56 protein-coding genes (2 of these 56 only partly in view) are annotated in these 54728 nt (G+C 68.4%); 25 read left to right on the top strand and 31 right to left on the bottom strand.

Annotated elements, in window-relative coordinates:
• A protein-coding gene (locus ACLBWH_RS06595) for a chemotaxis protein CheB (protein ID WP_447797671.1) crosses the window boundary here: on the top strand, positions 1–757 show its 3' portion. 254 nt of this gene lie to the left of the window's left edge; the window shows 757 of its 1011 coding nt (coding positions 255–1011); its start codon lies beyond the left edge, outside the window; its stop codon occupies positions 755–757.
• On the top strand, positions 754–1095 hold the full coding sequence (locus tag ACLBWH_RS06600) for a hypothetical protein (protein ID WP_322850837.1): 342 nt from the start codon (positions 754–756) through the stop codon (positions 1093–1095). Before ACLBWH_RS06595 ends, ACLBWH_RS06600 begins: the two co-directional genes overlap by 4 nt.
• A gap of 79 nt (positions 1096–1174) precedes the next feature.
• Here the strand turns inward: ACLBWH_RS06600 and ACLBWH_RS06605 are convergent, their stop codons facing one another.
• Both ACLBWH_RS06605 and ACLBWH_RS06610 read right to left on the bottom strand, forming a co-directional pair.
• Complete coding sequence (locus tag ACLBWH_RS06605; RefSeq protein WP_322850838.1) at positions 1175–1555, bottom strand: hypothetical protein; 381 nt, start codon at positions 1553–1555, stop codon at positions 1175–1177.
• Positions 1556–1676: 121 nt separating this feature from the next.
• Positions 1677–2351: an MBL fold metallo-hydrolase gene (locus ACLBWH_RS06610; RefSeq protein WP_322850839.1), complete on the bottom strand. Its 675-nt coding sequence runs from the start codon at positions 2349–2351 to the stop codon at positions 1677–1679.
• A gap of 79 nt (positions 2352–2430) precedes the next feature.
• On the opposite strand from ACLBWH_RS06610, the gene pabB reads away from it, so the two are divergent.
• From pabB to msrA, 4 genes are all read left to right on the top strand, one after another.
• Positions 2431–4209 (top strand): aminodeoxychorismate synthase component I, encoded by a 1779-nt coding sequence (gene pabB / locus ACLBWH_RS06615; protein ID WP_447797673.1) that lies wholly within the window; start codon positions 2431–2433, stop codon positions 4207–4209.
• Between the two features lie 34 nt (positions 4210–4243).
• Positions 4244–5443: a pyridoxal phosphate-dependent aminotransferase gene (locus ACLBWH_RS06620; RefSeq protein WP_447797675.1), complete on the top strand. Its 1200-nt coding sequence runs from the start codon at positions 4244–4246 to the stop codon at positions 5441–5443.
• 162 nt (positions 5444–5605) lie between these two features.
• Complete coding sequence (locus ACLBWH_RS06625; protein WP_322850842.1) at positions 5606–5752, top strand: hypothetical protein; 147 nt, start codon at positions 5606–5608, stop codon at positions 5750–5752.
• 53 nt (positions 5753–5805) lie between these two features.
• Positions 5806–6459 carry a peptide-methionine (S)-S-oxide reductase MsrA gene (msrA, locus tag ACLBWH_RS06630; RefSeq protein ID WP_447797677.1) on the top strand — a complete coding sequence of 218 codons (654 nt, stop codon included), beginning with the start codon at positions 5806–5808 and terminating at the stop codon, positions 6457–6459.
• Positions 6460–6607: 148 nt separating this feature from the next.
• Here the strand turns inward: msrA and pdeM are convergent, their stop codons facing one another.
• Positions 6608–7270: a ligase-associated DNA damage response endonuclease PdeM gene (gene pdeM / locus ACLBWH_RS06635; protein WP_447797679.1), complete on the bottom strand. Its 663-nt coding sequence runs from the start codon at positions 7268–7270 to the stop codon at positions 6608–6610.
• 137 nt (positions 7271–7407) lie between these two features.
• Between pdeM and ACLBWH_RS06640 the strand changes: the two genes are divergently transcribed.
• Positions 7408–9342: a potassium transporter Kup gene (locus ACLBWH_RS06640; RefSeq protein WP_322850845.1), complete on the top strand. Its 1935-nt coding sequence runs from the start codon at positions 7408–7410 to the stop codon at positions 9340–9342.
• A gap of 152 nt (positions 9343–9494) precedes the next feature.
• Here ACLBWH_RS06640 and ACLBWH_RS06645 read toward each other — a convergent pair whose 3' ends face one another.
• The gene (locus tag ACLBWH_RS06645; protein ID WP_447797681.1) at positions 9495–11900 is read right to left on the bottom strand and encodes a ligase-associated DNA damage response DEXH box helicase; all 2406 of its coding nucleotides are present in this window, start codon (positions 11898–11900) and stop codon (positions 9495–9497) included.
• A 174-nt stretch (positions 11901–12074) separates the two neighbouring features.
• Between ACLBWH_RS06645 and ACLBWH_RS06650 the strand changes: the two genes are divergently transcribed.
• Positions 12075–13073, top strand: a complete 999-nt coding sequence (locus ACLBWH_RS06650) for a ligase-associated DNA damage response exonuclease (RefSeq protein ID WP_447798198.1) — start codon at positions 12075–12077, stop codon at positions 13071–13073.
• A gap of 27 nt (positions 13074–13100) precedes the next feature.
• Here ACLBWH_RS06650 and ACLBWH_RS06655 read toward each other — a convergent pair whose 3' ends face one another.
• From ACLBWH_RS06655 to ACLBWH_RS06680, 6 genes are all read right to left on the bottom strand, one after another.
• Positions 13101–13394: a hypothetical protein gene (locus tag ACLBWH_RS06655; protein ID WP_447797682.1), complete on the bottom strand. Its 294-nt coding sequence runs from the start codon at positions 13392–13394 to the stop codon at positions 13101–13103.
• A gap of 334 nt (positions 13395–13728) precedes the next feature.
• Positions 13729–15210 carry an RNA polymerase factor sigma-54 gene (rpoN, locus tag ACLBWH_RS06660; protein WP_447797684.1) on the bottom strand — a complete coding sequence of 494 codons (1482 nt, stop codon included), beginning with the start codon at positions 15208–15210 and terminating at the stop codon, positions 13729–13731.
• 53 nt (positions 15211–15263) lie between these two features.
• Complete coding sequence (lptB, locus tag ACLBWH_RS06665; RefSeq protein ID WP_038661638.1) at positions 15264–16043, bottom strand: LPS export ABC transporter ATP-binding protein; 780 nt, start codon at positions 16041–16043, stop codon at positions 15264–15266.
• A gap of 161 nt (positions 16044–16204) precedes the next feature.
• Positions 16205–16738 carry an LptA/OstA family protein gene (locus ACLBWH_RS06670; protein ID WP_447797686.1) on the bottom strand — a complete coding sequence of 178 codons (534 nt, stop codon included), beginning with the start codon at positions 16736–16738 and terminating at the stop codon, positions 16205–16207.
• Between the two features lie 6 nt (positions 16739–16744).
• A complete protein-coding gene (gene lptC, locus ACLBWH_RS06675) occupies positions 16745–17386 on the bottom strand; it encodes an LPS export ABC transporter periplasmic protein LptC (RefSeq protein WP_447797688.1) in 642 nt (213 codons plus the stop codon).
• Positions 17387–17395: 9 nt separating this feature from the next.
• Positions 17396–18016: a ribonuclease D gene (locus ACLBWH_RS06680; RefSeq protein WP_322850851.1), complete on the bottom strand. Its 621-nt coding sequence runs from the start codon at positions 18014–18016 to the stop codon at positions 17396–17398.
• Between the two features lie 273 nt (positions 18017–18289).
• On the opposite strand from ACLBWH_RS06680, the gene ACLBWH_RS06685 reads away from it, so the two are divergent.
• Both ACLBWH_RS06685 and ACLBWH_RS06690 read left to right on the top strand, forming a co-directional pair.
• Positions 18290–19150 carry a cold-shock protein gene (locus tag ACLBWH_RS06685; protein WP_447797690.1) on the top strand — a complete coding sequence of 287 codons (861 nt, stop codon included), beginning with the start codon at positions 18290–18292 and terminating at the stop codon, positions 19148–19150.
• A 623-nt stretch (positions 19151–19773) separates the two neighbouring features.
• Positions 19774–20616 (top strand): glutaminyl-peptide cyclotransferase, encoded by an 843-nt coding sequence (locus ACLBWH_RS06690; RefSeq protein ID WP_447797692.1) that lies wholly within the window; start codon positions 19774–19776, stop codon positions 20614–20616.
• Positions 20617–20670: 54 nt separating this feature from the next.
• Here the strand turns inward: ACLBWH_RS06690 and ACLBWH_RS06695 are convergent, their stop codons facing one another.
• A complete protein-coding gene (locus tag ACLBWH_RS06695) occupies positions 20671–22245 on the bottom strand; it encodes a cisplatin damage response ATP-dependent DNA ligase (RefSeq protein WP_447797694.1) in 1575 nt (524 codons plus the stop codon).
• A 50-nt stretch (positions 22246–22295) separates the two neighbouring features.
• Between ACLBWH_RS06695 and ACLBWH_RS06700 the strand changes: the two genes are divergently transcribed.
• A complete protein-coding gene (locus ACLBWH_RS06700; RefSeq protein ID WP_447797696.1) occupies positions 22296–23114 on the top strand; it encodes a metallophosphoesterase in 819 nt (272 codons plus the stop codon).
• A gap of 59 nt (positions 23115–23173) precedes the next feature.
• On the opposite strand, the gene ACLBWH_RS06705 is transcribed toward ACLBWH_RS06700, so the two are convergent.
• From ACLBWH_RS06705 to ACLBWH_RS06715, 3 genes are all read right to left on the bottom strand, one after another.
• Positions 23174–23665 (bottom strand): Dps family protein, encoded by a 492-nt coding sequence (locus tag ACLBWH_RS06705; protein ID WP_322850856.1) that lies wholly within the window; start codon positions 23663–23665, stop codon positions 23174–23176.
• Between the two features lie 97 nt (positions 23666–23762).
• Positions 23763–24329: a TMEM165/GDT1 family protein gene (locus ACLBWH_RS06710; protein WP_322850857.1), complete on the bottom strand. Its 567-nt coding sequence runs from the start codon at positions 24327–24329 to the stop codon at positions 23763–23765.
• Positions 24330–24336: 7 nt separating this feature from the next.
• Positions 24337–24672: a hypothetical protein gene (locus tag ACLBWH_RS06715; protein ID WP_447797699.1), complete on the bottom strand. Its 336-nt coding sequence runs from the start codon at positions 24670–24672 to the stop codon at positions 24337–24339.
• A 175-nt stretch (positions 24673–24847) separates the two neighbouring features.
• Between ACLBWH_RS06715 and rpmG the strand changes: the two genes are divergently transcribed.
• On the top strand, positions 24848–25015 hold the full coding sequence (gene rpmG, locus ACLBWH_RS06720) for a 50S ribosomal protein L33 (RefSeq protein WP_254289072.1): 168 nt from the start codon (positions 24848–24850) through the stop codon (positions 25013–25015).
• A 414-nt stretch (positions 25016–25429) separates the two neighbouring features.
• Here the strand turns inward: rpmG and ACLBWH_RS06725 are convergent, their stop codons facing one another.
• Positions 25430–25792, bottom strand: a complete 363-nt coding sequence (locus ACLBWH_RS06725; RefSeq protein ID WP_322850859.1) for a response regulator — start codon at positions 25790–25792, stop codon at positions 25430–25432.
• Positions 25793–25829: 37 nt separating this feature from the next.
• Here ACLBWH_RS06725 and ACLBWH_RS06730 point away from each other — a divergent pair, with 37 nt between their 5' ends.
• The 4 genes from ACLBWH_RS06730 (at position 25830) to ACLBWH_RS06745 (ending at position 28931) form a co-directional block, all read left to right on the top strand.
• Complete coding sequence (locus ACLBWH_RS06730; protein ID WP_322850860.1) at positions 25830–26105, top strand: DUF3572 domain-containing protein; 276 nt, start codon at positions 25830–25832, stop codon at positions 26103–26105.
• Positions 26102–26722 (top strand): HAD family hydrolase, encoded by a 621-nt coding sequence (locus ACLBWH_RS06735; RefSeq protein ID WP_447797702.1) that lies wholly within the window; start codon positions 26102–26104, stop codon positions 26720–26722. The genes ACLBWH_RS06730 and ACLBWH_RS06735 overlap by 4 nt, the downstream gene beginning before the upstream one ends.
• A 226-nt stretch (positions 26723–26948) precedes the next feature.
• Positions 26949–27413 (top strand): RidA family protein, encoded by a 465-nt coding sequence (locus ACLBWH_RS06740; RefSeq protein WP_447797704.1) that lies wholly within the window; start codon positions 26949–26951, stop codon positions 27411–27413.
• A 381-nt stretch (positions 27414–27794) separates the two neighbouring features.
• Positions 27795–28931: a GNAT family N-acetyltransferase gene (locus ACLBWH_RS06745; RefSeq protein ID WP_447797706.1), complete on the top strand. Its 1137-nt coding sequence runs from the start codon at positions 27795–27797 to the stop codon at positions 28929–28931.
• On the opposite strand, the gene ACLBWH_RS06750 is transcribed toward ACLBWH_RS06745, so the two are convergent.
• Both ACLBWH_RS06750 and ACLBWH_RS06755 read right to left on the bottom strand, forming a co-directional pair.
• Positions 28912–30531 (bottom strand): hypothetical protein, encoded by a 1620-nt coding sequence (locus ACLBWH_RS06750; RefSeq protein ID WP_322850864.1) that lies wholly within the window; start codon positions 30529–30531, stop codon positions 28912–28914. The two genes, ACLBWH_RS06745 and ACLBWH_RS06750, sit on opposite strands and share 20 nt — an antisense overlap.
• A 191-nt stretch (positions 30532–30722) precedes the next feature.
• A complete protein-coding gene (locus ACLBWH_RS06755; protein ID WP_447797708.1) occupies positions 30723–31940 on the bottom strand; it encodes an argininosuccinate synthase in 1218 nt (405 codons plus the stop codon).
• Between the two features lie 133 nt (positions 31941–32073).
• On the opposite strand from ACLBWH_RS06755, the gene ACLBWH_RS06760 reads away from it, so the two are divergent.
• The gene (locus ACLBWH_RS06760; protein ID WP_322850866.1) at positions 32074–32472 is read left to right on the top strand and encodes an EF-hand domain-containing protein; all 399 of its coding nucleotides are present in this window, start codon (positions 32074–32076) and stop codon (positions 32470–32472) included.
• Positions 32473–32611: 139 nt separating this feature from the next.
• On the opposite strand, the gene ACLBWH_RS06765 is transcribed toward ACLBWH_RS06760, so the two are convergent.
• From ACLBWH_RS06765 to ACLBWH_RS06775, 3 genes are read right to left on the bottom strand one after another with little or no spacing between them, the layout of a single operon-like run.
• The gene (locus ACLBWH_RS06765) at positions 32612–33841 is read right to left on the bottom strand and encodes a class I SAM-dependent methyltransferase (protein WP_447797710.1); all 1230 of its coding nucleotides are present in this window, start codon (positions 33839–33841) and stop codon (positions 32612–32614) included.
• 18 nt (positions 33842–33859) lie between these two features.
• Positions 33860–34606: a molybdopterin-dependent oxidoreductase gene (locus tag ACLBWH_RS06770; protein ID WP_447797712.1), complete on the bottom strand. Its 747-nt coding sequence runs from the start codon at positions 34604–34606 to the stop codon at positions 33860–33862.
• Entirely contained in the window at positions 34603–35310 is a 708-nt protein-coding gene (locus ACLBWH_RS06775) for a cytochrome b/b6 domain-containing protein (protein WP_322850869.1), read from the bottom strand. The genes ACLBWH_RS06770 and ACLBWH_RS06775 overlap by 4 nt, the downstream gene beginning before the upstream one ends.
• Positions 35311–35336: 26 nt before the next feature.
• On the opposite strand from ACLBWH_RS06775, the gene ACLBWH_RS06780 reads away from it, so the two are divergent.
• Positions 35337–35954, top strand: a complete 618-nt coding sequence (locus ACLBWH_RS06780) for a flavin reductase family protein (RefSeq protein WP_447797713.1) — start codon at positions 35337–35339, stop codon at positions 35952–35954.
• Positions 35955–35963: 9 nt separating this feature from the next.
• On the opposite strand, the gene ACLBWH_RS06785 is transcribed toward ACLBWH_RS06780, so the two are convergent.
• Genes ACLBWH_RS06785 through ACLBWH_RS06800 form a run of 4 tightly spaced genes read right to left on the bottom strand, consistent with a single transcriptional unit; the run spans position 35964 to position 39097 of the window.
• Positions 35964–36722: a sulfite exporter TauE/SafE family protein gene (locus ACLBWH_RS06785; protein WP_447797715.1), complete on the bottom strand. Its 759-nt coding sequence runs from the start codon at positions 36720–36722 to the stop codon at positions 35964–35966.
• Positions 36715–37959, bottom strand: coding sequence for a 23S rRNA (adenine(2503)-C(2))-methyltransferase RlmN (rlmN, locus tag ACLBWH_RS06790; RefSeq protein ID WP_447797717.1), 1245 nt, complete (start codon positions 37957–37959; stop codon positions 36715–36717). The genes ACLBWH_RS06785 and rlmN overlap by 8 nt, the downstream gene beginning before the upstream one ends.
• A 26-nt stretch (positions 37960–37985) precedes the next feature.
• Positions 37986–38453 (bottom strand): hypothetical protein, encoded by a 468-nt coding sequence (locus ACLBWH_RS06795; RefSeq protein ID WP_447797718.1) that lies wholly within the window; start codon positions 38451–38453, stop codon positions 37986–37988.
• Positions 38450–39097 carry a histidine phosphatase family protein gene (locus ACLBWH_RS06800; RefSeq protein WP_447797720.1) on the bottom strand — a complete coding sequence of 216 codons (648 nt, stop codon included), beginning with the start codon at positions 39095–39097 and terminating at the stop codon, positions 38450–38452. Before ACLBWH_RS06800 ends, ACLBWH_RS06795 begins: the two co-directional genes overlap by 4 nt.
• Positions 39098–39277: 180 nt before the next feature.
• Between ACLBWH_RS06800 and dnaN the strand changes: the two genes are divergently transcribed.
• Together dnaN and ACLBWH_RS06810 are read left to right on the top strand one after the other, a co-directional pair.
• Positions 39278–40393 carry a DNA polymerase III subunit beta gene (gene dnaN / locus ACLBWH_RS06805; protein WP_137897391.1) on the top strand — a complete coding sequence of 372 codons (1116 nt, stop codon included), beginning with the start codon at positions 39278–39280 and terminating at the stop codon, positions 40391–40393.
• 196 nt (positions 40394–40589) lie between these two features.
• Positions 40590–41456, top strand: a complete 867-nt coding sequence (locus ACLBWH_RS06810) for a lactonase family protein (RefSeq protein ID WP_447797722.1) — start codon at positions 40590–40592, stop codon at positions 41454–41456.
• A gap of 30 nt (positions 41457–41486) precedes the next feature.
• Here ACLBWH_RS06810 and ACLBWH_RS06815 read toward each other — a convergent pair whose 3' ends face one another.
• Positions 41487–42371, bottom strand: a complete 885-nt coding sequence (locus ACLBWH_RS06815; RefSeq protein ID WP_447797723.1) for a DUF4886 domain-containing protein — start codon at positions 42369–42371, stop codon at positions 41487–41489.
• A 114-nt stretch (positions 42372–42485) separates the two neighbouring features.
• On the opposite strand from ACLBWH_RS06815, the gene ACLBWH_RS06820 reads away from it, so the two are divergent.
• The 3 genes from ACLBWH_RS06820 to ACLBWH_RS06830 are packed head-to-tail and all read left to right on the top strand — an operon-like array spanning position 42486 to position 45429.
• Complete coding sequence (locus tag ACLBWH_RS06820) at positions 42486–43580, top strand: 8-amino-7-oxononanoate synthase (protein WP_447797725.1); 1095 nt, start codon at positions 42486–42488, stop codon at positions 43578–43580.
• A complete protein-coding gene (gene bioD, locus ACLBWH_RS06825; protein WP_447797726.1) occupies positions 43577–44191 on the top strand; it encodes a dethiobiotin synthase in 615 nt (204 codons plus the stop codon). The genes ACLBWH_RS06820 and bioD overlap by 4 nt, the downstream gene beginning before the upstream one ends.
• Positions 44188–45429, top strand: coding sequence for an adenosylmethionine--8-amino-7-oxononanoate transaminase (locus ACLBWH_RS06830; RefSeq protein ID WP_447797728.1), 1242 nt, complete (start codon positions 44188–44190; stop codon positions 45427–45429). Before bioD ends, ACLBWH_RS06830 begins: the two co-directional genes overlap by 4 nt.
• A gap of 652 nt (positions 45430–46081) precedes the next feature.
• On the opposite strand, the gene ACLBWH_RS06835 is transcribed toward ACLBWH_RS06830, so the two are convergent.
• The 5 genes from ACLBWH_RS06835 to ACLBWH_RS06855 form a co-directional block, all read right to left on the bottom strand.
• Complete coding sequence (locus tag ACLBWH_RS06835) at positions 46082–47023, bottom strand: Gfo/Idh/MocA family protein (RefSeq protein ID WP_447797730.1); 942 nt, start codon at positions 47021–47023, stop codon at positions 46082–46084.
• Positions 47020–48009, bottom strand: a complete 990-nt coding sequence (gene araD1, locus ACLBWH_RS06840) for an AraD1 family protein (RefSeq protein WP_447797732.1) — start codon at positions 48007–48009, stop codon at positions 47020–47022. Before araD1 ends, ACLBWH_RS06835 begins: the two co-directional genes overlap by 4 nt.
• Positions 48006–48644, bottom strand: coding sequence for a 2-dehydro-3-deoxy-6-phosphogalactonate aldolase (locus ACLBWH_RS06845; protein WP_322848663.1), 639 nt, complete (start codon positions 48642–48644; stop codon positions 48006–48008). Before ACLBWH_RS06845 ends, araD1 begins: the two co-directional genes overlap by 4 nt.
• Positions 48645–48801: 157 nt before the next feature.
• Complete coding sequence (locus ACLBWH_RS06850) at positions 48802–49701, bottom strand: 2-dehydro-3-deoxygalactonokinase (protein WP_447797733.1); 900 nt, start codon at positions 49699–49701, stop codon at positions 48802–48804.
• A 13-nt stretch (positions 49702–49714) separates the two neighbouring features.
• Positions 49715–51025: a sugar MFS transporter gene (locus ACLBWH_RS06855; RefSeq protein ID WP_322848665.1), complete on the bottom strand. Its 1311-nt coding sequence runs from the start codon at positions 51023–51025 to the stop codon at positions 49715–49717.
• Between the two features lie 158 nt (positions 51026–51183).
• Between ACLBWH_RS06855 and ACLBWH_RS06860 the strand changes: the two genes are divergently transcribed.
• Together ACLBWH_RS06860 and ACLBWH_RS06865 are read left to right on the top strand one after the other, a co-directional pair.
• Positions 51184–52275 (top strand): aldose epimerase family protein, encoded by a 1092-nt coding sequence (locus tag ACLBWH_RS06860; protein WP_447798199.1) that lies wholly within the window; start codon positions 51184–51186, stop codon positions 52273–52275.
• 1 nt (position 52276) lies between these two features.
• A complete protein-coding gene (locus tag ACLBWH_RS06865; protein ID WP_322848666.1) occupies positions 52277–54058 on the top strand; it encodes an IlvD/Edd family dehydratase in 1782 nt (593 codons plus the stop codon).
• A gap of 134 nt (positions 54059–54192) precedes the next feature.
• Here ACLBWH_RS06865 and ACLBWH_RS06870 read toward each other — a convergent pair whose 3' ends face one another.
• Positions 54193–54728, bottom strand: the 3' portion of a protein-coding gene (locus tag ACLBWH_RS06870) for a FadR/GntR family transcriptional regulator (RefSeq protein ID WP_322848667.1). Its footprint extends 172 nt past the window's final position; only the last 536 of its 708 coding nucleotides appear in the window; its start codon lies off the right edge, out of view; the stop codon is at positions 54193–54195.

Raw genomic sequence — 54728 nt, forward strand, 5'->3', positions numbered from 1 at the left:
CCGCACCGAGGCGGGGGCGGAGGCGTCGATCGAGGCGCTGCGGCTGGGCGCGATCGACTGTTTCCCCAAGCCCAAGGTCGCGGTGGCGGCGGAGTTCGACAAGATCCTCGCCAAGCTCGGCAAGCGGATCAAGGCCGCCAAGGGCGCCGTGGTGAAGAGCAGCACGGCGGGCAAGTCGGTCGCGGCGCCGCCGATCGACTGGAACGGCCGCCTGCTCGCGATCGGCGGCGAGGCGGCGGCGACGCAGGCGTTGTTCGACCTGTTCGGCAGCTTTTCCGCCAATTGCCCGCCGACGGTGGTCGTCCAGCACCTCGGTGCCGGGCTTGCCGGTACGCTGATCGACAAGATGGCCGCCGAGATCGCGCCGAAGATCGTGCTCGCCGAGGACGGCATGGCGATCGAACAGGGGACGATCTATCTCGCGCCGCCGGGCGATCATCACGTCGTCGTCGACGGGTGGCCGAACGGCAGGTTGCGCATGCTGCCGCGCGATCCGGTCGCGGGCGAACGGCCCTCGATTTCGATCCTTTTCGCCTCGGTTGCCAAGGCGGCGGGGGCGGAAGCGGTCGGCCTGCTGCTCGGCGCGGATGGCGAGGACGGCGATGCCGGCGTCCGTGCGCTGCAGGCGGGGGGCGGCTATTGCATCGCGCCCGCCGAACAGCGCGCCGACGGCTTCGTCATGACCCGCCGGATGGCATCGCAACCCGTGCCGCCCGACCAATTGTCGCGCAGCGTCATCAGATTGTGCTTGAAATGACCGGTCTCATCCAGAACGCCCCACTTGCCGTCGACGGCGTCGAGCCTGCGCTCGCGCATGCTTTGGCCGACGAGCTGGCCGGCCTCACCACCGTGCTCGCCGATCTCGCCTACGACCTCGCCGCGAATTCGGAGACGTTGCGCCAGCATATGCACAGTCTGCAGGCGATCGACCGGATCACGCAGGCGCAACTCGCGATGGCGGATGTGCTGCGCTCCTCGGCCTCGGCGGAGGAGCGGGTGGCGGCGGTGACGCTGGAGGAACTCGGGACCCGCCTCCTCGCGTCGTTGCGGCAATATCGGCAGCAGGGTGTGCCGGTGGCATTCGATATCGCCTGACCGTATCCGCCGCGGAACAGGGCGGCGGATGCGGCCGGGATCGCGGGCGGACGACCGGTCGGCCGTCCGCCCGTCGACGTCACGCCTTCTTGCGCGCGCGCTTCGGAGCGGCGGCGGCGGCGGTGTCTTCTTCCTCGTCGGGCTGGTCTTCACCCGCTTCGGTCAGCGCTTCGCCCAGTGCCTTCAGCTTGTCCTGCGACTTGTCCGCCTTGTCGGCGATCTTGGTCGTCGCCGCGCCGAGACGGTGCAGCAGCGCATGGACGCGATCGGCGTCCGGCTGGTCCTTTTCGAGCTGCTTGCGGAGCGAGCCCAGGTCGCGCAGAATGCCCTTGGCGCCCGTAACGTCCAGATCGGCCAGTGCCGCTTCCCAATCCTCGACCATGTCGGCGCCCTTGTTGGGCTTGGTCTCGTCGAGCCCGCGATTGATCGCGTTCATCGTTCCGGCAAACTTGATGGCCATGCGGCTTATCCTCTCGTCGGGGTAATCCCACGCCGCCAACGAGGCACCCCACATATGTGTCCGGTAGAAACGTTCTAATTCAGCAATTTACCGATTTCGCAGCCGCAACGATCCGCCGTCTTCATTCGGCCAGCGCGCGGTCGCTGACGAACATGTTGCTGGCCCGCTCGTGCGCGAAGGTGCTGGGGTTGCCGTGGCCGGGGATGAAGGCGGTGTCGTCGCCGAGCGGCCACAATTTGGTGACGATCGTCTCGATCAATTGCTTGTGGTTGCCGCCGGGCATGTCGGAGCGGCCGACCGAACCCTGGAACAGCACGTCGCCGACCTGCGCGAACTTCGAAGGCGCATGGTGGAAGATGACGTGGCCGAGCGTGTGGCCCGGCGTTTCGTAGACGTCGAGTTCCAGATTGCCGATCGTCACCGTATCGCCTTCGACCAGCCAGCGGTCGGGTTCGAAGACGACGCCGGTCATGCCGTAACTGCGGCCGTCGTCGTCGAGCCGGGCGAGCCAGAACCGGTCCGCCTCGTGCGGTCCCTCGATCGGCACGCCGAGGTCGTCGGCGAGCGGCTTGGCCTCGCCGGCATGGTCGATATGGCCGTGGGTGAGCAGGATCTTCTCGACGGTCACGCCCGCCTGCGCGATCGCCGCCTTGATCCGCGGCAGATCGCCGCCGGGATCGACGATCGCCGCCTTCATCGTCTCGGTGCACCAGATCAGGGTGCAATTCTGCTGGAACGGCGTCACCTGGACGATGACGGCCTTCAGGGGCGTGGCGCGGGCCGGCGTGCTGGTCATGGCGGGGAGATAAGCCGCTGATGCCGTGGCGGCAATCGCCGCTTGCGCGGAGGGCGTCACGCCGTGCATTCGTGAGCGGATGCTGAACGCGCCCTTCGTGCTGCTCGACGATGCCCGTCCGGATGGCGCCGGCGCGCGGCTCTATACCGATCCGGTCGAGATCGTCAGCGCCGCGACGCCGGAGGCGGTGGCGGCGGCGCTCGCGACGCTGCGCGCGGCCGGGGCGCGGGGTCTGCATGCCGCGGGCTATCTGACCTATGAGGCGGGCGCGGCGCTGATGCCGCGCGCGGTCGCCACGCGCGACGGCGAGGGGCCGCTGCTGTGGTTCGGGCTGTTCGCCGGCTATCGCCGGATCGAGGCGGATGCGGTGGCGGCATTGCTGCCCGATCCCGCCGGTGCCTGGGCGGCGGCACCGCGGCCGCGGATCGCGCGGGCGACCTATGACGAGGCGCTGGCACGCGTGCTGGAGATGATCCGCGCCGGCGACATCTATCAGGCGAACCTGACGTTGCGTGCCGATGTCGCCGTGGCGGGCGATCCGCTGGCGCTCTACGCCCGGCTGCGGCGGAGCGCGGCGGCGGGCCATGGCGCGCTGGTCGCCACCGGGGAGCGGCATCTGCTGTCGCTGTCGCCCGAGCTGTTCTTCGCGCTCGACGGTGACCGGCTCACCTGCCGGCCGATGAAGGGGACGGCGACGCGGGGCGACGGCGCGGACGAGGATGCGGCGCGCATCGCGGGCCTGCGCGGCGATGCCAAGCAGCAGGCCGAGAATCTGATGATCGTCGACCTGATGCGCAACGACATGTCGCGCGTCGCGGTTGCGGGTAGCGTTGCCGTGCCGGAGCTGTTCACGATCGAAAGCTATCCGACCGTCCACCAGATGACCTCCACCGTGACCGCGCGGCTGACGGCGGGACGCGACGCGGTGGACGTGCTGGAGGCGCTGTTCCCCTGCGGGTCGATCACCGGCGCGCCCAAGCAGCGCAGTATGGAGGTGATCGCCGCGATCGAGGATGCGCCACGCGGCGTCTATACGGGCGCGATCGGCCGGATCGACGCGGGTGGCGACGCCGCGTTCAACGTCGCGATCCGCACGCTGGCGATCACCGCCGGTGCGGATAGCGGGGAACTCGGCCTCGGCTCCGGGATCGTCGCCGACAGCCGCGCCGACGACGAATGGGCGGAGGTGCAGGCCAAGGGCGCATTCGTCACCGCCGGACAGCACCCGCTCGACCTGATCGAGACAATGGCCTTCGATCCCGAGGACGGCGTGGTGCTGCTCGAACGCCATCTCGCGCGGCTGACCGCGAGTGCGGCGGCGCTCGGCTTCCGCTTCGACCGGCATGGCGCGCGCAACGAATTGCAGGCGGCGACCTTCCGGCTGCGCGGGGCGGCGCGCATCCGGCTGCTGCTCGCGCAAAGCGGCGCGATCGCGATCGAGATCGCGCCGGCGCCCGTATCGCGCACCGGTCCGCTGCGGGTCGCGCTGGTGCCGCTGCCGGTCGCGGCGAGCGATTTCCGCCTGCGCCACAAGACCAGCGACCGCGGCTTCTACGATGCGGCGCGGCATGCGGCGGGGACGGACGAAGTGGTGTTCGTGCGACCCGACGGGCTGCTGACCGAGGGCAGCTTCACCTCCTTGTTCGTGCCGGCAGGCGACGGCGGGCTGCTGACGCCAGCGCGCGCACTCGGGTTGCTGCCCGGCGTGCTGCGCGCCGAAATGATCGAAACGGGCCGCGCGACAGAGGGTTATCTGTCGCGCGACGACCTTGCCGCGCCATTTTTTGTCGGAAACGCGCTGCGCGGACTGATGTCGGCGGTTGTTGCGATTGCGAAAGAGCCGGTGCTGTCGCTATAGGCGCGGCGTCCTATCCGCCATCGAGGCCCGATTCATGAAGCCCTCCGCCGCCCTCGGCCGCATCAGCCCGTCGCCGACGCTCGCCATCACCAGCCGCGTGCTCGAGCTGAAGCGGGCGGGCGTCGACGTGATCGGCCTCGGCGCGGGCGAGCCCGACTTCGATACGCCCGACTTCGTCAAGGACGCGGCGATCCAGGCGATCCGCGACGGCAAGACCAAATATACCAACGTCGACGGCACGATCGAGCTGAAGCAGGCGATCGTCGCCAAGTTCGCGCGCGACAACCACCTGACCTATACGACCGATCAGGTGACGGTGAACGTCGGCGGCAAGCACACGTTGTTCAACGCGATCGTCGCGACGGTGGATGCCGGCGACGAAGTGGTGATCCCGGCACCGTATTGGGTGAGCTATCCCGACGTCGTCCAGTTCGCCGGCGGCACGCCGGTGTTCGCGGTCGCCGGGCCGGAGCAGGATTACAAGCTCTCGCCCGAAGCGCTGGAAGCCGCGATCACCGATCGGACCAAATGGGTGATCCTCAACTCGCCGTCCAACCCGACGGGCGCGGCCTATTCGGTCGACGAGCTGAAAGCGCTCGGCGCGGTGCTGGCGCGGCATCCGCACGTCTGGATCTTCGCCGACGATATGTACGAGCATATCGTCTATGACGATTTCCGCTTCGCGACGATCGCCGAGGTTTGCCCCGAGCTGTACGAGCGCACGCTGACCGTCAACGGCTGTTCCAAGGCCTATGCGATGACCGGCTGGCGGATCGGCTTCGCCGCCGGCGCGCCGTGGCTGATCAAGGCGATCGCCAAATTGCAGTCGCAGTCGACCAGCAACCCGTGTTCGATCGCGCAGGCGGCGGCGGTCGCGGCGCTCAACGGCCCGCAGGATTTCCTGAAAGAGCGCAGCCGCGCGTTCCAGACGCGGCGCGATCTGGTCGTCGACATGCTCAACGCGATCCCCGGCATGCACTGTCCCAAGCCGGAAGGCGCCTTCTACGTCTATCCGTCGTTCGCCGAGCTGATCGGCAAGACCAGCCCGAACGGTCGCCGGATCGACACCGACGAGGATTTCGTCGGCTATTTGCTCGACGATGCCAAGGTGGCGGCGGTGCAGGGCGCGGCGTTCGGCCTCTCGCCGGCGATGCGGATCAGCTATGCGACGTCGGACGACCTGCTGCGCAAGGCCTGCGAGCGCATCCAGCAGGCGTGCGCCGACCTGCGCTGACCCGGCGGCGGCGACCCTGCTGAGCGATGAACGCCGCGGCCACGCGGCGTTAATGCAGCGTTTCTATAAATGCTATTGCGAACGGGGCGCAGAGAGACGATCTCGGCGTCCACAATAGGGCAGGACGAATGACCTGCCCGCCCGACAACAAAGGCATGCGTCATGCGCAAGGTTATCAAGAGCGGCTTCTTCTGGCAATTCGTCGGCGGCTTCGCCATCGGCGCGGTCGGTGTCGTGACCTTGCACCCGGCGGCGGCGCAGACGGTGCAGCCGATCCCGGCCGCCTCGCCAATCGTTCAGGCGCAGTGATTGTGTCGCCGGTCGCTCTTGGTGAGAGGCGGCCGGCACCCCATCTGGGTAACATGCTGAAAATCCTGTTGCCGATCGCCGGCGCCGCTGCCGCCGTGCTTGCCTCCACCGGCTTTGCCGAGGCCGAACGCGCGGTGCCGATTCCGGTCGCCAAGGCCGACGTGCCGGCCGCGACCGGTACGCAGACCGCGGTCTTCGCCGGCGGCTGCTTCTGGGGCATGGAGGCGGTGTTCGAGCATGTGAAGGGCGTACGCGCGGTCACCGCGGGTTATGCCGGCGGCGCGGCGCGTACCGCGACATACGATCAGGTCTCGACCGAGCGGACCGGCCATGCCGAGGCGGTGAAAGTCGCCTACGACCCGCGCGTGGTGAGCTATGCGACCTTGCTGCGCGTCTATTTCTCGATCGCGCACGATCCGACGCAGCTCAACCGCCAGGGGCCGGACAGCGGCCCGAGCTACCGTTCGGCGATCTTCCCGCAGGATGCGCGGCAGGCGGCGGTGGCGCGCGCGTATATCGCGCAGCTCGGCGCGGCGAAAAGCTTTCCGTCGCCGATCGTGACCAAGGTGGAGCAGGGCGGCTTCTATCCCGCCGAGGCGTATCACCAGAATTTCTACGATCGCAATCCGGGGCATCCGTACATTGTCCATTGGGACATGCCCAAGGTCGCGGCGTTCAAGACCGGTTTCCCGACCCTGTATCGATAACGCGTAAGTCCTCCCCCGCCAGGGGGAGGTGGCGCCGCGAAGCGGTGACGGAGGGGGAGGACAGGGCGGGAGTGTTGTAACGAGGCTTCGCCCCATCCTCCCCCTCCGTCAGCTTCGCTGCCACCTCCCCCTGGCGGGGGAGGATTTGCTAGGCCGCGATCGGGAAGCGGAGCAGTCGTTGTTCCACCGGCACCAGCGCTTCCGCCCCGCGGCCGACCGCCTTGGTCAGCGCGGGATGGTCGACATCCAGCCCGCCGGTCAGCGCACCGAAGGCGGGCAGCACGATCTTGCGCGCGGTCGCGACGAAGCAGCGGCGCGCGACCTTCTTGCCTCGCACGTGGATACGCAGCTTGGGGTGGAAATGCCCTGACAGTTCCGGCCGCGTCTCGGCCGGATCGGCCTCGTGGCGCAGGATCAGGCCGTCGACCTCCGCCTCGTCCGCCGTCTCACCGCCGCATCGGTCCTTGATGTCGGGATCGTGGTTGCCGGTGATCCACGTCCAGCGCAGCCCCTCGGTCAGCGCGCGCAGCCGGATCTGCGCTTCCTGCGGCAGCCGTTCGCAGCCGTCGCTGTCGTGGAAGCTGTCGCCGAGGCACCACAATTCCTCGGCACCGGTCGCCTGCACCAGCCTCGCGAGGTCGGCGAGCGTGGCCAGCGAGTCATAGGGCGGCAGCATCTGGCCGCGCGCGGCATACCAGCTCGCCTTCTCGAAATGCAGGTCGGCGACGAGCAGCGCGCGCCGCGCCGGCCACAGCAAGGCCCCTTCGGGCAAAGCATAAAGCGCGTGACCACCGAACGAAAAGGGAACCATGGCCTCGCCTTGCCCGCAAAGGGACAGGCGATCAAGGCCTTGCGCGGCTTCACGCAAATCCGCTTGCGTGGCCGGCCAATCGGCGTAAAGCGCGCCGTCCTTCCGCCGGAAGGCTTTTGTCAGGGGTAGTCGCGCGCATGTCGCTCGCCGTCGAAGCACCCGTTTCCCAAGGCCAGTCCCACCCCGCATTGATCGGCCTCACTATCGGCGCGATCGGCGTGGTGTTCGGCGACATCGGCACCAGCCCGCTCTATGCCTTTCGCGAGGCGTTGCAGCAGTCCGCGGCGGATGGCATCGACCCGACCGAGATCCTCGGCGTGCTCAGCCTGGCGCTGTGGACGCTGACGCTGATCGTCACGGTCAAATACGTGCTGTTCCTGATGCGCGCCGACAATCACGGCGAGGGCGGCGTGCTCGCGCTGGCGGCGCTGGCGCGGCGCTCGCTCGGCATGCGCAGCCGCGTCGCCTTGGTGCTCGGCGCGGCGGGCGCGGCTTTGTTCTACGGCGACGCGATCATCACGCCGTCGCTGTCGGTATTGTCGGCGATGGAGGGGCTGCGGACGATCCCCAGCGCCGCCAAATTCTTCGACGAGGGGACGATCCGCGCGCTGACGATCGCGATCCTTGTCGCTCTGTTCTTCATCCAGCGGCGCGGCACCGCGATCGTCGCCAAGCTCTTCGGCCCGGTCTGCATCCTGTGGTTCCTGACGATCGGCGGCCTCGGTATCTGGCATATCGCCGACGAGCCCTCGATCTTCCGCGTGCTGCTGCCGCAATATGGCATCCACTTCCTCGCGACGCACGGCACGATCGGGCTGTTCGTGCTCGGCGCGGTGTTCCTCACCGTCACCGGCGCCGAGGCGCTGACCGCCGACATGGGCCATTTCGGCAAGAAGCCGATCCGCATCGCCTGGCTGATCCTCGTCTTTCCGGCGTTGATGCTCAATTACCTGGGGCAGGGGGCGTTCGCGCTGTCGCACCTCGAAGCGGCGCAGGCGGCGGGCACCGTGTTCAAGAATCAGGACTGGTTCTTCCTGATGGCGCCCGAATCGATGCGCGGCGCGCTGATCGTCCTCGCCGGCTTCGCGACCGTGATCGCCAGCCAGGCGGTGATCACCGGCGCCTTCTCGCTGACCCAGCAGGCGGTGCAGCTCGGCCTGTTGCCGCGGATGAAGCTGCGCCAGACCTCGGCCGATTTCGTCGGGCAGATCTATCTGCCGACGATCAACTGGCTGCTGCTCGTCGGCGTGCTGATCCTCATCATCCAGTTCAAGACCTCGTCGGCGATGGCCGCGGCCTATGGCATCGCGGTGACCGGCACGATGGTGGTGACGACGCTGCTCGGCTATCTCGTCGCGCGGCACGTCTGGCACTGGAAGCGGGCATGGGCGCTGGCGGCAATCCTGCCGTTCCTGTGCCTCGACCTCGTCTTCTTCGGCGCCAACATCCTGCGCGTGGTCGAGGGGGGCTGGGTGCCGCTGGTGATCGCCGCGGCGATCGGTCTGCTGATCTACACCTGGGTGCGCGGCAAGGGCATCGTCCGCGCGTTCGAGGCGCGGCAGAGCATCCCGCTCGCCGACCTCGCCGCCGCGCTCGCCAAGCGGCCGCCCGAGCGGGTGCCGGGCACCGCCGTGTTCCTCACCGCCAACCCACGCTCGGCGCCGGGCGCGCTGCTCCACAATCTCAAGCACAACAAGGTGCTGCACGAGCGCAATCTGGTGGTCAGCATCCGCACCACCGACCGGCCGGTGGTCGACGCCGAGCATCGCCGCACCAGCGAGCGGCTCGACGACAATTTCGAGATCGTCGTGCTCAATTACGGCTTCATGGAATCGCCCGACGTGCCCGCCGATCTGGGCGTTGGCGGCAAGACCGAGATGCGCAGTCTCGACGCGATGAAGACGAGCTTCTTCATCGGCCGCAATACGCTGAAGCCCGAGGCGGACGTGGGCATGCCGATGTGGCAGGACCGCATCTTCATGTTCATGCAGCGCAATGCCGCCGACCCGACGGAGTTCCTGAAGATCCCGCCGGGCAAGGTGCTGGAGCTGGGCGAGCAGGTGACGGTGTAGCTAAGTCCTCCCTCGCGCAGCGGGGGAGGGGGACCGCCCGGCGTAGCCGGGTGGTGGAGGGGGCGTTTCCGCATACGATTACGTTCGCCGCATCCTCCCCCTCCGTCACCGCTTCGCGGCGCCACCTCCCCCTGGCGGGGGAGGATTTTGGGTCAGTCGATCCGCATCGCCTCCGCCGCCAGCGCCTCCGCTTCGATCAGCAGATGGTCGTCGGCGGAACCGGTCGACACCTTCTCGCGGCCGATCAGCGTCAATACCGGCACCGCCAGCGGCGTGACGCGCTCGAGATCGACGTGGAGCATCGTTTCCGCCGCGCGGTCGAGCAGACCCGCGAGACGCCCGACGTCGGTCATGCGGGCGCGGGCGTCGTCCCAGGCGGCCTGTAGCAGCAGATGCGTCGGCTCGTATTTGCGCAGCACGTCGTAGATCAGGTCGGTCGAGAAGGTGACCTGCCGCCCGGTCTTGCGCTTGCCGGGATGCTGGCGCTCGACCAGCCCGCCGATCACCGCGACCTCACGGAACGCGCGCTTGAGTAGATGCGACTGTTGCACCCAGTCGACGAATTCGTGTTCGAGGATGTCGGGGCTGAACAAGGCGGCGGGATCGGTGATCTTCTCGATGCCATAGACCGCGAGCGCATAATCGTTGGCGACGAACCCCAAAGGCTTCAGCCCTTCCGCCTCCATCCGCCGGGTGATGAGCATGCCGAGCGACTGGTGCGCGTTCCAGCCTTCGAAGCTATAGGCGACCATATAGTTGCGGCCTTCGCGCGGGAAGGTTTCGACCAGCAGCTCGCCGGGGCGGGGGAGGGCGGAGCGTTTCGCCTGGAATTCGAGCCATTCGCGCACATCGTCGGGGAAGCGCGACCATTGCCTGGGGTCGGCGAGGAAGCCGCGGACGCGGTCGGCGAGGTTGGTCGACAGCGGCATACGGCTGCCGCCATAGGTCGGGATACGCGCGGGCTTGGACGAGGCGCGGACGATCAGATCCTCGGTGTCGATCTTCTGCACCTCGCAACTGAGGCCCGCGAAGAAGAAGGTATCGCCGGGGCTGAGCTGCGCGGCGAAGCCTTCCTCGACCTTGCCGAGGTTGCGGCCGTTCTTGAAGCGGACGTTGAGCATCGTCGCCTCGACGATGATGCCGGCGTTGAGGCGATGCTGCGTCACGAATTTCGGATGGCTGACGCGCCACAGGCCGTCCGCCTCCTGCGTCAGCCGCTTGAAGCGATCATAGGCCTTGAGGCTGTAGCCGCCGTCGCGGATGAAGCTCAGCACGCGATCGAACGTCTCGTCGGTCAGCGCCGAATAAGGGAGGGCGGAACGCACCTCGTCGAGCAGCTCCGCCTGATCGAACGGCGCCGCACATGCCATCGCCATGACGTGCTGCGCCAGCACGTCGAGCGCGCCGGGGCGGAACAGGTCGGGGTCAAGCTCGCCCGCCTCGACCGCGTCGAGCGCGGCGCGCGCCTCGAGATATTCGAAGCGATTGCCGGGGACGAGGATCGCCTCCGACGCCTCGTCCAGACGGTGGTTGGCGCGGCCGATGCGCTGGAGCAGGCGCGACGAGCCCTTGGGCGCGCCCATCTGGATGACGCAATCGACGTCGCCCCAGTCGACGCCGAGGTCGAGGCTGGCGGTCGCGACCAGCGCGCGCAGCCGGCCCGAGGCCATCGCGCCCTCCACCTTGCGCCGTGCCTCCAGCGCGAGGCTGCCGTGGTGGACGCCGATCGGCAGGCTCAACGTGTTGACCTTCCACAGGTCCTGAAAGATCAGCTCGGCGAGGCTGCGCGTGTTGCAGAAGATGATCGACGTCTTGTGCAGCTCGATTTCGGCCATCACCTGTTCGGCGGCATAGCGGCCCGAATGGCCGGACCAGGGGATGCGATCCTCGGGAAGGAGGATCGCGATATTCGGGGCGGCGCCCGGCTCGCCCTGGACCATCGCGACCTGATCGATGTCGCCATCCGGGGCGAGCCAGGCGCGATAGCCGTCGGAATCGGCGACCGTCGCCGACAGCGCGACGCGGCGCAGGCCGGGGCTGATCCGCTGCAACCGCGCCATGCACAGCGAGAGCAGATCGCCGCGCTTTCCGGTGGCGAAGGCATGGACCTCGTCGATGACGATCGTCCTGAGTCCTTCGAACATCGTGAAGCTGTCGGGGTAACTCAGCAGCAGCGACAGCGATTCGGGGGTGGTGAGCAGGATCTGCGGCGGACGGACGCGCTGGCGCGCCTTGCGGTCGCTGGGGGTGTCGCCCGTCCGCGTCTCGACGCGCAGCGACAGGCCCATCTCGTCGATCGGAGTGACGAGGTTGCGCTGGATGTCGACCGCCAGCGCTTTCAGCGGCGAGACGTAGAGCGTGTGCAGTCCCTCGGTCGGTGCCTCGATCAGTTCCGCGAGCGTCGGAAGGAAACCGGCGAGCGTCTTGCCCGCCCCGGTGGTGGCGACGAGCAACGCGTGGCGGCCGGCGCGGCCCTCGCGCAGCATGTCGAGCTGGTGGCGGCGCGGGCGCCAGCCGCGGGTGGCGAACCATGAGGCGAGCGGCTGGGGGAGGTCCATCGCGCCCTATGTAGGGCGCGGGGTGGGGCGGGGGAATGTATGGCGGCAAATCATCGGCTTCGCCCGAAGGTCGTAGAAGGTCACGATGACGCGCGGAGGTCCGCCAACGTCCGTGGAGCGGTGTGCGTCGCGATCATCGCGGCACCGACTGCCGCGCTGGCGCGTAGTGACGGTATGGCACGATTGGGCGACTGGCTGGAACCGCATCCGCATGGCATCTACGTCAGGCCGGCGGATGCGTGGATCGATCCGTCCGAACCCGAAGCGCGCGCGCTGGTGACGCACGGTCATGCCGACCATGCGCGCGGCGGGCATGGCGCGGTGTGGGCGACGCCGGAGACGCTGGCGATCATGGACGCGCGTTACGGCGAGCAGGCGGGACACCCGGTCGCTTATGGCGAGACGATCCGCATGGGCGAGGTCGAGGTGGGCTTCGTCCCCGCCGGGCACGTGCTCGGCTCGGCACAGATCGTGCTCGACTATCGCGGCGAGCGCGTCGTCGTCTCGGGCGACTACAAGCGCCGCGCCGACCCGACCTGCACGCCGTTCGAGCCGGTCAAATGCGACGTCTTCGTCACCGAGGCGACCTTCGCCCTGCCGGTGTTCCGCCATCCCGACACCGGCGACGAGATCGACAAGCTCATCGCGCGGCTCCACGCCAATCCCGATCGCTGCGTGCTGGTCGGCGCCTATGCCTTGGGCAAGGCGCAACGGGTGATCGCGGAGCTGCGCGCGCGCGGCCATGAGGCGCCGATCTACATCCACGGCGCGCTCCAGCGGTTATGCGACCTGTATCAGGAGCATGGCGTGCGGCTCGGCGAATTGCTGCCGGTCGCCGACGCGAAGAAGGCGGATATGGCGGGGCATGTCGTGATGTGCCCGCCGGGAGCGCTCAACGACCGCTGGTCGCGGCGGCTGCCCGATCCGATCACCGCGATGGCGAGCGGCTGGATGCGCGTGCGCCAGCGCGCGGTGCAGAAGAACATCGAGCTGCCACTCATCCTGTCCGACCATGCGGATTGGGACGAACTCACCGACACCTTGTCGGAGATCGCGCCCAAGGAGGTGTGGGTGACGCACGGCCGCGAGGAGGCTTTGGTCCATTGGTGCGAACAGCGCCAGATGAAGGCGCGCGCGCTGGCGCTGGTGGGGTTCGAGGACGAGGATGATTGACCTCTGACACCGGCCGGGCCGGGTCGATCAGGCGGGGCGAGGCTGGGCGGACGGACGGATGCAGACAAACACCGTGGCGATCGCTGGCACCAGCGCCAGCGTTCCCAGTAGCAGGCCGACCGGATCGACCATGAGCCCCACCAATGTCAGAAAGCCACCGGCGGCAGCAATAGCAAGATTGACAACGATCATCGCGATCCGCGCGGTTCGCTTGGCGGGCACGACCAGCCAGGCATTGACGAGGAACGCCAGTGCAAGGCCGCCCAAGAGGGGCCCATCTTTCCAGGGTCGAGAAATGCCGAAGAAATAGATGTGCTCCATGGCAAGTAAGCAAAAAACAAACACTGCCAAGTAGTTAGCGATTCTAGTCAGGCGTTTTGCGCAATTCGGCATGACAAATCGTCCCTATGCACGGTCACAATGCTATATGTGACGGCGAAGATCAACGTCATGACGAGTAGATATTCCGACTAGTCCCAGAAAGGCTATGGTTCACGCGGAGGCGCATCGCAGCGGGTAGTTTGGCCCCGTTGTTACGGCTTGGTAGGATACGCCGCTATCGCTACGGCTTGCCATTTTTGCGTCCTTGCCGCCGCCAAACGAACATCATCCGTGTTTTCAAAGCGCTTACTTGGGCGCTGAACAGTGGTCGGCCTTAAGTCCCCTCCAAGGTCCGTGCGCGGCGGCGCTGGACCGAGCTGCCGATGCCCATCGCCTCGCGGTATTTGGCGACGGTGCGGCGGGCGATGTCGAAGCCCTTGGCCTGCAGCAGTTCGACCAACGTGTCGTCGGACAGGATCTTGGCGCCTTCGTTGGCGATCAGGCTGCGGATCGCGCTCTTCACTGCCTCCGCCGACACTGCATCGCCGCCGTCCGCCGCCTGGATCGCGCTGGTGAAGAAGTACTTCAGCTCGAACACGCCGCGGGCGCAGCTCAGATATTTGTTGCTGGTCACGCGGCTGACGGTCGATTCGTGCATCTCGATCGCCTCGGCGACCTTGGCGAGCGTCATCGGCTTGAGGTGCGCGACGCCCTTGAGGAAGAACGCTTCCTGTTGCTTGACGATCTCGGTGGCGACCTTGATGATCGTGCGCTGGCGCTGGTCGAGCGCCTTGATCAGCCAATTGGCCGAGGCGAGCGCATCCGACAGCCACGCCTTGGCCGTCTTGTCCTGCGGGCCGTGGCTGAGTTCGTGGTAATAGCGGCGGTTGACGAGGACGCGCGGCAGCGTCGCGCCGTTGAGTTCGATGCCCCAGCCCGCCTTCGTCCGCGCGACGAACAGATCGGGGGTGACCGCCAGCGCGGGCTCGCCGCCGTAGCGGCAGCCGGGCTTGGGATCGTAGGCGCGCAGTTCGCGGATCATGTCCGCCATATCCTCGTCGTCGACGCCGCACATCCGCTTGAGCCGGGCGAGATCGCCGCGCGCGAGCAGGTCGAGATTGTCGATCAGCCGTGCCATGCAGGGATCGTAGCGGTCCGCCTCGCGCGCCTGGAGCGCGATACATTCGGCAAGGTCGCGGGCGCCGACGCCGGTCGGCTCCAGCGTCTGGATCTGGCGCAGCACGTGCTCGACGCGGGCGAGCGCGGTGCCGAGGCGGTTGGCGATGTCGAGCAGCGGGACGGTGAGATAGCCGGCCTCGTCGATCTGGTCGATCAGATGCTGCGCGATGAACCAGTCGGCGCCGTCGATCACCGTCCCCGCTTGCGCGAGCAGATGGTCGGCGAGCGTGCCTTCTCCTTGCGCGAACGAATCGAAGTCGAGCCCGTCCTCGCCGCCCAGGCCTCCGCCGGTGCTGCCGCCGGTCATCGACAATGCGCCGTCGAAGCCGCCGCCGCCGTCGGCGACGCTGTCCTGCTGGTGGCTTTCGGTGGCGTAATCGAGGTCGAGCGGATCGGCGGCCGCGGCGCCGCTGACCAGTTCGTCGGCACCGGCGGGTTCGTCGCGCTCGACGCGTTCGGGGCGGACGATCTCGTCGGTCTGTGCGGCTTCGAGCAGCGGGTTCTTCTCGACCTCCTCGGCGATGAAGCCCTCGATCTCGAGATTGGACAGCGCCAGCAGCTTGATCGCCTGCTGGAGCTGCGGCGTCATCACCAGCGACTGCGACTGGCGCAGGTCGAGGCGCGGCGCGAGGCTCATGAAACCGCTGCTTCCCGCGCCGTGACGGAACAAGGCGGGACCCCGGCCATATGCTAGAGCGAGAAGCCCTCGCCGAGATACAGGCGGCGGACGTTGGCATCGGCGACGAGTTCCTCGGGGCTGCCGGCGAACAGCACGCGGCCGTCGTAGATGATGTAGGCGCGGTCGACGATGTCGAGCGTCTCGCGGACGTTGTGATCGGTGATCAGCACGCCGATGTCGCGGCGCTTGAGATCCTTCACCAGATCGCGGATGTCGGCGATCGAGATCGGGTCGATGCCCGCGAAGGGTTCGTCGAGCAACATGATCGACGGGTCGGCGGCGAGCGCGCGGGCGATCTCGGCGCGGCGGCGCTCGCCGCCCGACAGCGCCATGGCGGGGCTGGCGCGCAACCTGGTGAGGCCGAATTCGTCGAGCAGCTTGTCGAGCTTGGCGGGGCGCGCCGCGGGATCGGGCTCGGACAGTTCGAGCACCGCGCCGATGTTCTTCTCGATCGACAGGCCGCGGAAGATGCTCGTCTCCTGCGGCAGATAGCCGAGGCCGAGGATCGCGCGGCGGTACATCGGCAGCTTGGTGATATCCTCGCCGTCGAGCATGATCCGGCCCGAATCGGGCTTCACCAACCCCATCACCGAATAGAAGCAGGTCGTCTTGCCGGCGCCGTTGGGGCCGAGCAGGCCGACCACCTCGCCGCGATCGACCGAAACCGAGACGTCGGTGAGCACGACGCGCTTGTCGTAGGATTTGGCGATCGAGATCGCCTGCAACCCGCGATTGGCGGGCGGCTCGTGGATCGGCTCGGCGGTCTGGAGGTCGGAAACGGCGGCGTCCATGGGCTCGATGCCTCGCATCAAAAGAGTGGCAAAGCCTTGGCAGGCTTCGTGCATGCCGTTGCGTCATGGCGCGGAGACGCGCGCGAGGGAAGACCCTTTAGGTCGTACGGGTTTCCCCGTCGGCATGTCGCGGGCGTGGGGCGCATCGGCCCCGCCCGGCCTCAGTCCCGCTTGGGGACCGAGAAGGTGCCGGTGACGCGGCCGCTCGGGGCGGTGGTGGTGGTGCTGCCCGGGGCGGCGCCGCTGGAGCCGCGGACCGAATTGCCGTCGACCACCGCGCGGCCGGTGTCGAGGTTGATCGTCAGCCGGCCGCCGTTGACCGTATTGCCGCCCTGCGTCAGCGTCACCGCGCCGAGCATGGTGATGACCCGGCGGTTGAGGTCGTAGATCGCATATTGGCTCTTGGCGGTCTGGTCGGGGCGGCGGACGGTGACGCCGCCGCTCGCGTCGATGCGCGACACCTGCGGGCTGCCGCCGACCACCTGACCGGTATAGCTGACCGTCATCCGCGCCGAGTTGAGCGTCATCTCGGCCTGGCGGACCGAGACGTTGCCCGACAGCACACCGCGATTCGCCTTGTCCTGCAATTCGATATGGTCGGCGCCGAAATCGATCGGGGCATTGGAGTTATGCGCCGTCTGTGCCGCCAGCGGGGTGGCGGCGAGCAGGGCGACGGCGAGAAGGGGGGTGCGCATGGCGGGCTATTTCGCCCGTCGCGGCACGATCCGCAAGCGGGCATTGCCGCTCAGCCGGACGGTACGGCCCGCCAGGTCGGCGGTCAGCGCATTGGCGCTGAAATTGCCCTGCGGCACCGTGCCCGTCACCTTGCCGCCGCTGCGCATCGTCTTGGTTTTCAAGTCGATCGTCGCGTCGCTCGTGTCGAGTCGATAGCCGTTGGCGGCGCGGAAGGCGATCGGACCGTCGACCTTCATCTGTTCGGTGTTGAGATCGTAGCGACCCTTGTCGGCGCGCAGCGTCGCCGGCCCGTCGTCGAGCGCGAGATCGGCGGTCATGCCGTTGATCTGGACGATCGGCACGCTGCTGCTCTGCTGCACCGCGGTGCCGGCGTTGAGCGCGAACGCCTGCCCCTTGTCGTCCTGGCCGCGATAGGTCGCCGCCTGCAGCTTCAGCCGCTCCTTGGCGACCTCCACCTTGTTCTTGTCGAGGACGAACGACACTTCGTTGGCGGCGGTGAGCGGCGCCAGCACCAGGAAGGCGGCGAGCACGCCGATCCCGATCGGCAGCCCGGTGTTGAGCAGCGTGACGATCCGGTCCTGCCGGCCGCCGGGCGCGGCCCAGCGCTGCCGCGCCGAGCGCGTCTGGCGTGCGGTCACGGCGCTCACCGCAGGACCTCAGGCATGGGCGAAGATGTCGATCTCGGGCCAGCCGGCAAGGTCCAGCGCGGCGCGGGTTGGCAGGAAGTCGAAACAGGCCTGCGCCATCTCCATCCGGCCCTCGCGTTCGAGCCGGCGGTTGAGCTCGGCCTGCAGGCGATGGAGGAAGCGCACGTCGCTCGCCGCATAATCCTTCTGCGCGTCCGACAGTTCGGGTGCGCCCCAGTCGGACGATTGCTGCTGCTTGCTGAGTTCCTGGCCAAGCAGTTCGCGCACCAGTTCCTTGAGGCCGTGGCGATCGGTATAGGTGCGGATCAGTCGCGACGCGATCTTGGTGTCGTAAGCGGGAATCGCGACGATGCCGAGATAATGCTGAAGCGCGGCGATATCGAAGCGCCCGTAATGGTATAGTTTCACACGGGCGGGATCACTGAGCACCGCCTTTAGGTTGGGCGCAGCATAGTCGCTGGTCGGGCCGAAACGGACAAGATGTTCGTCGGGTCCGCCGTCGGACAATTGTACGACGCACAGCCGGTCGCGCGGCGTGATGAGGCCCATCGTCTCGGTATCGACGGCGATCGAGGCGCCGGGAGCGAAGACGTCGGCGGGGAGGTCTTCCTCGTGGAAGTGAACGGTCATGGCGGTGCCCTACGCTGCAACGCCCGTATGCTCAACGATTAAGCGTCATCGGCCGGAAATCCGCACCATTGCTGTGGCGGGCCGGGGAAAGGCCGGTATCCGGTATGGATTGGCAGACGATTGCGACGAATTCATTCGCGGGGACTTGTTTTCTGCGCTATGACGACTCCCAAGGCGCAATAGGTTTCGCGCCCGAGGGCTCGCGTTCGTCGTCCGGCGCACGGGTTCTTGTTACGGATTGGATGCGGGCGAACCGGGAAGACGAATAGGGTTATGGGTTACGACAAAGGTGGCCGCGGCAATCGTGGCGGACGTGGTCGCGACAAGCGCGACGATTTCGGTGGCGGCAGCAGCGATTTCGGCGGTGGCGGCGGCTTTGGCGGCGGCGGCGGTTTCGGCGGTGGCGGCTTCGGCGGCGGCGATCGCGGCGGCTTCGGCGGCGGCAGCAGCTTCGGCGGCGGCGGCGGTGATCGCGGCGGCTTCAGTGGCGGCGGCGGTGGTTTCCGTGGCGGCGGCGGTGGCGGCTTCGGCGGCGGCGGCGGTGGCGGCGGGTTCAGCGGCGGTGGCCGCGGCATGCCCCCCCAGGTCGTCGGCGAAGGCACTGGCGTAGTCAAATTCTTCAACGCGCAGAAGGGCTTCGGTTTCGTTGTCCGTGATGACGGCGGCGAGGACGTGTTCGTGCACATCTCGGCCGTCGAACAGGCCGGCATGAGCGCGCTCGCCGAAGGTCAGCCGCTCGGCTTCACCCTGGTCGACCGCGGCGGCCGCATCTCGGCGACCGAGCTGAAGATCGACGGCGAGCCGATGGCCGTCACCGAGCGTGCGCCCCGCGAGCCGCGCGAAGGTGGCTTCGGCGATCGTGGCCCGCGTCCGGGCGGTGCCGGTGGCGCCGGTGCCGCGCCGCAGCGTCAGCTGACCGGTGAGAAGGCGACGGGCACCGTCAAGTTCTTCAACGCGATGAAGGGCTTCGGCTTCATTCAGCGCGACGATGGCCAGCCCGATGCGTTCGTGCACATCTCGGCGGTCGAGCGCGCCGGCATGTCGACCCTCAACGAGGGCGACAAGCTGCAGTTCGAGCTCGAAGTCGATCGTCGCGGCAAATATGCCGCGGTGAACCTGTCGGCCGCGTCGTAACGGTCCCGACCCGCTAACGAAAAGCCCGGCCCCGCAACCTGCGGTGCCGGGCTTTTTGCGTTTTGGGATGGGGTGTTTGCGAAAACGGCTGTTGCGGGGCGCGGGAGTTCATGTCGGCGTCATGCCTTCCCCGCTTGCTCCGTCATTCCGGACGGGTTGAAGACCTCTGCAAACGTTCGCCCCGCCCGGTGAAGCAGCGTAGTGCTCCTGCGGAAGCCGGAGCCTAGGGCCAAGCAAAACAACGCCTTATGGCGCTCGGGACTCCTCGGCTCCTGCTTTCGCAGGAGCACTGGGGCGGTTTTGCAGAGGTTTCGACCGGGCCTCGCGTCCACGCTGCGGCGAGAGGGTACGGCTTGAGGCGACACCTTTCTCCCGCGGCTCGGTGGACCCCGGAACGAGTCCGGGGTGACGGACCTGTCAAAGAGACCGATCGAACCTCACTGCCGCCGCATCTCGGTGGTGGACGCGACGAGTGCGACAGCCTTTCTACTCGACTCAGCCTTCGCCGGCACTTGTAGCGAACGCGCCATCGTCCGACCCCATCGACGCGGGGATGACGCCCGCGCCGGTGCGGGCTATGCCGCGGGGCGCCGCGTCGGCGGAGAGATGAGGACATGCGTGTGGTGAAGGTGACATTGGCGCTCGGGCTGCTCGGCGCGATCGGGGCGTCGGCGTGGCAGGCTGCGCCCACGGCCGCTCCGCCGGCGGCACAGGCGGTCCCGGCCACGCCAGCGGCACCAGCCGAGGCGGGCGTCCCGGTCTATGCCGCCACGGTCGTCGCGCGGCTGCCGCACGACACCGGCGCGTTCACCGAAGGGCTGCTGTTCTGCGGCGGCGAGCTCTACGAAAGCACCGGCAAGGAGGGCGCGTCCGATATCCGCCGCGTCGGCCTCGCCGACGGCAAGGTCGCGGCGCGCGCGCGGCTGAGCCCCGAGCTGTTCGGCGAGGGCATCGGCTGTTTCAGGAACAGCCTGCTCAGCCTGACGTGGAAGACCGGCATCGGCTTCCGCTGGTCGTTGCCCGCGCTCAAGCGGATCGGCCAGCCCTTCCACTACGCCGGCGAGGGCTGGGCGCTGACCGGCGACGGACGCGCGCTGATCCTCTCCGACGGTACGCCGACGCTGCGGCGGATGGACCCGGCGACGTTCGAGGAACGCGGGCGGATCGCGGTGACGCTCAACGGACGGCCGTTGGCCAAGCTCAACGAGCTCGAATATGTCCAGGGGCGCATCCTCGCCAATGTGTGGATGACGGGCTTCATCGCGCGGATCGATCCCGCGACGGGCAAGGTCGACGGACTGATCGATCTCCGTCCGCTCCTCGCCGAGATCCACAATCCCGATCCCGATGCGGTGGCCAACGGCATCGCTTACGACGCGGCGCACGATCGGTTGTTCGTAACGGGCAAATATTGGCCGACATTATTCGAGATACGGATCGGCGAAGAGGTCGGCCGGGCGGGATAGGCCGAGCCTGCCGTCGCACACCCAGCTCGTACCCCGGCGGGGGCCTGCGGCCGCTCAGGTCACCAGTCGGCGCAGCGTCTCGACCCGGTCCGCCTCCGCGGCGGGCTTGTCCGTCCTGATCCGGGCGATGCGGGGAAAGCGCATCGCAACGCCCGACTTATGCCGGGTCGAGCCGTGGATCGAATCGAACGCGATCTCCAGCACCATCGTCTTCTCGACCTCGCGCACCGGGCCGAAGCGCGCGAGCGTGTGGCGGCGGACGAAAGTGTCGAGCATCTTCAATTCCTCGTCGGTGATGCCCGAATAGGCCTTGCCGACGGGCAGCAACTCGCCCTCTTCGGTCCAGCAGCCGAAGGTATAGTCGCTGTAATAAGAGGACCGTCGGCCGCTGCCGCGCTGCGCGTACATCATCACGCAATCGGCGGTGAGCGGATCGCGCTTCCACTTGTACCACAGGCCGGCGCGGCGACCGCCGACATAAGGCGAATCGCGGCGCTTGAGCATCACGCCCTCGATCGCGGCATCGCGCGCACCGGCGCGGATCGCTTCCAGTTCGGTGAAATTGGCGGCGTCGATCACCTGGCTGAGGTCGAACCGGTCGGGGTCGAGGCGCGGCACGAACGCTTCGAGCCGCTGTCGCCGCTCGCTCCACGGCAGCGGGCGCAGATCCTCGTCGCCATCGAACAGCAGGTCGTAGAGCCGGACGAAGGCGGGATAATCGCTCAACATCTTCGCCGACACGGTCTTGCGGCCGAGTCGCTGTTGCAGCGCGTTGAAGCTGGCGGCCTCGCCGCCCTGCGCATCGCCCTTGACCAGCAATTCGCCGTCGACCGTGCCGGGGGTGGAGAAGGCCGCGGCGACGTCGGGGAAGCTGCCGGTGACGTCGTCACCGGTGCGGCTGTAGAGTCGCGTCTGGCCGGCGACGTGGACGATCTGGACGCGGATGCCGTCCCATTTCCACTCGGCGGCGTAATCGGCGAGATCGACCTGCGCGTCCTCCAGCCCGTGGGCGAGCATGAACGGCCGGAAGACGGGGACGTCGGCGGCGGTGGGTTGCTGGCCGGTACCTTCGGCCCAGGCGAACAGGCTGGCATAAGGCGGGGTAAGGCCGTGCCAGACCTCCTCGACCGCATCGACGTCGAGCCCGAACGCCTGCGCCAGAGCGGTCTTGGCAAGGCGGGCGGAGACGCCGATGCGCAACGCCCCGGTCGCCATCTTGAGCAGGGCGAACCGTTCCTCCGAATCGAGCCGGTCGAGCATCGCGGCGAGCACCGCAGGCGCGTCCGATCGCGAGAGGTGGCGCAGCGCGTCGACCGCCGCGCTGATCGACAGCGGCGCGCCCGCAGGTGCGGGGACCGGCGCCGGCCAGAGCAGTGCGACCGTCTCGGCGGTGTCGCCGACATAGTCGCGACTCATCCGGAACAGCACGGGATCGACGCGCGCCTCGATCAACGCCCGGATCTGCGCGGGCTTGACGCCGGGCAGGTCGAGATCGCCGGTCAGCGCCGCCATCGCCCAGCCGCGATCCGGATCTGGGGTGGCGAGCAGATAATCGACGATCAGCTTGAGCTTGGCGTTCCGGCCGCGCGTGTAGATGAGCGAATCGAGGAGCGCGGCAAAGGCGTGCATGAAGGGGGGAACGCCTGGCGAGCGCGATCCGCTCCCGCTATCACCGCGCGATGCCAAGGATCGTCCGGATCGTTGCCGCACTCGGCCTGCTGCTGCTCGGTGTTGCCGGCTGGGGGTACAGGAACGCGCGGGCCGACCCGTTGGTGCGGGAACGGACCGTGTCGCTGCCCGGATGGCCCCGCGGCGCGCGGCCGATGCGGCTGGCGCTGCTCAGCGATATCCACATCGGCAATGCGACGATGGACGTCGGCCGGCTTGCGCGCATCGTCGCGCAGGTGAACCGGGAGCGCCCTGACGTGGTGCTCCTCGCCGGCGACTATGTGGCGGGGCATGACCCGGCGGTGGCGCGTGCCGGCGCCCGGGCGATGATCGCGCCGCTTGCCGGCCTCCGCGCCCCACTGGGCGTGGTCGCAGTGCTCGGCAATCACGACCAGTCGGAACCCGCGTTGATCGCGGCTGCGCTGCGCCGTGCCGGCGTGACGGTCCTCGACAATGCGGCGGTCGTCCGCGGCCCGTTGGTGATCGGCGGGGCAGGTGATGCGTTCAGCCATCATGACGATCTGTCCGCGACGATGCATGCCATGGCGGCGAGGCGCGGCGCCAAGATCATCCTTACCCATTCGCCCGACCTGTCGTTGCAGGTGCCGCCAGGCGTCGGGCTGGTGCTGGCGGGCCATACGCATTGCGGTCAGGGAGTCTTCCCGGTGATCGGGTCGATCCGCGTCTTCTGGAAGCCCGGACTGCGTTGCGGCATCGTCCGGCATGGCGCGACCACGACGATCATCACGGCGGGGCTGGGCACGAGCGGCGTGCCGCTGCGGGTCGGGGCGCCACCGGACCTTTGGCTCCTGACCGTCAAGGGGCGGTGATGCGGTCTGCCGTTCGCACCCAGCCTCCGGGAGGCCCGGCACGAACGGCACCGGGTGGCTCAGCCCTTGCGGCTGGCCTCGAAGAGGAACCAGGCGCGTTCCTCGGCCTGGTCGGTCCAATCGTCGACGATGCCGCTGGTGGCATTGTCCTTCGCCTCGTCGGCCGCGTCCTTCACGACGCGGAAGCTCTCGACCAGCTTGAGATTGTCCTCGCGCAATTCGGCGAGCATCGCGGCGGCGTCGACGAAGTCGAGGTCGTTGTCGGCGATCGTCTGGCGGCGGCTGATGTCGCCGATCGAGCGCAGCGTCGTGTTGCCGGTCTTGCGGACGCGCTCGGCGATCGCGTCGGTGACGCCGAGGATCTGCGCCGCCTGATCGTCGAGCAGCAGATGATAGTCGCGGAAATGCGGCCCGGAGACGTGCCAGTGAAAGTTCTTCGTCTTGAAATACAGCGCGAAGCAGTCGGCGAGCGAGGAGTTGAGCGCATCCGCCACCGAACGGGTGTTGCTAAGGTCGGTCGGCGTGTTCAGCGCCGGGTTGATGTCGGCCATGGAAATCTCCGTGGAAAAAGGATCGTTGCGGCAACGATCCGATAGCCGAAACGCTCCGCCCGCCGCAGCCATTTTGCGCATGTCGATGATCGACGGATCAGATCAGTCGCAGCGCGGAAAGCCCCAGTCCCAGCGCCGCGAGGACGAACATCGCGCCGACGATCCGGCGCAGCGTGACGAGCGGCAAGGCGGTCCAGCCTGCCTCTCCCAGGATCGCGGCGGGCGCGATCACCGCAAGCGAGCCGAGCATCGCGCCGACCGCGGCCAGCCAGGGCAGTTGCGCCCGAGCGGCGAGCGCGAGGACGATGAACTGCACGCCGTCCCCGAAGGCGAGGATGAACAGGCCGATCAGGCTGGTCAGCGCCGCGCCGAGGCGCCATCCGGCGAGTCGGTCGGGCGGCTTGACCGGGAACAGTACGCCGCCGCCCTGGAACAACAGCGCCAGCGCGAGGAAGAGCTGGCTGGCCTCCGGCGTCAGCCGCGGTGCGAGCAGCGCGCCCGCCGCGGCGGCGAGCAGGCCGGCGCCGAGCAGCGCCACCGCCGCGGCGGCGATCACCAGCCCCGGCGCGCGATACCGGTCCGACAGGATGGACGCGAGCCACGCCGGCCGATCGCCGACCTGTGCCAGAGCGGCGGCGACCAGCGCCGCCATCAATGCGTCCATCCCCGCGTCAGCCTGCCAGCCGTATCGAACAGGCGGCGGCAAAGGCTTCGCAGGCGCGCACGTCCTGCCGCTCGGACGCGACGGCATCGCCGAGCACCGACAGCCAGCCGTGGAGCAAGGCGCCATGTTCGCCGCGCGACAGCGCCGAATCGACGAAATGCGCGACGGTGACCGCCGGGTTGAGGCCGTTGCGATGCGCGATCAGCCGGATCTGGTTGATGTCGGGCTTCAGGTCATAGGCCCGCGTGTAGGGCGCACGCACGTCGATCGCCGCGATTCGCGCGGCGAGGTCGGCGCGGACCGCGTCCAGCAGGTGTAGCTCGCCGTCGATCGCCTGTGGCATCATCCGCTCCCCTTTTTTGCGTCGTGATCGTGCGCGTCAAAAGGTAATAGGAGGGTTAAGGCAGCGGCGCGGCGCCGTCGACGGTTGACTTTATCGCGGCCATCCGCCATGCGCCGCGACTGATCGAGCGGCGGCGTTGTTGCTGCCGCTCTCCTTGTTTTCAGGATTAGGGCTCATGGCCAAGCCGACTACCGTCAAGATCAAGCTCGTCAGCACCGCCGATACCGGCTTCTTCTACGTCACCAAGAAGAACCCGCGGACGAAGACCGAGAAGCTGAGCTTCAGCAAGTATGATCCCGTCGTGCGCAAGCATGTCGAGTTCAAGGAAACCAAGATCAAGTAAGCGGCCGGGCGGCGCATTGCGCCGCCGCTGTTTGCGGGTTTCGAAAAGCCGCCGGTGCATGGGCGCCGGCGGCTTTTCGCATGCGCTGCCGCGCCGCGACTGACGCCTTGATCCGGGCGCGCTTCGGACACATTGCGTTCATCTTCTTTTGGCATAGCGAACACTGGCGGCTGGATCCTCCGGCTGCCCTGTATCGCGTCACTACGGGCCAAGGGCGGTGTTCTCTTAACGAGGATGCCGCCCTTGGTTTGTGTGGCAGCGAGGGTCGGGGTGCCGGGGGGGGGGGGCGGGAACCGGACGGCCGGTGTCACGTTTTTAGCAGGCTTGCAGCATCTGGCCCTTTTCGGGGGGCAGGGGTCTGGAAGCGCGCGGCGCCCTGTCGATGCCTCGCCGGCTCGGCAGGGCGTCTTTCCGTCAGAGCAACGCGTTCACCGCATCCATGAACCGGGCGAGGCTGATCGGCTTCGACACATAGGAGCGTGCGCCGGCAGCGCGAATGCGCTCCTCGTCGTCGCGGCCGGCATAGGCCGTCACCGCCATCACCGGGATTTCGCGCAATTGCTCGTCGGCCATCAATTCGAGGATCAGCTCATAGCCGGTGACGTGCGGCATCTGGATATCCATGACGATCAGGTCGGGACCGAAGGCGCGCGCGCGCGCCACCGCCTCGCGCCCGTCGCGCACCGGCTCGGCGGTCATGCCGTGCGCGCGCAACAGGTCGCAGAACAGTTTCAGATTGAGTTCGTTGTCCTCGACAACGAGTACCCGTTTCGCCACGTGCGTCACCAACCCTTCCGATAATGGACGATAGGCAATGCGCGCGCGCGATACAAACATCCCCGATCCCGAGGTGCTCGCCCTGCAGGCGTTGGTGTGGGCGATCGGCGAGCCAGACCGCGCCGACCGGCTGATCGCGGTCACCGGCCTGTTCCCCGACGATCTGCGCGCGCGGGCGGGCGAGCCGGCGGTGCTGGGCGCGGTGATCGAATATCTCGAATCCTACGAACCCGATCTGATCGCCTGCGCCCATGCGCTGGGCGTTCCCCCCGAGGCGCTGGTCGGCGCCCGCCAGGCTTTGGAGCTGCGATGAAACCGTTGTTGATTACCGATTGCGACGAGGTGCTGCTGCACATGGTGAAGCATTTCGGCGCCTGGGTCGGGGAGGCGCACGCCATCGACTTCACCCCCGACGGTGCCGATTTCGCCAACAGCATGCGCCGCCGCGACGGCGGCCCCGCGCCGACGCGCGAGGAGATGTGGGACATGCTCGGCGGCTTCTTCCCCGACGAAATGCACCGGCAGACTCTGGTGCCCCATGCCGCCGAGGCATTGGCGCGGCTGGCGGAGCAGGCGGACATCGTCGTGCTCACCAACATCACCGATGCGTGCAAGCCGGCGCGGATCGAGCAATTGGCGCGGTTCGGCATCGCGCATCGCGTCGAATGCAACCAGGGCGGCAAGGGCGATCCGGTCGCACGATTGCGGGCGGAATATGGCGACCCGGTGACGGTGTTCGTCGACGATCTCGCGGTGCATCACGAATCGGTCGCGCGCCACGCACCCGAGGTGCATCGACTGCACATGGTGTCGGAACCGACTTTGGCACCCAACGTGCCGCCGGCCGCGCATGCGCATGCGCGGATCGACGACTGGCGCGAGGCGGCGGACTGGATCGCGGCGCGGTTTGCCGCGGGGGTGGGGGCTTAGGATTTTCAGGCGGGCTCTCCACCACCACCTTCGTCATCCCGGCGAAGGCCGGGACCCATGGACACGGCGCCATCGGCGTCAGCGTGCCTCGCTACCCCCCGCCACCATGGGTCCCGGCGTCCGCCGGGATGACCGAACAGGTTGGAGATCGACGCGCGACGGCGTTCCACCCGCCCGCCCAATCGGCTAAGCGGCCTCGCATCACATTCCGAAAAGGACCCCAGCCATGACCACCCACGTCGATCGCAAGCTCGAGGAACTCGGCCTGTCGCTGCCCGAAGCCGCCGCCCCCGTCGCTGCGTATGTGCCGGTGGTCGAGGCGGGCGGCATGCTCCATCTGTCGGGGCAATTGCCGTTCAAGGCGGGGCAGCTCGTCACCGGCCGGCTCGGCGACGGCGTCTCGCTGGAGGACGGGCAGGAAGCCGCGAGACTGTGCGGGCTGATGATCGTCGCGCAGGTGAAGAAATATCTCGGCGGCGATCTGTCGCGGGTGAAGCGGATCGTGAAGCTCGGCGTGTTCGTCAATTCGGCCGCCGATTTCACCGACCAGCCCAAGGTCGCCAACGGCGCGTCGGAGCTGATGGTCGCGCTGTTCGGCGACGCCGGCAAGCATGCCCGCAGCGCGGTCGGCGTGCCGGTGCTGCCGCTCGGTGCCGCGGTCGAGGTGGATGCGATCGTCGAATTGGCGTGATTTGGGGGGTGGGGCGTCGCCCCGCCCACACCGTCGATAGGAAGAGACGGTTCACGCGGAGGCGCGGAGGCGCGGAGGTGTCGCGCCCGCTGCGTCAGCGGCGCTTTCACCGAGGCGTGAAATGACAGGGCCCCGCCACCCCAAGCGTTACATCTCCGCGCCTCCGCGCCTCCGCGCGAACATGATTTCCTTTGCAGGATGCAGGAGGGCGTGAACGGTGATCGCCGCGCACGCATCCGGTCGTTCTCCTCGCCGCAGGGTGGACCCCGGAACGGGTCCGGGGTGGCGCATGGATTGTGCGAGCGATCGTGCCCCACACCCCCTCCGCAACGGCAGCAGAACGCCTATATCGGCGGCGATGACCTTCACGATCCTCGCCGCATGACCCAGGTCGCCGCCCGCCTCGTCGATGGCGTCCGCGCCATCCCGGCCGAGCAATGGGATGCCTGCGCCGGCACCGGCAATCCCTTCGTCCGCCATGCGTTTCTCGCCGCGCTCGAGGAGTCGGCGAGCACCGGCGGCCGGTCGGGATGGCAGCCGATCCCAATCGTCGTCGACGGTGCCGACGGCATGCCGGCCGCGGTCGCGCCGGCCTATGCCAAGAGCCACAGCCAGGGCGAATATGTCTTCGACCACGCCTGGGCCGACGCGTGGGAGCGGGCAGGGGGGCATTATTATCCCAAGCTCCAGATCGCCGCGCCGTTCAGCCCGGTGCCGGGCCCGCGCCTGCTACTGCGCGAGGAGAGCGCCGGCCCGGCGCTGATCGCGGCGCTGGAAGCGGTGACCGACCAGCATGGCCTGTCTTCCGCGCACGCCACCTTCCTCAGCCCCGAGCAGGTGCCGTTGTTCGAACAGGCGGGCTGGCTGATCCGCGAAGGCACGCAATTCCACTGGGCGAACCAGGGATATGCCAGCTTCGACGATTTCCTCGCCGCGCTCGCCAGCCGCAAGCGCAAGGCGATCCGGAAAGAGCGTGAGGCGGCGGTGCAGGGGCTGACGATCCGGCATCTGACCGGCGCCGAGATCCGCCCCGAACATTGGGACGCGTTCTGGACCTTCTATCAGGATACCGGCAGCCGCAAATGGGGGCAGCCCTATCTCAAGCGCAGCTTCTTCCCGCTGCTCGGCGCGACGATGGGCGATGACGTGCTGCTGATCCTCGCCGAGCGCGACGGCAGGCCGATCGCGGGGGCGCTCAACCTGATCGGCGCGGATACGCTCTACGGCCGCTATTGGGGCTGTACCGAGGAGGTGCCGTTCCTCCATTTCGAGCTCTGCTATTATCAGGCGATCGATGCCGCGATCGCGCGCGGGCTCAAGACGGTCGAGGCAGGCGCGCAGGGCGAGCACAAGCTGGCGCGCGGCTATGTGCCGGTGCCGACCTGGTCGGCGCATTATATCCCGGATGCGGGCTTTCGCCGGGCGATCGCCGATTTCCTCGTCCGCGAGCGCGCCGCGGTGGCGGACGAGCAGAGCTACCTCGCCGAACTGGCGCCGTTCAGGAAGGGAGAAGGCTGACTGGGCGTCGCCGCGGCGGCAGCAGATCGGGGTCGAGCACCACGTTCGGGCGGCGGCGATCGTCGATCCGGTAGAGGACGTCGCGACCGCTGCGCCAGATCGGCGTCAGGCCGGTGAGGAATTCGGGCTCGACCGGCGCCGGATTGATCAGCCAGACGTAATCGAATGCGTCGCGCGGCAGATAGGCGAGCGAGACGCGCAGCGGCCGCCACCATTCGCCGCGGCAGCGCCGGTCGGTGACGAGCTGCGACGGGTCGTGCGCGAAGCGTCCGGCGGGCGTGTAGCGGACGGTGAGCAACTGTCCGCCGGCCATCGACCATTGATCGTTGGCATAAGCGATGCGGCGTTCGAGCGCGATGCCGGCAGCATGTTCGAGCCGCGAATAGAGCCATTCGTCGCGGCAGGTCCGCCCGACCATCGTCAGCAGCCGCGCGCCTTTCGGGACGTGATCGAGCGCGGCGAGCGTGCGGTCATATTCCCGATCAAACTGGAGATAGCTGATCGTCGTGCCGACCAGCCGCGCGCCGCAGAACAGCAGGCCGAGCGCGGCCAGCGTCGAGGCGCCACGGAACGACAGGCCGTGACGCGGGCGCAAGGCGATCAAGGCGATCGCGATCACGAACGGCGCGAGCCGCATGTCGGCATAGGCCGAGCCGAAGACGATGCGCGGCAGCAGCACGAAGATCGCGGTCAGGAACAGCGTCGAGAGCAGCAGGTTGCGCGAATATTCGACGCGATGGTCGCGCACGCCCTTGAGCAGGATGACGAACAGCACGGTGGCGGAGGCGAGGTCGAACGCCATCCAGCGGTCGCGCAGCACCATGATCACCCAGCCGACCTTCGCCCGCCAGTTGAACCAGTCCATCGTCTTGCCGGTGACGTGATCGCCCGAGCGCCACAGCACCATCATCAGGAACGGCAAGGCGAGCGGCAGGCAGCCGATCGCGGCGCGTGTCCAGCTTTCCAGCCAATGCCCGCCGCGGCCGTCCTTGCGCAGGTCGTGCTGGCGGACCATCTCGGCCGAGAAGGCGAGGATGCCGAGCACCCCCCAGCCGAAGGTGTGGCAGACCCACAAGGCGCAGGACAGCGGCACGAACAGGATCGCACGCAGTTTGAGGCTGCCGAGCCGGCCCATCCGCAGCCACAGCGCGAACAGGTTGAGCGCCAGCGCCATCGACAGCGCGAAATTCACGAAGCCGAACTGGAAGGGGTAACTGTAGGCGAGCGGCAGCGCGAACAGCGCGGTGGCGGGGATGCGGCCGTGCACCTCGCGCGCGATCCACAGCAGCCCCGACACGGTGAGCGCGGGGATCGCCATGATGATCAGCTTGACCGCGAGTTCGAGGCCGAAGATCGGCGCGAGCGGCTCGATCAGCAGGTCGACGCCGAGATTGCCGATCAGCGCCCAGCGGAAGTCGTACCATTCGGCGAGCCACGGATAGGCGGCGCCGTCGAGCTGGACGCGATAGCGGCCCATATGCCCGGGCAGGTCGACTAGCGGCGGGATGTCGGGCCACAGCAACGGGATCACCGCCGCGATCACCATCGCCACGACGAACCACCGCGTTTGCCACCAGTGCAGCTTATGCCCCTGCATCATCCTGCCTTAGTGGGTGGGGACGGCGTCCGACAAGCATTGTCGTGCCGGGTGCGCCGAATGGAGGTGAGCTCCGTCATGCCGGACGTGATCCGGCATGACGCTTCGTCGGTGACCGGGAAGACGCGGGACCCCGGCGCAGGGCCGGGGTGACGGCTGATATGGCTGAGCGCGTCGCTTCGTCGAACGGCAGCTTATGCGTCGCGGCGGCCGAGCAGGCGGAGGCGCAGCGCGTTGAGCTTGATGAAGCCGGCCGCGTCGCGCTGGTCGTAGGCGCCCTGATCGTCCTCGAAGGTCACGACCTTTTCGGAATAGAGCGAATTGGGCGACTTGCGGCCGACGATATAGACGCCGCCCTTGTAGAGCTTGAGGCGGACGGTGCCGCTGACCTTCGCCTGGCTGTGGTCGATCGCCGCCTGCAGCATCTCGCGCTCCGGGCTGAACCAGAAGCCGTTGTAGACCAGCTCCGCATAGCGCGGCGCCAGCTCGTCCTTGAGGTGCGCCGCGCCGCGATCGAGCGTGATCTGTTCGATGCCGCGATGCGCGAGGTGATAGATGGTGCCGCCCGGCGTTTCGTACATCCCGCGGCTCTTCATCCCGACGAAGCGGTTCTCGACGAGGTCGAGCCGGCCGATCCCGTGACGGCGGCCGAGTTCGTTGAGCTTGGTGAGCAGCGTAGCCGGGCTCACCCCCTCGCCGTTCAGCGCCATGCCGTCGCCGCGCTCGAAGTCGATCGTGATATATTCGGGCGCGTCGGGCGCGTCCTCGGGGTTCACCGTGCGCGAATAGACGTAATCGGGCACTTCCTGCCACGGATCCTCGAGCACCTTGCCCTCCGACGAGGTGTGCAGGAGGTTCGCGTCGGTCGAGAAGGGCGATTCGCCGCGCTTGTCCTTGGCGACCGGGATCTGATGCTGTTCGGCGAATTCGATCAGCCGGGTGCGGCTGGTCAGATCCCATTCGCGCCACGGCGCGATCACCTTGATATCGGGCGCGAGTGCGTAATAGCCGAGTTCGAAGCGGACCTGGTCGTTGCCCTTGCCGGTCGCGCCGTGGCTGACCGCATCGGCGTTCACCTGACGCGCGATCTCGATCTGGCGCTTGGCGATCAGCGGCCGCGCGATCGAGGTGCCGAGCAGATACAGCCCCTCGTACAAGGCGTTGGAGCGCATCATCGGGAAGACGTAATCGCGTACGAATTCCTCGCGCAGATCGTCGATGAAGATATGCTCGGGCTTGACGCCGGCCATCTGCGCCTTCTGGCGCGCGGGCTCCAGCTCCTCGCCCTGGCCGAGGTCAGCGGTGAAGGTCACCACCTCGCAATTATACGTCTGTTGCAGCCACTTCAGGATCACGCTCGTATCCAGCCCACCCGAATAGGCGAGAACGACACGGTTGATCTGATCGGTCACGGCAGCATCCTTGGCTATGGTCGGGTCGCCGCGCCCCTAGGCTCCTGCGCGCGCCCGCGCAACGGTTGCGTTCACGGTGGGTTTAAACGGCTGCCGCTAGTATCGCGGCCGATCCCTTTTTTTCGGAGACATCATGTTTCGTCCGTTGCTCGCCGCATTGCCCGTTCTGATGCTCGCCACGCCGATGGTGGCGGCGCAGGCGATCGATCCCAAGCTGAAGGCCGAGTTCGACCGCAGCGATGCCAATCACGACGGCGTGCTGACCCGCGCGGAGATCGACGCGCGCGTCGCGCGGATGGATGTCGGCAAGAACAAGATGCCGCCGGGCAAGGCCAAGGCGATCAGCACCGCATGGTTCAACACCGCCGACGCCAATCACGACGGCAAGGTGACCCCCGCCGAGATGCAGGGCCTGTTCCGCGCGCTGGCGTCGCGGTACGACACCAACCACGACGGCGTGGTGAGCCTCGAGGAGCGCACCGCCGCGCGCGCGGCGATCATCGCGCCGGCACCGGTGCCCAAAGCGCGGTAGGGCTTAACGACTCCATCCCTACCGTCATCCCGGCGAAAGCCGGGACCCATGGTTGCGAGCGGCTGATGGTGCGCGCGACTAGCGGCGACACCGTGACCATGGGTCCCGGCGTACGCCGGGATGACGATGAGGGGTGTCGTCAGTATCCTCGCAGCGCGCGTTCGCCCTCGAATATATAGTCGCGAGTGATCGGCAGTTCGGTGCGGCTGCGGCTGAACTGGATCTGGAAATTGACCAGCCCGCCGTTCTCGAACGCATTGGCCGCGCCGGCGAGATAGAAGGTCCACATCCGATAGAAGCGTTCGTCGTACAGCGCGACGATCGCATCGCGTGCCGCCACCGTCCGGCGATACCATTCGTACAAAGTGTAGGCGTAATGGAGGCGCAGCACCTCGACATCGGTAAGGAACAGCTTGAGCCCCTCGAACGCCGCGATCGTCTCCGACAGCGCCGGATTGTAGCCGCCGGGGAAGATATATTTCGTCGTCCAGTCATCGGTGACGCTGGGTGGCCCGAGCCGGCCGATCGTGTGGATCAGCGCGACGCCATCGGGGGTGAGGAGGTCGCGGCATTTGCGGAAATAGGCGCGATATTGCGGTGGGCCGACGTGTTCGAACATGCCGACCGAGACGATGCGGTCGAACTGCCCCTCGACGCGGCGATAGTCGATCAGCTCGAACTTGACCTTGTCGGCGACGCCGGCGGCGGCGGCGCGTTCGCGCGCGATCTTGAGCTGCTCTTCCGACAGCGTCACGCCGAGCACCTCGACCCCGAAATGCTTGTTGAGATACAGCGCCATGCCGCCCCAGCCGCAGCCGATGTCGAGCACGCGCATGCCCGGCCGGATCGCGAGCTTGGCGGCGATATGCGCGAGCTTGTCGCTCTGCGCCTGTTCGAGGCTGTTGTCGGGATCGGTGTAATAGGCGCAGCTGTATTGTTTGTCGGCGTCGAGGAAGAGGTCGTAGAGTCGCGCGGACAGATCATAATGATGCGCGACGTTCTGCTTCGAGCGGCGCTCCATGTTGATCCGGTCGAGCCGGTGCTTCACCGCGCCGAAGCCGCGCACGAAGGCGGAGGGTTGCAGCGCGTTCTGGCCGGCTTCCCACGCGCTGTTGCGCTTCATCAACTGGACGAGGCCCATGATGTCGTCGCCGTCGACGGTCATGCGGCCGTCCATATACATCTCGCCGGCGGCGAGCGCGGGGTTGCGGACGATCCGTCCGGCGACGCCGTTATCCTGGAACCGGAGCTGGATATGACCGAGCTCTGGATCGGGAGTACCGAAGGTGGCGGGGGGTTTGCCGGGACGGTGGAGGGTGAGTTGGCCACGCTTGACGGCGCGGCTGAGGAACATATCGATCAGCGCCATGCGCGCTGCCTTAATCCGCTAGATGCCCGCATACCAATCGTAATCGACATTGTCCTCCCAATAGCCGCCCTTGCCCTTGCCGATGGTGGCGAGGCTGGCGACCGCGTCGATGCCGGTGACGTATTTGGCGTGCTTGTAGCCGAGCTGGCGCTCGACGCGCAGCCGCACCGGCGCGCCGTGCGGGACGGTGAGGCGGGCGCCGTTCATCTTGAGCGCCAGGATCGTCTGCGGGTGGAAGGCATCGATCGTGTCGATCGATTCGTAATAGGGCTGGCCGTTGTAGAGGTCGGCGCAGGTGAAGACGACGTAGCGTGCGCCGGTGCGCATCCCCGCCGCCTTCAGCACGGTGCCCAGCATCGGTCCCTGCCACTGGCCGATCGCGCTCCAGCCCTCGACGCAATCGTGGCGGGTGATCTGACTGCGCGCGGGCATCGACGCGAGCTGATCGAGCGACAGCGAAAGCGGCCGGTCGACGAGGCCGCCGACCTTGAGGCGGTAACCCGCGAATTGGTCGGCGACCATCGCGGCATAACCGGGCGTGCCGGGATCGCGCGTGCCGTTGGCGCGGAAGATCGGCGACATCTGCTCGCGGGTGAATTCGGGCGCGAGCGCGCCGCGATCGAGCAACGCGCGCTGCAGGCCGCGGTGGATATCCTCGCCGGCGAACAGGATCTTGCGTGCTTGGGGAAGCGCGGCGACCTTGTCGCAGCCGGCGAGCAGCAGCCCGGCGCCTGCCGTCAGCAATGTACGGCGGGGGAGGATCATGCTTCGGGCACCTTCCACTTGCCGGTGATCATCGAGCGCAGTTCGTTGCCCGCGCCGGCTAGGATGACGAGCGTCAGATGGACGACGACGAAGCCGCCGATCGTCGCCGAGGTGACGAAATGCAGCGACCGCGCCGACTGGCGGCCGCCGAACAGGTCGAGCAGCCACGGCCAGGCCGCATCCATCCCCGGCGACAGCGCGAGCCCGGTGAGGATCATCAGCGGCAGCGCGAGGAAGATGACGAGGATGTAGCTCCATTTCTGAAGGCTGTTGTACGCGCCGGGGTCGTCCGCGTCGTGGAAGCGGAGATTGAGGTGGTCGCGGACATCCTCGGCGAGATGCGCGGGACTGACGTCGGCGCGCGTCAGCCGCAGCTTGCGCGCGAAATGGCGGTTGATCAGGCTGGCGATCATGAAGGCGAGCAGGCCGAAGGCGAGCACCAGCGCGAACAGTAGGTGCCAGCGGCGCGAGATGGCGAGATTGTAATTGGCGGGAATGGTGATCCACGCCGGAAAGCGCGGCAACTGCGCCCAGGCGTGGTCGAAATTCGCCCCGTACCGCCCCCAATAGAGCCGCGGATGCGCATTGGAGATGCCGAGCCCGCTGCCGAGCAGGATGACGACCGCGACGGCGTTGATCCAGTGCCAGATGCGCGTCGCCAGCGCGTGGCGGAAGATCGACGTGCCGGGTCGTGTTGCGTCCATTCCCGCGTCATAGCAGTTAAGCAGCCATGATCGAATGGCATTTCTACGAACCGCGCGACGGCCACCGGCTGCCGCACGACCCGCTCAACGCGATGGTCGCACCGCGACCGATCGGCTGGATCAGCAGCGTCTCCGCCGATGGGGTGCGCAACATCGCGCCCTATAGCTTCTTCAACGTGATCAACTATTCGCCGCCGCTGATCGCCTTTTCGTCGATGGGGTGGAAGGACAGCGTCGCCAATATCGACGCGACCGGCGAGTTCGTCTGGAACCTCGCGACGCGCGACCTTGCCGAAGCGATGAACGCGACCGCGGCGATCGTGCCGCCGGAGGTTGACGAATTCGGGCTGGCGGGGCTGGCAACGCTGCCCTCGCGGCTGGTGACGCCCGAGCGCGTGGCGGCGAGCCCGGTAGCGTTCGAATGCAAGCTGACCCAGCTCATCCGGCTGACCGATCGGCATGGCGTGGAACTGGACCAATATCTGGTGATCGGCGAGGCGATCGGCATCCATATCGATGCGGCGATGCTGGACGACGGCGTCTACCAGACCGCCCGCGCCCGCCCGATCCTGCGCGGCGGCGGTCCGGCGGATTATTTCGAGGTCACGCCCGAAACGCGGTTCGAGATGCGCCGGCCGGGGTAAGCGGCCGCCTCAGCCATAAGCGCGCCAGAAGAACACCGCGGTGGTCACCGTCGTGACCAGCAGCGTCCAGCCGCGGATCAGGCCGGGTGGCAGGCTGCGCCCGACCAGCGCGCCGAGATAGCCGCCAACGATCGAGCCGACCATCATCGGCAGGCACAAGGCCCAGGCGACCATGCCGCTGGCGACGAAGACGATCGTCGCCGCGGTATTGGCGACCGCGAGCATCAGCGTCCGCGGCGCGGCGAGTTCGGCGGGGCTGGCGCCGGTGAGCAGCCCCCACATCGCGGTCAGCATCATGCCGACGCCGCCACCGAAATAGCCGCCGTAGACGCCGAGCAGCGCCTGTCCCGCGACGAGGCTGCGCGGGCCGGCGGTGAAACGCGCGCTCAGCCAGTCGGAGGCGTGGCGGCCGAGCGCGATCGCGATCGTCGCGGCGAGCAGCAGCCACGGCACGATGACGTCGAACGCACGCGCCGGCGTCCAGACGAGCAACAGGCTGCCGGCGAGCCCGCCGGTGAAGGTGATCGCCGAGAGCGTCCGCACCCCGACGCCGCCGAGCGGGGCGAGCCCGCCGCGATAGGCCCAGGCGCTGGCGACCGCACCGGGCTGGACCGCGACGTTGCTGGTCGCATTAGCGACGGTGGAGGGCAGGCCGAGCGCGATCAGCGTCGGCATCGTCGCGAACGAGCCGCCGCCGGCGAGCGCGTTCATCGCGCCCCCGAGCAGACCCGCGCCCGCCGCGAGGGCGAGCGTGAGCGGATCAGCCAAGCGCGGCCATCTTTTCGTCGGCCTCGCGGTCCATCTGCGCGCGGCTCTTCTTCTCGGCGGCGGTCTTGAGCTGGCCGCAGGCGGCGTCGATGTCGCGACCGCGCGGGGTGCGGACCGGCGCCGAGATGCCGCCTTCGAAGATGATGTCGCTGAACCGGCGCACGCGCTCGGGCGTCGACGTGTCGTAGGCGGCGCCCGGCCAGGGGTTGAACGGGATCAGGTTCACCTTGGCGGGCAGGTCGTATTTGCGCAGCAACCGAACGAGTTCGTGCGCCTCGGCATCCGAATCGTTCTTGTCCTTGAGCATCACATATTCGAACGTGATGCGGCGCGCGTTGTTCGCGCCGGGATAATCGGCACAGGCCTGCAACAGCTCCTCGATGCCATATTTCTTGTTGAGCGGCACGAGTTCGTCGCGCACCTCCTTCGTCACCGCATGGAGCGATACCGCGAGGTTGACGCCGATCTCCTCGCCGGCGCGCGCCATCATCGGCACGACGCCGCTGGTGGACAGCGTGATGCGGCGCTTCGACAGCGCCAGGCCGTCGCCGTCCATCACCAGCTTCAGCGCGTCGCGCACCGCGTCGAAATTGTAGAGCGGCTCGCCCATGCCCATCATCACGATGTTGGTGAGCATGCGGCCCTCGGGCTGGCTCGGCCATTCGCCGAGCGCATCGCGCGCGAGCATCACCTGGCCGACGATCTCGCCCGCGGTCAGGTTGCGGACGAGGCGCATCGTGCCGGTGTGGCAGAAGCGGCAGTTGAGCGTGCAGCCGACCTGGCTCGACACGCAGAGCGTGCCGCGATCCGCGTCGGGGATGAACACCGCCTCGTAATCCTGCCCGTCGGGCGAGCGCAGCAGCCATTTGCGCGTGCCGTCGGTCGACACCTGCGCCTCGACCACCTCGGGCCGGCCGATGACGAAGCGCTGCTCGAGCCAGGGATGCATCGTCTTGGAGATATCGGTCATCGCCGAGAATTCCGTGGCGCCGCGATTGTAGAGCCAATGCCAGATCTGCTTGGCACGCAGCTTCGCCTGCCGCAGCTCCATGCCGGCGTCGAGCAGCGTCTCGCGCAACGCGTCCTTGCCGAGGCCGATCAGGTCGATCCGCCCGTCCTCGCGGAACGTCTTGGCGCGCGGCACGGGTACGGGATCGATATGGCCCGGAATGGGCATGGGGGGAGCAACGCTGTCGAGCATCGCCGGCATATAGGCGAAAATGGCGCGATTTGCCATGCCTTCGGCAACGGGCGGCGGACCGGCTAGCGGACGCACCCCAGCGCCGCCGCATCGATCGCGGTCGCGGCGCCGGCGAGCAGATAGACATCGGCGAACGGTCGCCCGCCGGTGGCGACCGCCTCGATGCTCATGCTGCGGCCGGAGCGGATCGCGGCGACGATCGCATGGTCGCTCGGGCCGTCGGTCGCCCAGGCGTCGAGGCCGTTGGCGGCGAGGTCGAAGCGGCGCTCGCCGACGGTCAGCGTCACCGGTGCCGAACGGTCGCGCGGGCGCGACAGGCGGACGTGGAGCGAGGCGCGCAGGCCGCGACCCGGCCAGGTCGCGACGCTCGCCCAGCCGGTGCTGCGGCCGCCGGCAGTGACCGGGCGTGCGATCGCATAGCAGCGCGCCGGCACCGTATCGCGGAACGCCCCCCAGCTTCGGTAGACGCCGATCGTGTCGCGCGCGCCCGCCGGCGCGGCGATCAGCAGCGCGAGGAGCAGCGCCTTCACGCCGGCGCGTGCCCGCTGCCGAGGTGCGCGATCGATTCGCGCGCGCCCTCGATGCACACCAACGATCCCTGCGGCAGGCCGGCGGCGATCGGCGCGCCCCATTCGGGGTGCGCGGCTGCGCCGGTCATCGCGCCGCGCAACACCCGGCTGGAGATGCCGTGCATGATGACCAGCCGGTCGCCGGGCGCGTCGGTGTCCGCCAGCCAGCCCGAGACGCGCGTGGCGATCTGGCGGTAATCCTCGCCGTCCGGGGCGGGGCGGAGCAGCCCGTCGGGGGTCACCACCGCGCCCACCTCGCCGATCACCTCGGCATAATAGCGCCCGCCCCAGGCGCCCATGCCGATCTCGACCAGCCGCGCGTCGGTATGCGCGGCGTGCCAGTCGAGTTCGAGATGTTCGGCGACGACGCTCAGCGTCTGCAACGCGCGCCCGGTCGGCGACGCCCAGAGCGTCAGCGCCGGCTTCGCGCCGAGCAGCGCGCGCAGCGCCCGCCCCATCTCCTCCGCCTGCGCGAAGCCGGCGCGGGTCAGCGGCGTATGCGGATGGTCACCCTGCAACCGCCGCGCCGCGTTGAACACGGTTTCGCCGTGGCGCGCGATGAAGTCGCGGCCCTGGCGGGCGGAGGGGGCGGGGGGCTGCGTCATGCCGTCCGTGTCGGATCGCAATGCGGCAAAAGCAACGGCTTTCGCCGCGGCGCCGCCCCCGCGCCGCTAACCCACCGTTAACCGGAATCGCCCGAGGGGTGCTCGCGCTTGCTCCAACCCCTTTTTCATGGGTAGGACAGGGGAAACTTGCCCCGGACTCGGGGGACGGGGATTAAGATCATGAAGGCGACCATCGAACGCGCAACGCTCCTCAAGGGGCTGAGCCATGTCCAGTCCGTGGTGGAACGGCGCAACACCATCCCCATCCTGTCGAACGTGCTGCTCGAAGCGACCGCCGAGGGGCAGTTGCGGCTGATGGCGACCGACCTCGATTTGCAGATCAACGAATCGGTGGCGGCGGCGGTCGACCAGCCGGGATCGACGACGGTGTCGGCGCACACCTTGTTCGACATCGCGCGCAAGCTGCCCGACGGCAGCCAGGTGCAACTCGCCGCATCGGAGGGGCGGATGTCGATCGTCGCGGGCCGTGCGCGGTTCAGCCTCGGCACGCTGCCGCGCGACGACTTTCCGGTGATCGCCGAGGGCGAGCTGCCGACGCAGTTCGAAATCCCGGCGGAGACGCTCAAGCAGATCATCGACAAGACGCGTTTCGCGATCTCGACAGAGGAGACGCGCTATTATCTCAACGGCATCTTCCTCCACGTCCAGGACGATGCCGCCGAGCCGACGCTCAAGGCGGCGGCGACCGACGGCCACCGGCTGGCGCGCGTGACGCTGCCGCGGCCCGAGGGCGCGGCGGGGATGCCCGACGTGATCGTGCCGCGCAAATGCGTCGCCGAATTGCGCAAATTGCTCGACGAGGTCGACGGTTCGGTCGGCGTGTCGCTGTCGGGGACCAAGATCCGCTTCGACCTGGGGCAGGCGGTGCTGACCTCGAAGCTGATCGACGGCACCTTCCCCGATTATTCGCGCGTCATCCCGACCGCGAACGACAAGATCCTGAAACTCGATCCGCGCAGCTTCGAGGAGGGCGTCGACCGCGTCTCGACGATCGCGACCGAAAAGACGCGCGCGGTGAAGATGGCGCTCGATCGCGACAAGATCACGCTGTCGGTGACCAGCCCCGAAAACGGCACGGCGGCGGAAGAGGTGCCGGGCGAATACGTCTCGCTGCCGTTCGAGATCGGCTTCAACAGCCGCTATCTGCTCGACATCCTCGGCCAGATCGACGGCGATGTCGTCGAGGTGCATCTCAACGATGCCGCCGCGCCGACGCTGATCCGCGAGAACGACAAGGCACCGGCGCTCTACGTGCTGATGCCGATGCGGGTCTGATCCGCTGGGCGATGACGGGTTCGCGCTCGACCGGCGTGCGCTGATCGCCGGGATCGGCGTCGGCATCGCCGTACCCGCCGCAGCGACGCGCGCGGCGGGCGAGGGCGTCGCGGCATCCTCCGACGGCGGGGCGTTCGCACTCGTCGCGGGCGGGGGCGTACGGCCGCTGGAAATCGGCGACGGTCTCGAATGGGTCGTGCCCGATGGTGCGGGGGGACGGCTCGCTGTCTTCACGCGAAAGGGCGGCGGGCGGCTGATCGGCTTCGATCGCGGCTGGCGAGCACGCGGCGAGGCGGCGACGGGCGGCGGCGAGCCGGTGCATCTGGCGATCGCACCCGATCGAACGGTGGCGGCGGTGGCCGATTACAGCGGCGGGACCGTGTCGCTCCATCGCCTGCGCGGCAATGTGCCGGGCGCCCCGACGCTGATCCGCCATCGCGGTTCCGGACCGAACGCGTCGCGGCAGGCGGGGCCGCATCCGCATTGGGTGGGGTTCGGCGCGGATGGGCGCTGGCTCTACGTGGTCGATCTCGGCGCTGACGCGGTATTCGCGCATCGGATCGAACAGGGGCGCGCGGTCGAGACGCGGATCGCGTGGCAGGCGCCGGCGGGATCGGGGCCGCGCCATCTCGCCTGGCATCCGACCAAGCGCCTCGCGTACGTCGTGAGCGAATTGGTCAGCACGCTGACGACGCTGCGGATCGAGGCGGACGGCAGGCTGACCGCGCTCGACGTGCAGCCGACGCTGCCGGCGGGGAGCAAGGGCTATGTCGGCCATATCGCGATCGATCCGCAGGGGCGGCGGCTTTATGCCTCCAATCGCGGGCCGAACACGATCGCGGTGTTCGCGCTCGACGATCCGCTGCGGCCGCGGTTGATCGAGCAGGCGCCGTGCGGCGGCGACTGGCCGCGGTTCTTCCTGTTGCGGCCGGAGGCGGGCGAGATGCTGGTCGCCAACGAGCGCAGCCCGGCGATGGCGGTGCTGCCGCTGGGGCGTGACGGTCGGCTGGGGCCGCCGCGGACCGGACCGGCGGTGCCGAAGGCGCGCTTCGCCGCCTGGTAGGCCATCCGTCGGGCGCATGGCGGTGGAGGATCAGCCCGCGGCCAATTGCTCGCGCGCGATGAGTTGCAGCGAGGCGGCAAGATCGGGGGACAGGCCGAGTTCGTCGGCTGCGCGCTCGTTGCGGCCGAGGGTGCGCGGATCGACGCCGGTGATGCGGCCGAACACCATCAGGGCCTCCAGATAATAGCCCGCGGTGCTGGCGTGATATTGGTCGTAGGACCAGAAATTGGCCTGGCCGTAGGCGGTGCCGTCATAGGGATTGGGATCGGCGACGCCCGCCGCGAAGGCGCGCGTCCACGCCTGGCCGACCGGGATGACGCCGGTGATCGTCGGATGCGCGCGGCGCGCGCGTTCGGCGGCGATGCGCAGGTCGTCTGCCATCGCGGCGATGCCGCGGCCGTACCAGCGGCCGTTCGGCAGATAGGTCTGGTCGGCGCGGCTCCACGTCGCCATCAGGTCGATGCGGACCGCCGGGTTGCGCGCGCGGAACAGGGCGGCCAATTGGCCGACACTGCGGATATAGCGGGTGGGATCGCCGGGGCGGTCGCGGTCGAGCGTGCTGAATTCCTGGAGCACGACGACGTCCCAGGCGCGGTCGAACAGATGGCGGCGCTGGTCGTAGTGGAAGGCGAGGCTCTGCCCGCCCTGCGTTTCGAGGCTGACCGCGTAGCGCAGCCCGGCCTCCTCGGTGAATTCCTTGAACAAGGCCGGTACGCCGCCATAACCCGCGCCGGCCAGGTCGGTAACGGTGCCGGCGTGCCAGTTGCGCACCGCCGAATGCGCGCCCTGGGTGAAGCTGTTGCCGATGAACAGGATCGTGCGCGGCAGGACGACCGGCGTCGGCCCGCGCTGTGCGGCACCGGCGGCAGCCGGCACCGCCAGCAGCAGGAGGGCGGCAAGGAATCGCCTCAACATCGTCGCATGGTCCTTCGGTCGTCGCGCATCGATCGTGCCGCCGTATCGGATGCGGCGGGGGGATGGCCAGCGCTGGATGATGGCATGCGCGCACGGTTTCGCTAAGAGGCGGCGATGCTGCAATTCTATCGCGACGATCTTGCCCGGCTGGCGGGCGCGGACCGGCTGAGACGGCTGGTGCCGCGCAGCGGCGCCGATTTCACCTCGAACGATTATCTGGGCCTCGGCGCGTCGGCGCGGCTGCGCGGCGCGGTGGCGGCGGCGCTCGACCGCGGGGTCGGCATCGGTTCGGGGGGATCGCGGCTGTTGCGCGGCAACGATCCCGAGCATGAGGCGCTGGAGGCGGAGGCGGCGGCGTATTTCGGCAGCGAGGCGGCGTTGTTCTTCGCCAACGGTTATGCCGCCAATGTCGCGGCGTTGGCGACGCTGCCGCAGCCGGGCGATCTGGTCGTGTACGATGCGCTGATCCATGCGAGCGCGCATGACGGGATGCGGCTGGGGCGGGCACCGCGGGTGGCGGCGGCGCATAACGACGTGGCGGCGTTCGAGGATGCGATCCGCGACTGGCGCGCCGGCGGCGGCAAGGGGACGCCGTGGATCGCGGTGGAAAGCCTCTACGGGATGGACGGAGACCGGGCGCCGCTCGCCGCGCTGGTCGCGCTGGCCGAGCGGCACGAGGCGATGCTGCTGATCGACGAGGCGCATGCGACGGGCGTGTTCGGCGAGGGCGGGCGGGGGCTCGCGGCGGGGCTCCACGACCGGCCGAACGTCGTCACCCTGCACACCTGCGGCAAGGCGCTGGGGGCGGAGGGCGGTTTGCTGTGCGTGCCCCGCGTGCTGCGCGACATGCTGGTCAACCGCGCGCGCGGGTTCATCTTTTCGACCGCGCCGTCGCCGCTCATGGCGGTGGCGGTGCGCGAAGCCCTGCGCATCCTCGCCGACGAGCCGGAGCGGCAGGCGCGGCTCTGGGACCTGATCGCGGCGGCGGAGGCGGCGCTGGGGCGGGCGACGGGATCGCAGATCGTGCCGGTGATCGTCGGCGCGGACGGCGCGGCGGTGGCGCTTGCCGAACGGTGCCGGGCGGCGGGTTACGACGTGCGGGCGATCCGGCCGCCGACGGTGCCGGCGGGGACCGCGCGGCTGCGCGTGTCGGTCACGCTCAACGTCGACCAAGCGGCGATCGCCGGGCTGGGGGAGGTGCTGCGATGACGACGATCGTGGTGACGGGGACCGATACCGAGATCGGCAAGACGGTGTTCGCCGCGGGGCTCGCGGTGGCGCTCGGCGCGACTTATTGGAAGCCGGTGCAGGCCGGGCTGGACGAGGGCGGCGACGGCGATACGGTGCGGCGGCTCGGCGTGACCCGGGTGCTGCCCGAGGCGTATCGGCTGGCGACGCCGTGTTCGCCGCATCGCGCCGCGGCGATCGACGGGGTGACGATCGATCCCGAACGGCTGGCGCGGCCGCTGGTCGACGGGCCGCTGGTGGTCGAGGGCGCGGGCGGCGTGCTGGTGCCGCTCGCCGACGATCTGCTCTACGCCGACGTGTTCGCGCGCTGGGGGGCGCCGGTGGTGCTGGTGGCGCGGACCGCGCTGGGGACGATCAACCACAGCCTGCTCAGCATCGAGGCGTTGCGCAGCCGCGGCGTGCCGATCCTCGGCGTCGCCTTCGTCGGCGATGCGCAGGAGGACAGCGAGGCGACGATCGCGCGGATCGGCGGGGTACGGCGGCTCGGACGGCTGGGACGGATCGCGCCGCTCGATGCGGACACGCTGGCGCAGGCGTTCGCCAAGGGGTTCAGGACGGAGGATTTCGTATGAGTTCGCCGATCTGGCATCCCTTCACCCAGCATGGGCTGGGCGAGCCGATCCCGACCGTCGTGCGCAGCGAGGGCGCGGCGCTGTTCACCAGGGACGGGCGGCGGATCGTCGATGCGATCTCGAGCTGGTGGGTGACGACGCACGGTCATCGCAACCCGCGGATCATGGCGGCGATCGCGGCGCAGGCGGACCGGCTCGACCAGATCATCTTCGCCGGGTGGAGCCACGAACCGGCGGAGGCGGTGGCGGCGGGGCTGCTGCGGCTGATGCCGGCGGCGCTGACGCGGGTGTTCTTCTCCGATTCGGGGTCCACCGCGGTCGAGGTCGCGCTGAAGATGGCGCTGGGCTATTGGCTCAACCGGGGCGAGCCGCGGCATCGCATCCTCGTGCTCGAACACGGCTATCACGGCGACACCATCGGGACGATGTCGGTGGGCGCGCGGGGGGCGTTCAACCGGGCCTATGCGCCGTTGCTATTCGACGTGGCGACGATCCCGTTTCCCGCGGCGGGGGCGGAGCAGGCGACGCTCGATGCGCTGGAGGCGGCGTGCCGCGACGCGCCGGCGGCGTTGATCGTCGAGCCGCTGATCGTCGGCGCCGGCGGGATGCTGACCTATCCGGCGTGGGTGCTTGCCGAGATGCGGGCGATCTGCGCGCGGCATGGCGTGCTGTTCATCGCCGACGAGGTGATGACCGGCTGGGGACGGACCGGCACGTTGCTGGCGTGCGAACAGGCCGAGGTCGTGCCGGACATCCTGTGTCTTTCCAAGGGGCTGACCGGCGGTGCGGTGCCGCTGGCGGTGACGATGGCGACCGAGCCGATCTATCAGGCGCATTACAGCGACGATCGCGCGCAGATGTTCTTCCACTCGTCCAGCTACACCGCCAATCCGATCGCCTGCGCGGCGGCGGCGGCGAATATCGCGATCTGGGAAGACGAGCCGGTGCTGGAACGGGTCGCCGATCTGGCGGCGCGGCAGGCGGTGCGGCTCGGCGGTTTGCGCGGGGTGCGCAATCCGCGCGTGCTGGGGACGATCGCGGCGGTCGATCTGGGCGCGGACGGGGCGGATTATCTGTCCGCGCTCGGGCCGCGATTGCTGGCGTTCTTCCGCGAATGCGACCTGCTGCTGCGGCCGTTGGGGAATACCGTCTATGTGATGCCGCCTTATTGCATCGACGATGCCGATCTGGATGCGGTCTATACGGCGATCGGCGACGCGGCGGCCAATTGCGGCTGAAATGCGGCAACATGGACAAGTTGGACACCTGAATGGAAACGATCTCCCCCTGATCGTTTCCGTTTCTGCACTGATGAGAAAGAGCGGTGTTCGTCGTTTGCCTTGGTAGCAAATGCGCGGGGTGTAGGACAGGCGGGTTCGCGCAGAGGCGCAGAGAAGGCGATTCACGCGGAGGCGCGGAGGCGCGGAGAAGAAGAGGGCTCGAGTCTCACCGTGCTTCGGTGGCTCGGCACGGACGGGTTGGGTTAGCGTCGCCGCTTTTCTACCGGTGTTGTCGGGCGGGGCTTTGCGCCGTGCGGTTCATCTCCGCGCCTCCGCGTCTCCGCGTGAACCCTTCTTCTCTTTGCGCCTTCGCACCTTCGCGCCTTCGCGTGATAATCTTCTTTTGCGATGCCGAGTACGTATCGGTCGATGGCTCCGGTCCGGGACGCCGGCGTCGAATTTTTCACGCGAAGGCGCGAAGGCGCGAAGGCGCGAAGGCGCGAAGGGAAGGAAGAAGGGTTGTTCGCGCAGAGGCGCGGAGGCGCGGAGGTGTTGGACCCGGCGCGAAGCGCCCTCTGTACCAACGGCGGGACGGTAAATGGACCGCTGACGCGGCCCGTCCTTCTTCTTTGCGTCTCCGCGTCTCTGCGCGAAAATCCTTCTCCGCGCCTTACTCGACGAACGGTTCGACGGTGATCCGGCGGCCGCGGAGAAAGGCGTCGGCGACGTGGCGGAGGGGGGCGATGTCGACGTCGCTGGTCGCCGCGCGCACGATCTCGGCGAAGCGGTGGTAGAGGCCGGCATATTCGCCGTGCAGCGCCGCCTGCTGCTCGGCTTCGCTGCCGTCGGGGAGGACGAGGCGGGCGCCGCCGTCGTGCAGCGTCAGCGTGCCGCGGTCGGTCTCGACGGCGATGTCCCAGCTTTGCGGGCCTTCCTGACGGAAGTCGAAATCGGCCTCGATCGGCAGGCCGGCATCGTCAGAGAAGCGGATGCGCGCGGCGATCGGCGCGTCGCAATTCGCCGGGAAGTCGAGCTCGGCCTCCTCGATGAAGAATGGCCGCGGCAGGATGCGGGTGACGATCGACAGCGCGTTGATGCCCGGATCGAACACGCCGAAGCCGCCGGCTTCGAGGATCCACGCCTGTCCGGGATGCCAGACGCGGATATCCTCGCGCCAGGTCACCGTCACCTTGGTGATCGTCGCATCGGCGAGGAAGGCGCGCGCCGGCTCGACGCCGGGCGCGTAGCGCGAATGCCAGCTGGCGAAGAGGCTGATCCCCGCCGCATCCGCGGCGGCACGGAGCTGCGCGACTTCGGCGAGCGTCGCGCCGGGCGGCTTTTCGAGGAAGACGTGCCACTCTTGCGCGATCGCCCGCGCGGCGATGGCGCGGCGCACCTGCGGCGGGGTGCAGAGCGCCACCGCGTCGATGCCGAGGCCGCTGGCGATCAGTTCGTCGATGTCCCTGAAATGCGGCACGTCGGCGACGCCTTCGCCATGACGGCTGACGGTGGCGGCGAGGGTGATGTCGGCATTGCCGGCGATCGCGGGGACGTGCTGATCGTGGGCGATCTTGCCCATGCCGACGAGGGCGAGACGGATCTTCTGACTCACAGCGCGGTCACCTGAACGGGCGCCGCATCGGCAAGCGCGAGGGGGTTGCGGAGCGGCAGCGTGAACGGCGCCGCCTGGATCGAGAAAACGTCACCGGCCTGCGTCTGCACGCCGTCGGCGCACGACAAGGTCGCGGTGCCGAAGAAATGGACGTGGATGTCGCCGGGGCGGCGGAACGAGGCATATTTGAAATGATGGTGTTCGAGATTGGCGAGCGTGTGCGACATGTTCGCCTCGCCGGTCAGGAACGGCTTTTCCCACAAAGTCGCGCCATCGCGCTCGATGCGGCTGGTGCCCTGGATATCCGCGGGCGGTTCGCCGAGCAGCAATTCGGCGCCGAGCGATGCGGCACGCAGCTTGGAATGCGCGAGCCAAAGGTAATTGTGCCGCTCGGTGATGTGGTCGCTGAATTCGTTGGCGAGCGCGATGCCGAGGCGGAAGGGGGTGCCGTCGTCGCCGATCAGATAGATGCCGGCGAGTTCGGGTTCCTCGCCGCCGTCCTGCGCGAACGACGGCGACACCAAGGGCGCCTCGGGGGCGACGAGCGACTGGCCGTCGCCCTTGTAGAACCATTCGGGCTGCGCGCCGACCGTGCCGGGGGCGGGGCGGCCGCCCTCCATCCCTTCGAGGAACAGGCGCATCGAATCGGTCTGCGTGCCGGCGGCGGCGGCCTTGTGCATCGCGTCGCGGCCGGCGGCCGAGCCGAGATGGGTGAGGCCGGTGCCGGCGAGCATCAGCCGCGCCGTATCGGGATGATCGATCGCGGGCAGCAACGTGCCGGCGGCGAGCGCCCCGGCGAGGTCGACCGTCTCGTCGGAGCGGCGCGCGCGGGCGGCGTCGAGCAGCGACACGCGCTCGGCGATCGCCTGTGTCGCGAGCTCACGCGTGGTGGCGACGCCGGTGAGGACGTTGGCGGTCTCCTCGGCGAGGAGGACGCGGCGGGTGCCGTCGGGCAGGCGTTGCTGGAGAAGGCGGGAGGCGGTCATGCGAGATCCTTGGCGGCGGTGACGAACGCCGCGGCATCGCGCGCGACGTCGGCGACGGATTTACCGGCGCGGTAGAGGTTGGAGCCGAGGCCGAAGCCGTCGGCACCGGCGGCGCGCCATTGCGCCATATTGTCGGGCGAGATGCCGCCGACCGCGAGGACGCGGGTGGTCTTGGGCAGCACGGCGCGCTGTGCCTTGAGGAAGGCGGGGCTGGCGCCGTCGGCGGGGAAGAGCTTCAGCGCATGCGCGCCGGCGGCGAGTGCGGCGAAGCCCTCGCTCGGGCTGTAATAGCCGGGCAGCGAGACGAGGCCGCGCGCGACCGAGGCGCGGATGACGTCGGTATTGGTGTTGGGCGAGATGATCAGCTCGCCGCCGGCGTCGGCGACCTGCGCGACCGCCTCGGGGGTGAGGACGGTGCCGGCGCCGACCATCGCGCGGCCGGCGTAGCGCTTCGCCATGGCGGCGATGCTGGTCAGCGGATCGGGCGAGTTGAGCGGGACTTCGAGCAGGGTGAAGCCGGCGTCGACCAACGCGTCGCCGACGCCCTCGGCCTCGGCGGGGGTGAGGCCGCGCAGGATCGCGACGAGCGGGCAGGCGGCGAAGGCCTCGGCGAACCGGGTGGCGGGATCGGTCATCTGGGTTGCTCCGGAAATGGGCGGATGAGGGGTGAACGACGTTCGCCATCGTTCGTCACCCCGGCCTCGAGCCGGGGTCCCGCTTCTTCCACCGTCATGAGGTAGCGGGACCCCGGCTCAAGACCGGGGTGACGGGGGTTATGCGACGGGCGCGCGGTCACAGCCCTAAGTGCCCGCGCAGGTGGTGGACGCCGCCGAGGAAGGCGGCGGTGGCGTCGACCGCGACGGTGACGCCGCCGCGCGCCTCGATCGCGATCTTGTAGAGGTCGGCGAGCGCACCCTCGGCGAGGAGATGCACGGTGCGGCCGTCGAGCGCGCGCGCGCCGACGTCCGATCCGATCAGCACGCCGCTGGCATAGGCCGCGGCGTCGTCGGGGGCGCGGCGGCCGAGCAGGACGCTCGCGCGCACTTCGAACAAAGCGGTGCCGAGGTCGACCGCGCCGGCGCCGCGGGCGATGCCGTCGCGGAAGGCGGCGCCGTCGGCGACCGGACCGTCGAGCATGCCGGCGAGGATGCCGTGGCCCTTGAGCAGCGCGAACAATTCGCCGGTCATCACCGTGGCGACGTCGACGATCCGCGCCGCTTCGGTGGCGATCCACTTGTTGTGCGTGCCGGGCTGGCAGAACAGGGCTTCGGCGGGGGCGAGGCCGGCGGCGATCGCGCCGAGCACCTGCAATTCCTCGCCGCGCATCACGTCGGCGCGCGTGTCGGTGAGCAGCGAGACGCCGGGGACGATGGTCAGCCCGGCCTTGTCGATGCGCAGCGCCGCCATCGCCAGCGCGTGCAGGTCGGCGGGGGCGGGGACGTACGGCGCCTCATACCAGCCGCGGGTCGAGCCGATCATCCCCGCGGCGATCACCGGCAGGTCGCCGAGCCGGTCGCGCAGCGCGGCGAGCGCGGGGGGATAATCCGCCGCCGCCATCGCCAGCACGCCGCGATCGTCGCGGATCCGGTCGCCGATGCTGCCGTCCGCCTCGATCCGATAGGCGCGGCGGTTGGTCGTCCCCCAATCGACGGCGATGATCGCGCCGTCGCGGGGCGGTGTTCCGCTGGTCACGGGTGGGACGTCCTCAGCTTACGGTCTGGTCGCCGAGGTCGGCCGTCGGCTTCGATCCCCACAGAGCATAAGCGAGCACGATGATCTCGCACGCCATGGTCAGGAAGAACGAATTCTGCAGGCCGTAATGATCGGCCAGCCAGCCCTGCACCACGACGAGCGCGCCGCCGGCGATCGCCATGATCATCAGCCCCGAGCCTTCCTCGGTGAGCGGGCCAAGGCCGCGGATCGCCAGCGTGAAGATCGTCGGGAACATGATCGAATGGAACAGCCCGACCGCGATCAGCGACCACATCGCCACCGGTCCGGTGGTGAAGGTGGCGATGGCGACGACGATCAGCGCGCCGAAGGCGAAGACGCTGAGCACGCGTTCCGGCGCGATCTTCTGCATGATGAAGCTGCCGGCGAAGCGGCCGATCATCATCCCGCCCCACAGCAGCGACAGATAGCGCGACGCTTGTTCGTGCGTCGTCGCGGCGATCTGCGGCTGCGAGACGAAATTGACGAACAGGTTGGCGACGCCGATTTCCGCGAGGAGATAGGCGATCATCGTCGGGATGCCGAGCGTCAGGTTGCGATGCTTCCACAGCGAATGCTGGTGGCGATCGGCCTTGGCGGCACGCTGCGTCGCGCCACCCAGAGCGGGCAGCGGGAAGCGCGCGATGACCACCGCGAGCACGACCAGCACGATCGCGACGAGGACGTAGGGCAGGATGACCGACTGCGCGTCGGCATAACGCTGCGCCTGGCTGATCGTCGCGCCCGCCTCGGCGGTGCCGCTGCGGCTGCGGCCGAGAATCAGATAGCCCGCGAACAGCGGCGCCAGCGTGGTGCCGAGCGAGTTGAATGCCTGTACCAGATTGAGACGCGACGACCCCGTCTCGGGCGGCCCGATGACGGTGACGTACGGATTCGCCGCGACCTGCAGCAGCGTGATGCCGCTGGCGATGACGAACAGCATGACGAGCGTCACGCCGTAAGAGGGCAGGCTGGCGGCGAGCGTCATGCCGAGCGCGCCGGCGGCCATGATGAGCAGGCCGATGACGATCGCACGCTGATAGCCGACCCGCTCGATCAGCTTGGCCGAGGGGATCGAGGCGAAGAAATAGGCGATGAACCAGACCGATTCGATCAGTGTCGTCTGCGTGTAATCCAGCTCGAACACCGAGCGCAGATGCGGCAGCAGCACGCCGTTGATGACGGTGATGAAGCCCCACATGAAGAAGAGGCTTGCCAACAGGCTCAACGCTTTACGGTACGATCCGCCCCCGCCTGAAGCGGCGGGTGCCGCGCCGTTCGTCGTTACCCCAATCGGTCCTGCCATAATCTCGTCCTCTCCGCCTGTCGCGCTGCTCGGCTGCCTTGCGCGCCGGGTATTTGTCAGACTATATAGCCCAGACACGCCGGGTCAATGCCGGGGATGCATCCAAGGAGGGGGCAATGAAGCTTCGAAAGGCACTCATCATCGCAGGCGTCGGGTTCATGGCGATGGTCGCCGCGCAGGCGGACGCCGCGACCGCGCGGCGCGACTCGGCAGGCACGCTCGCCGACGGCACCGCGGTCGAGGCGGTGACGCTGTCGGCGGCGAACGGCGTCTCGGCGCGGGTGCTCACCTATGGCGCGACGTTGCAGGCCTTCTCCGGCCCCGACCGCAACGGCAAGGTCGCCGACGTGCTGCTCGGCTATGACGACGCCAAGGATTATGCCGAACATCCCAATTACTTCGGCGTGACCGTCGGCCGCTTCGCCAACCGCATCGGCGGCGGCAAGTTCACGCTGGACGGCAAGAGCTATCAATTGCCGCTCAACGACAAGGTCAATTCGCTGCACGGCGGCAAGGTCGGCTTCGACAAGCAGCCGTGGCGGATCGTCACGATCAAGGACGGGTCGGTGACGATGGCGCTGACCAGCCCGGATGGCGACCAGGGCTATCCCGGCAAGCTCGACGTGACGATCACCTACACGCTGAGCGACGACGGCGCGCTGACGATCGCCTTCGGTGCGAAGACCGACAAGCCGACGGTGGTCAACATGACCAACCACGCGATCTTCAACCTCGCCGGCGAGGGATCGCCGATGGGCGCGCTCGGCCACCGGCTGACGATCCCGGCCAAGGCGATCACGCCCGTCGACGCCAATCTGGTGCCGACCGGCGAGCTACGCCCGGTCGCGGGCACGGTGTTCGACTTCCGCAACCGCCGCATCCTCGCCGACGGCGTGCGCGACGGCCGCGATCCGCAGATCGTGATGGGGCACGGCTACGACCACAATTTCGCGCTCGACAAGGGCGTGACCGCGACGCCGGGCCTCGCCGCGCGGCTGGAAGACCCCGCCTCGGGCCGCGTGCTCGAAGTGTCGAGCACCGAGCCGGGCGTGCAGATGTACACCGGCAATTTCCTCGACGGCAGCTACATCGGCAAGAGCCGCCACGTCTATCGCATGGGCGACGGCGTCGCGCTGGAACCGCAGAAATTCCCGGACGCGCCCAACCACCCCAATTTCGCCTCGGCCCGGGTCGATCCCGGCAAGCCGTATCGTCACGTCATGATCTACAAACTCTCGGTGGCCAAATAAGATGACGCAATTGCGCAGCCGCGCCTGGTTCAACAATCCGGCGAATATCGACATGACCGCGCTCTATCTGGAGCGCTATCTCAACTTCGGGCTGAGCCTTGAGGAGCTGCAATCGGGCAAGCCGATCATCGGCATCGCGCAGACCGGCAGCGACTTGTCGCCCTGCAATCGCCATCACCTGGTGCTCGCCGAGCGGGTGCGCGAGGGCGTGCGCGAGATGGGCGGGATCGTGCTCGAATTCCCGGTCCATCCGATCCAGGAGACGGGCAAGCGGCCGACCGCGGGGCTCGACCGCAACCTCGCCTATCTCGGCCTCGTCGAGACGCTGTACGGCTATCCGCTCGACGGCGTCGTGCTGACGATCGGCTGCGACAAGACGACGCCGGCGTGCCTGATGGCGGCGGCGACGGTCAACATCCCGGCGATCGCTCTGTCGGTCGGGCCGATGCTCAACGGCTGGCACAAGGGCGAGCGGACCGGTTCGGGCACGATCGTGTGGAAGGCGCGCCAGTTGCTCGCCGCGGGCGAGATCGACGATGCCGAATTCATCCGCCTCGTCGCCTCGTCGGCGCCGTCGACCGGCTATTGCAACACGATGGGCACCGCGACGACGATGAACTCGCTGTGCGAGGCGCTCGGCATGTCGCTGCCCGGCTCGGCGGCGATCCCCGCGCCGTATCGCGACCGGCAGGAGGTGTCGTACCTCACCGGCAAGCGCATCGTCGAGATGGTGCGCGACGACCTCAAGCCGTCGGACATCCTGACCAAACAGGCGTTCCACAATGCGATCCGCGTCAATTCGGCGATCGGCGGCTCGACCAACGCGCCGATCCACCTCGCCGCGATCGCGCGCCACATCGGCGTCGACCTGCCGATCAAGGATTGGGAGACGGAGGGGCACAAGGTGCCGCTGCTGGTCAATCTGCAGCCGGCGGGCGAATATCTCGGCGAGGATTATTATCGCGCCGGCGGCGTGCCCGCGGTGGTCAACCAGCTGATCGGGCAGGGCCTGATCCATGAGGACGCGCTGACCGTCAACGGCAAGACGATGGGCGAGAATTGCCGCGGCGTCGCCATCGAGGACGAGAAGGTGATCCGTCCCTTCGACCAGCCTTTGGTCGAGGATGCGGGCTTCATCGTGCTGTCGGGCAATCTGTTCGACGCGGCGGTGATGAAGACCAGCGTGATCTCGCCCGAATTCCGTCAGCGTTATCTGTCCAACCCCGGCGATCTCAACGCGTTCGAGGGGCCGGCGGTGGTGTTCGACGGGCCGGAGGATTATCATCACCGGATCGACGATCCGGCGACCGGGATCACGCCCGAAACGCTGCTGTTCATGCGCGGCGCGGGCCCGATCGGCTATCCCGGCGCGGCGGAGGTCGTCAATATGCGGCCGCCCGCGTATCTCATCACCGAGGGCGTGCATGCTCTCCCCTGCATCGGCGACGGCCGCCAATCGGGGACGAGCGGTTCGCCGTCGATCCTCAACGCCTCGCCCGAGGCGGCGGCGATGGGCGGTCTGGCTTTGCTCAAGACCGGCGACCGGGTGCGGGTGGACCTCAACACCGGGACGGCGAACGTGCTGATCTCCGACGCCGAACTGATGGAGCGCCGCCGTGCGCTCGAGGCGGCGGGGGGCTATGCCTATCCTGCGTCGCAGACGCCGTGGCAGGAGATCCAGCGTGCGGTCGTCGGCCAGATGAACACCGGCGCGATCCTGGAGGGCGCCGAGAAGTACCAGCGGATCGCGCAGACGATGGGGCTGCCGCGCGACAACCATTGATGCGGGTGGGGGCTGGGGTGACTCGTCCCCCCTTCGTCATCCCGGCGTCCGCCGGGATGACGAGTTTTTACGTTATTTCCGCCCAACATCCGTCATCCCGGCATTCGCCGGGATGACGATGGGCGCAATCCCCCTCACGCGCGCAGCAGGCGTTCGGTGTCTTCGTGGGCTTGTTGGAGGAGGACGATCGTAGCGTCGCGGGCGGCGGCGGGGTCGCGGGCGGCGATGGCGTCGAAGAGGCGGCGGTGTTGCGGCATCGAATCGCGCGGGCGGCGGCGGTCGCGGAACTTGAAGATCGTCGTCCAGCGGACCGCCGAACCGATGCTGCCCGACAGGCTGACGAGCAATTCGTTCTCCGTCGCCTCCAGGATCGCATTGTGGAAGGTCTGGTCGGCGGCCTGACCCTCCGGCGTGTCGAGGCCGTGCGTCGCCATCCGGGTCAGCGCCGCGTCCATGCGGGCGAGCTGGTCGGCGGTGCGGAAGGTCGCCGCCATCTCCGCGGCGGAGGGCTCGACGATCATGCGCAACTGGAACAGGCTGCGTACGAAGGTGGCGGGCGGTTCGCCCTCGAACATCCAGGCGAGCACGTCGGGGTCGAGCAGGTTCCAGAGCGCGCGCTCGCGCACCCGCGTGCCCGATTTGGGCCGGCTCTCGACCAGCCCCTTGGCCG

The sequence above is a fragment of the Sphingomonas sp. M6A6_1c genome (assembly GCF_053345135.1).

Coding starts and splice junctions, on each gene's coding strand:
- rpoN (WP_447797684.1), bottom strand. CDS start 15,210: ATGAGCCTCGCGCCGCGCCTCGACCTGCGCCAGTCGCAGTCGCTGGTG.
- ACLBWH_RS06705 (WP_322850856.1), bottom strand. CDS start 23,665: ATGGCCGACATCAACCCGGCGCTGAACACGCCGACCGACCTTAGCAAC.
- ACLBWH_RS06625 (WP_322850842.1), top strand. CDS start 5,606: ATGCGCAAGGTTATCAAGAGCGGCTTCTTCTGGCAATTCGTCGGCGGC.
- rpmG (WP_254289072.1), top strand. CDS start 24,848: ATGGCCAAGCCGACTACCGTCAAGATCAAGCTCGTCAGCACCGCCGAT.
- ACLBWH_RS06845 (WP_322848663.1), bottom strand. CDS start 48,644: ATGACCGATCCCGCCACCCGGTTCGCCGAGGCCTTCGCCGCCTGCCCG.
- ACLBWH_RS06650 (WP_447798198.1), top strand. CDS start 12,075: ATGGCACGATTGGGCGACTGGCTGGAACCGCATCCGCATGGCATCTAC.
- msrA (WP_447797677.1), top strand. CDS start 5,806: ATGCTGAAAATCCTGTTGCCGATCGCCGGCGCCGCTGCCGCCGTGCTT.
- ACLBWH_RS06610 (WP_322850839.1), bottom strand. CDS start 2,351: ATGACCAGCACGCCGGCCCGCGCCACGCCCCTGAAGGCCGTCATCGTC.
- ACLBWH_RS06655 (WP_447797682.1), bottom strand. CDS start 13,394: ATGGAGCACATCTATTTCTTCGGCATTTCTCGACCCTGGAAAGATGGG.
- ACLBWH_RS06695 (WP_447797694.1), bottom strand. CDS start 22,245: ATGCACGCCTTTGCCGCGCTCCTCGATTCGCTCATCTACACGCGCGGC.
- rlmN (WP_447797717.1), bottom strand. CDS start 37,959: ATGGCAAATCGCGCCATTTTCGCCTATATGCCGGCGATGCTCGACAGC.
- bioD (WP_447797726.1), top strand. CDS start 43,577: ATGACGACGATCGTGGTGACGGGGACCGATACCGAGATCGGCAAGACG.
- ACLBWH_RS06730 (WP_322850860.1), top strand. CDS start 25,830: ATGCGCGCGCGCGATACAAACATCCCCGATCCCGAGGTGCTCGCCCTG.
- ACLBWH_RS06775 (WP_322850869.1), bottom strand. CDS start 35,310: ATGGACGCAACACGACCCGGCACGTCGATCTTCCGCCACGCGCTGGCG.
- ACLBWH_RS06800 (WP_447797720.1), bottom strand. CDS start 39,097: ATGACGCAGCCCCCCGCCCCCTCCGCCCGCCAGGGCCGCGACTTCATC.
- ACLBWH_RS06670 (WP_447797686.1), bottom strand. CDS start 16,738: ATGCGCACCCCCCTTCTCGCCGTCGCCCTGCTCGCCGCCACCCCGCTG.
- ACLBWH_RS06750 (WP_322850864.1), bottom strand. CDS start 30,531: ATGATGCAGGGGCATAAGCTGCACTGGTGGCAAACGCGGTGGTTCGTC.
- ACLBWH_RS06645 (WP_447797681.1), bottom strand. CDS start 11,900: ATGGACCTCCCCCAGCCGCTCGCCTCATGGTTCGCCACCCGCGGCTGG.
- lptB (WP_038661638.1), bottom strand. CDS start 16,043: ATGGACGCCGCCGTTTCCGACCTCCAGACCGCCGAGCCGATCCACGAG.
- ACLBWH_RS06765 (WP_447797710.1), bottom strand. CDS start 33,841: ATGGCGCTGATCGATATGTTCCTCAGCCGCGCCGTCAAGCGTGGCCAA.
- dnaN (WP_137897391.1), top strand. CDS start 39,278: ATGAAGGCGACCATCGAACGCGCAACGCTCCTCAAGGGGCTGAGCCAT.
- ACLBWH_RS06830 (WP_447797728.1), top strand. CDS start 44,188: ATGAGTTCGCCGATCTGGCATCCCTTCACCCAGCATGGGCTGGGCGAG.
- ACLBWH_RS06860 (WP_447798199.1), top strand. CDS start 51,184: ATGGCGATGGTCGCCGCGCAGGCGGACGCCGCGACCGCGCGGCGCGAC.
- ACLBWH_RS06700 (WP_447797696.1), top strand. CDS start 22,296: ATGCCAAGGATCGTCCGGATCGTTGCCGCACTCGGCCTGCTGCTGCTC.
- ACLBWH_RS06680 (WP_322850851.1), bottom strand. CDS start 18,016: ATGACCGTTCACTTCCACGAGGAAGACCTCCCCGCCGACGTCTTCGCT.
- ACLBWH_RS06605 (WP_322850838.1), bottom strand. CDS start 1,555: ATGGCCATCAAGTTTGCCGGAACGATGAACGCGATCAATCGCGGGCTC.
- ACLBWH_RS06855 (WP_322848665.1), bottom strand. CDS start 51,025: ATGGCAGGACCGATTGGGGTAACGACGAACGGCGCGGCACCCGCCGCT.
- ACLBWH_RS06815 (WP_447797723.1), bottom strand. CDS start 42,371: ATGTTGAGGCGATTCCTTGCCGCCCTCCTGCTGCTGGCGGTGCCGGCT.
- ACLBWH_RS06640 (WP_322850845.1), top strand. CDS start 7,408: ATGTCGCTCGCCGTCGAAGCACCCGTTTCCCAAGGCCAGTCCCACCCC.
- ACLBWH_RS06735 (WP_447797702.1), top strand. CDS start 26,102: ATGAAACCGTTGTTGATTACCGATTGCGACGAGGTGCTGCTGCACATG.
- ACLBWH_RS06770 (WP_447797712.1), bottom strand. CDS start 34,606: ATGATCCTCCCCCGCCGTACATTGCTGACGGCAGGCGCCGGGCTGCTG.
- ACLBWH_RS06620 (WP_447797675.1), top strand. CDS start 4,244: ATGAAGCCCTCCGCCGCCCTCGGCCGCATCAGCCCGTCGCCGACGCTC.
- pabB (WP_447797673.1), top strand. CDS start 2,431: ATGCTGAACGCGCCCTTCGTGCTGCTCGACGATGCCCGTCCGGATGGC.
- ACLBWH_RS06820 (WP_447797725.1), top strand. CDS start 42,486: ATGCTGCAATTCTATCGCGACGATCTTGCCCGGCTGGCGGGCGCGGAC.
- ACLBWH_RS06740 (WP_447797704.1), top strand. CDS start 26,949: ATGACCACCCACGTCGATCGCAAGCTCGAGGAACTCGGCCTGTCGCTG.
- ACLBWH_RS06715 (WP_447797699.1), bottom strand. CDS start 24,672: ATGCCACAGGCGATCGACGGCGAGCTACACCTGCTGGACGCGGTCCGC.
- ACLBWH_RS06780 (WP_447797713.1), top strand. CDS start 35,337: ATGATCGAATGGCATTTCTACGAACCGCGCGACGGCCACCGGCTGCCG.
- araD1 (WP_447797732.1), bottom strand. CDS start 48,009: ATGACCGCCTCCCGCCTTCTCCAGCAACGCCTGCCCGACGGCACCCGC.
- ACLBWH_RS06745 (WP_447797706.1), top strand. CDS start 27,795: ATGACCCAGGTCGCCGCCCGCCTCGTCGATGGCGTCCGCGCCATCCCG.
- ACLBWH_RS06865 (WP_322848666.1), top strand. CDS start 52,277: ATGACGCAATTGCGCAGCCGCGCCTGGTTCAACAATCCGGCGAATATC.
- ACLBWH_RS06710 (WP_322850857.1), bottom strand. CDS start 24,329: ATGGACGCATTGATGGCGGCGCTGGTCGCCGCCGCTCTGGCACAGGTC.
- ACLBWH_RS06760 (WP_322850866.1), top strand. CDS start 32,074: ATGTTTCGTCCGTTGCTCGCCGCATTGCCCGTTCTGATGCTCGCCACG.
- ACLBWH_RS06600 (WP_322850837.1), top strand. CDS start 754: ATGACCGGTCTCATCCAGAACGCCCCACTTGCCGTCGACGGCGTCGAG.
- ACLBWH_RS06685 (WP_447797690.1), top strand. CDS start 18,290: ATGGGTTACGACAAAGGTGGCCGCGGCAATCGTGGCGGACGTGGTCGC.
- pdeM (WP_447797679.1), bottom strand. CDS start 7,270: ATGGTTCCCTTTTCGTTCGGTGGTCACGCGCTTTATGCTTTGCCCGAA.